The 57,671-nt window shown below is 43.1% G+C and carries 46 protein-coding genes (1 of these 46 running past the window's edge); 29 read left to right on the top strand and 17 right to left on the bottom strand.

Going from position 1 to position 57,671, the window contains the following annotated elements; all coding sequences use genetic code 11:
- From D0T87_RS17765 to D0T87_RS17745, 5 genes are all read left to right on the top strand, one after another.
- A protein-coding gene (locus D0T87_RS17765) for a VIT domain-containing protein (protein WP_163176511.1) crosses the window boundary here: on the top strand, positions 1-1,546 show its 3' portion. The gene continues 1,517 nt to the left of window position 1, outside the view; 1,546 of the gene's 3,063 nt are visible here — the last part of the coding sequence; the start codon falls outside the window, past its left edge; the stop codon is at positions 1,544-1,546.
- Between the two features lie 386 nt (positions 1,547-1,932).
- Positions 1,933-2,778: a transketolase gene (locus D0T87_RS17760; RefSeq protein ID WP_163176509.1), complete on the top strand. Its 846-nt coding sequence runs from the start codon at positions 1,933-1,935 to the stop codon at positions 2,776-2,778.
- A 64-nt stretch (positions 2,779-2,842) separates the two neighbouring features.
- Positions 2,843-3,787, top strand: coding sequence for a transketolase family protein (locus tag D0T87_RS17755; RefSeq protein WP_163176535.1), 945 nt, complete (start codon positions 2,843-2,845; stop codon positions 3,785-3,787).
- Between the two features lie 5 nt (positions 3,788-3,792).
- Positions 3,793-5,274, top strand: a complete 1,482-nt coding sequence (glpK, locus tag D0T87_RS17750; RefSeq protein WP_163176507.1) for a glycerol kinase GlpK — start codon at positions 3,793-3,795, stop codon at positions 5,272-5,274.
- Positions 5,275-5,292: 18 nt separating this feature from the next.
- Positions 5,293-6,714 carry an L-fucose/L-arabinose isomerase family protein gene (locus D0T87_RS17745; RefSeq protein WP_163176505.1) on the top strand — a complete coding sequence of 474 codons (1,422 nt, stop codon included), beginning with the start codon at positions 5,293-5,295 and terminating at the stop codon, positions 6,712-6,714.
- 147 nt (positions 6,715-6,861) lie between these two features.
- On the opposite strand, the gene D0T87_RS17740 is transcribed toward D0T87_RS17745, so the two are convergent.
- Positions 6,862-7,446, bottom strand: coding sequence for a DUF6621 family protein (locus D0T87_RS17740; RefSeq protein WP_163176503.1), 585 nt, complete (start codon positions 7,444-7,446; stop codon positions 6,862-6,864).
- A gap of 197 nt (positions 7,447-7,643) precedes the next feature.
- On the opposite strand from D0T87_RS17740, the gene clpB reads away from it, so the two are divergent.
- Entirely contained in the window at positions 7,644-10,244 is a 2,601-nt protein-coding gene (clpB, locus tag D0T87_RS17735; RefSeq protein ID WP_163176500.1) for an ATP-dependent chaperone ClpB, read from the top strand.
- 88 nt (positions 10,245-10,332) lie between these two features.
- Here clpB and D0T87_RS17730 read toward each other — a convergent pair whose 3' ends face one another.
- The 5 genes from D0T87_RS17730 to nusB all read right to left on the bottom strand — a co-directional run bounded on the left by D0T87_RS17730 (position 10,333) and on the right by nusB (position 13,893).
- Complete coding sequence (locus D0T87_RS17730) at positions 10,333-10,797, bottom strand: DUF5606 domain-containing protein (protein ID WP_163176498.1); 465 nt, start codon at positions 10,795-10,797, stop codon at positions 10,333-10,335.
- 139 nt (positions 10,798-10,936) lie between these two features.
- Complete coding sequence (gene coaE, locus D0T87_RS17725; RefSeq protein WP_163176496.1) at positions 10,937-11,539, bottom strand: dephospho-CoA kinase; 603 nt, start codon at positions 11,537-11,539, stop codon at positions 10,937-10,939.
- Complete coding sequence (locus tag D0T87_RS17720; protein WP_163176494.1) at positions 11,529-12,548, bottom strand: CdaR family protein; 1,020 nt, start codon at positions 12,546-12,548, stop codon at positions 11,529-11,531. Before D0T87_RS17720 ends, coaE begins: the two co-directional genes overlap by 11 nt.
- Positions 12,549-12,569: 21 nt before the next feature.
- Entirely contained in the window at positions 12,570-12,899 is a 330-nt protein-coding gene (yajC, locus tag D0T87_RS17715; RefSeq protein WP_163176492.1) for a preprotein translocase subunit YajC, read from the bottom strand.
- 67 nt (positions 12,900-12,966) lie between these two features.
- Positions 12,967-13,893, bottom strand: coding sequence for a transcription antitermination factor NusB (gene nusB / locus D0T87_RS17710; protein ID WP_163176489.1), 927 nt, complete (start codon positions 13,891-13,893; stop codon positions 12,967-12,969).
- Between the two features lie 169 nt (positions 13,894-14,062).
- On the opposite strand from nusB, the gene D0T87_RS17705 reads away from it, so the two are divergent.
- The 5 genes from D0T87_RS17705 (at position 14,063) to D0T87_RS17685 (ending at position 17,920) form a co-directional block, all read left to right on the top strand.
- Positions 14,063-14,473: a DUF3276 family protein gene (locus D0T87_RS17705; protein WP_163176487.1), complete on the top strand. Its 411-nt coding sequence runs from the start codon at positions 14,063-14,065 to the stop codon at positions 14,471-14,473.
- Between the two features lie 134 nt (positions 14,474-14,607).
- Positions 14,608-15,195: a 50S ribosomal protein L25/general stress protein Ctc gene (locus tag D0T87_RS17700; RefSeq protein ID WP_163176485.1), complete on the top strand. Its 588-nt coding sequence runs from the start codon at positions 14,608-14,610 to the stop codon at positions 15,193-15,195.
- Between the two features lie 36 nt (positions 15,196-15,231).
- A complete protein-coding gene (gene pth, locus D0T87_RS17695) occupies positions 15,232-15,795 on the top strand; it encodes an aminoacyl-tRNA hydrolase (RefSeq protein ID WP_163176483.1) in 564 nt (187 codons plus the stop codon).
- Positions 15,796-15,817: 22 nt separating this feature from the next.
- On the top strand, positions 15,818-16,276 hold the full coding sequence (locus tag D0T87_RS17690; RefSeq protein ID WP_163176481.1) for an RNA-binding S4 domain-containing protein: 459 nt from the start codon (positions 15,818-15,820) through the stop codon (positions 16,274-16,276).
- A gap of 63 nt (positions 16,277-16,339) precedes the next feature.
- Complete coding sequence (locus D0T87_RS17685; protein ID WP_163176479.1) at positions 16,340-17,920, top strand: M64 family metallopeptidase; 1,581 nt, start codon at positions 16,340-16,342, stop codon at positions 17,918-17,920.
- Here D0T87_RS17685 and D0T87_RS17680 read toward each other — a convergent pair whose 3' ends face one another.
- Together D0T87_RS17680 and D0T87_RS17675 are read right to left on the bottom strand one after the other, a co-directional pair.
- Positions 17,921-20,758 carry a hypothetical protein gene (locus D0T87_RS17680; RefSeq protein WP_163176477.1) on the bottom strand — a complete coding sequence of 946 codons (2,838 nt, stop codon included), beginning with the start codon at positions 20,756-20,758 and terminating at the stop codon, positions 17,921-17,923.
- A gap of 20 nt (positions 20,759-20,778) precedes the next feature.
- Positions 20,779-21,903: a hypothetical protein gene (locus tag D0T87_RS17675; RefSeq protein WP_163176474.1), complete on the bottom strand. Its 1,125-nt coding sequence runs from the start codon at positions 21,901-21,903 to the stop codon at positions 20,779-20,781.
- 245 nt (positions 21,904-22,148) lie between these two features.
- Between D0T87_RS17675 and D0T87_RS17670 the strand changes: the two genes are divergently transcribed.
- A complete protein-coding gene (locus D0T87_RS17670; RefSeq protein WP_163176472.1) occupies positions 22,149-23,117 on the top strand; it encodes a helix-turn-helix domain-containing protein in 969 nt (322 codons plus the stop codon).
- 130 nt (positions 23,118-23,247) lie between these two features.
- Here D0T87_RS17670 and D0T87_RS17665 read toward each other — a convergent pair whose 3' ends face one another.
- Positions 23,248-23,673 carry an HIT family protein gene (locus D0T87_RS17665; RefSeq protein ID WP_163176470.1) on the bottom strand — a complete coding sequence of 142 codons (426 nt, stop codon included), beginning with the start codon at positions 23,671-23,673 and terminating at the stop codon, positions 23,248-23,250.
- Positions 23,674-24,000: 327 nt separating this feature from the next.
- Here D0T87_RS17665 and dnaK point away from each other — a divergent pair, with 327 nt between their 5' ends.
- The 3 genes from dnaK (at position 24,001) to D0T87_RS17650 (ending at position 32,714) form a co-directional block, all read left to right on the top strand.
- Entirely contained in the window at positions 24,001-25,920 is a 1,920-nt protein-coding gene (gene dnaK, locus D0T87_RS17660) for a molecular chaperone DnaK (RefSeq protein WP_163176468.1), read from the top strand.
- A gap of 127 nt (positions 25,921-26,047) precedes the next feature.
- Positions 26,048-26,626: a hypothetical protein gene (locus D0T87_RS17655; protein WP_163176460.1), complete on the top strand. Its 579-nt coding sequence runs from the start codon at positions 26,048-26,050 to the stop codon at positions 26,624-26,626.
- A gap of 97 nt (positions 26,627-26,723) precedes the next feature.
- On the top strand, positions 26,724-32,714 hold the full coding sequence (locus tag D0T87_RS17650) for a carboxypeptidase-like regulatory domain-containing protein (RefSeq protein WP_163176457.1): 5,991 nt from the start codon (positions 26,724-26,726) through the stop codon (positions 32,712-32,714).
- A 22-nt stretch (positions 32,715-32,736) separates the two neighbouring features.
- On the opposite strand, the gene D0T87_RS17645 is transcribed toward D0T87_RS17650, so the two are convergent.
- On the bottom strand, positions 32,737-34,089 hold the full coding sequence (locus D0T87_RS17645) for a serine hydrolase (protein ID WP_163176455.1): 1,353 nt from the start codon (positions 34,087-34,089) through the stop codon (positions 32,737-32,739).
- A gap of 463 nt (positions 34,090-34,552) precedes the next feature.
- Here D0T87_RS17645 and D0T87_RS17640 point away from each other — a divergent pair, with 463 nt between their 5' ends.
- Both D0T87_RS17640 and D0T87_RS17635 read left to right on the top strand, forming a co-directional pair.
- Positions 34,553-35,047, top strand: coding sequence for an HU family DNA-binding protein (locus tag D0T87_RS17640; RefSeq protein ID WP_163176453.1), 495 nt, complete (start codon positions 34,553-34,555; stop codon positions 35,045-35,047).
- Between the two features lie 126 nt (positions 35,048-35,173).
- Positions 35,174-35,962: an aspartate dehydrogenase domain-containing protein gene (locus D0T87_RS17635; RefSeq protein WP_163176451.1), complete on the top strand. Its 789-nt coding sequence runs from the start codon at positions 35,174-35,176 to the stop codon at positions 35,960-35,962.
- Here D0T87_RS17635 and D0T87_RS17630 read toward each other — a convergent pair.
- Positions 35,945-36,829, bottom strand: a complete 885-nt coding sequence (locus D0T87_RS17630; RefSeq protein ID WP_163176449.1) for an NAD(P)-dependent oxidoreductase — start codon at positions 36,827-36,829, stop codon at positions 35,945-35,947. The two genes, D0T87_RS17635 and D0T87_RS17630, sit on opposite strands and share 18 nt — an antisense overlap.
- Positions 36,830-37,009: 180 nt before the next feature.
- Here D0T87_RS17630 and D0T87_RS17625 point away from each other — a divergent pair, with 180 nt between their 5' ends.
- Positions 37,010-38,365: a sodium:alanine symporter family protein gene (locus tag D0T87_RS17625; RefSeq protein WP_163176447.1), complete on the top strand. Its 1,356-nt coding sequence runs from the start codon at positions 37,010-37,012 to the stop codon at positions 38,363-38,365.
- 42 nt (positions 38,366-38,407) lie between these two features.
- Here D0T87_RS17625 and nfo read toward each other — a convergent pair whose 3' ends face one another.
- Complete coding sequence (gene nfo, locus D0T87_RS17620) at positions 38,408-39,241, bottom strand: deoxyribonuclease IV (protein WP_163176445.1); 834 nt, start codon at positions 39,239-39,241, stop codon at positions 38,408-38,410.
- A gap of 141 nt (positions 39,242-39,382) precedes the next feature.
- On the bottom strand, positions 39,383-40,750 hold the full coding sequence (locus tag D0T87_RS17615; RefSeq protein ID WP_163176443.1) for a TrpB-like pyridoxal phosphate-dependent enzyme: 1,368 nt from the start codon (positions 40,748-40,750) through the stop codon (positions 39,383-39,385).
- A gap of 206 nt (positions 40,751-40,956) precedes the next feature.
- On the opposite strand from D0T87_RS17615, the gene D0T87_RS17610 reads away from it, so the two are divergent.
- From D0T87_RS17610 to D0T87_RS17595, 4 genes are all read left to right on the top strand, one after another.
- Positions 40,957-42,768 carry a TrkH family potassium uptake protein gene (locus tag D0T87_RS17610; RefSeq protein ID WP_163176441.1) on the top strand — a complete coding sequence of 604 codons (1,812 nt, stop codon included), beginning with the start codon at positions 40,957-40,959 and terminating at the stop codon, positions 42,766-42,768.
- A 101-nt stretch (positions 42,769-42,869) separates the two neighbouring features.
- Positions 42,870-43,556, top strand: a complete 687-nt coding sequence (locus tag D0T87_RS17605; RefSeq protein WP_163176439.1) for a TrkA family potassium uptake protein — start codon at positions 42,870-42,872, stop codon at positions 43,554-43,556.
- Between the two features lie 68 nt (positions 43,557-43,624).
- On the top strand, positions 43,625-45,349 hold the full coding sequence (locus D0T87_RS17600) for a bifunctional UDP-sugar hydrolase/5'-nucleotidase (RefSeq protein WP_163176438.1): 1,725 nt from the start codon (positions 43,625-43,627) through the stop codon (positions 45,347-45,349).
- Between the two features lie 48 nt (positions 45,350-45,397).
- Positions 45,398-46,090, top strand: coding sequence for an AIM24 family protein (locus D0T87_RS17595; protein WP_163176437.1), 693 nt, complete (start codon positions 45,398-45,400; stop codon positions 46,088-46,090).
- Between the two features lie 58 nt (positions 46,091-46,148).
- Here the strand turns inward: D0T87_RS17595 and D0T87_RS17590 are convergent, their stop codons facing one another.
- The gene (locus D0T87_RS17590; protein ID WP_203558723.1) at positions 46,149-47,063 is read right to left on the bottom strand and encodes an AraC family transcriptional regulator; all 915 of its coding nucleotides are present in this window, start codon (positions 47,061-47,063) and stop codon (positions 46,149-46,151) included.
- Between the two features lie 123 nt (positions 47,064-47,186).
- On the opposite strand from D0T87_RS17590, the gene D0T87_RS17585 reads away from it, so the two are divergent.
- The 7 genes from D0T87_RS17585 (at position 47,187) to D0T87_RS17555 (ending at position 55,750) form a co-directional block, all read left to right on the top strand.
- Entirely contained in the window at positions 47,187-48,569 is a 1,383-nt protein-coding gene (locus tag D0T87_RS17585; RefSeq protein ID WP_163176436.1) for a sugar porter family MFS transporter, read from the top strand.
- 47 nt (positions 48,570-48,616) lie between these two features.
- Positions 48,617-51,958 carry a DUF5107 domain-containing protein gene (locus D0T87_RS17580; protein WP_163176435.1) on the top strand — a complete coding sequence of 1,114 codons (3,342 nt, stop codon included), beginning with the start codon at positions 48,617-48,619 and terminating at the stop codon, positions 51,956-51,958.
- Between the two features lie 405 nt (positions 51,959-52,363).
- A complete protein-coding gene (locus D0T87_RS17575; RefSeq protein ID WP_163176434.1) occupies positions 52,364-52,612 on the top strand; it encodes a type II toxin-antitoxin system ParD family antitoxin in 249 nt (82 codons plus the stop codon).
- A complete protein-coding gene (locus D0T87_RS17570) occupies positions 52,605-52,982 on the top strand; it encodes a type II toxin-antitoxin system RelE/ParE family toxin (RefSeq protein ID WP_163176433.1) in 378 nt (125 codons plus the stop codon). The genes D0T87_RS17575 and D0T87_RS17570 overlap by 8 nt, the downstream gene beginning before the upstream one ends.
- 218 nt (positions 52,983-53,200) lie before the next feature.
- Positions 53,201-54,772, top strand: coding sequence for an ATP-binding protein (locus D0T87_RS17565; protein WP_163176432.1), 1,572 nt, complete (start codon positions 53,201-53,203; stop codon positions 54,770-54,772).
- Between the two features lie 221 nt (positions 54,773-54,993).
- Positions 54,994-55,311 (top strand): helix-turn-helix domain-containing protein, encoded by a 318-nt coding sequence (locus tag D0T87_RS17560; protein WP_163176431.1) that lies wholly within the window; start codon positions 54,994-54,996, stop codon positions 55,309-55,311.
- Positions 55,304-55,750, top strand: a complete 447-nt coding sequence (locus D0T87_RS17555; protein ID WP_163176430.1) for a HipA N-terminal domain-containing protein — start codon at positions 55,304-55,306, stop codon at positions 55,748-55,750. Before D0T87_RS17560 ends, D0T87_RS17555 begins: the two co-directional genes overlap by 8 nt.
- A 93-nt stretch (positions 55,751-55,843) precedes the next feature.
- Here D0T87_RS17555 and D0T87_RS17550 read toward each other — a convergent pair whose 3' ends face one another.
- The 3 genes from D0T87_RS17550 to D0T87_RS17540 all read right to left on the bottom strand — a co-directional run bounded on the left by D0T87_RS17550 (position 55,844) and on the right by D0T87_RS17540 (position 57,405).
- The gene (locus D0T87_RS17550) at positions 55,844-56,581 is read right to left on the bottom strand and encodes a Lin1244/Lin1753 domain-containing protein (RefSeq protein ID WP_163176429.1); all 738 of its coding nucleotides are present in this window, start codon (positions 56,579-56,581) and stop codon (positions 55,844-55,846) included.
- An 87-nt stretch (positions 56,582-56,668) separates the two neighbouring features.
- A complete protein-coding gene (locus D0T87_RS17545) occupies positions 56,669-57,079 on the bottom strand; it encodes an N-acetylmuramoyl-L-alanine amidase (RefSeq protein ID WP_239063752.1) in 411 nt (136 codons plus the stop codon).
- Positions 57,061-57,405 (bottom strand): SH3 beta-barrel fold-containing protein, encoded by a 345-nt coding sequence (locus D0T87_RS17540; RefSeq protein WP_163176428.1) that lies wholly within the window; start codon positions 57,403-57,405, stop codon positions 57,061-57,063. The genes D0T87_RS17545 and D0T87_RS17540 overlap by 19 nt, the downstream gene beginning before the upstream one ends.
- Positions 57,406-57,671: the final 266 nt, after the last annotated feature.

The following is a 57,671-nucleotide window of genomic DNA, read 5'->3' as shown; positions in this document are numbered from 1 at the left end:
TTCGAAGACGATTGTTTTGAACAAATCTATGGCGCAGTATTATGATAATATTGTGGAACGCATGTGGGCGCAAAAACAAATAGCCGGACTTGATATACGTTACGAAAGAAATAAAGAGGCTATAGAAGAGATTGGTAAACAATTTAACATTGTCACCCGCAGCACTTCATTGATTGTACTGGACAATGTGGCCGATTATGTACGCTATGAAATAACTCCTCCTGCCGAATTGCTGGATGAATACAATCGTTTGTTGGCCGACAAAAAAGCAAGGGAAAAGAAGATGACTTCCGAGTCCGAATCTCTTAAAGTAAGGATAGAAAATGTGCTTCCTATGTTTAATGCCCGCAAAGAGTGGTGGAACAAGGACTTCCCGAAGAATTGCCGACCTGCACCAAAGAGGCAGAAAGAGGTGATGAATATTGTATCTGAAGAGGAAATGGTTATGGTAGATGATCTGGATGTGGTTGCAGATATGGTATATGCTCCTGTAGCTGCGCCTGAAATGATGATGGAAGAAGAAGCTCCCGTTGTTATGGAAAACTCCTCCCGTAGTACGGCGGATAGGAGGCAGGACAAGAAGGTGGCTGGAAAAAAACAGGAACAACAAAGCGAGCGTGTGAGGGCCAGGATACAACTCAAAGTATGGAGTCCGGATACTCCATATATGAATCAACTGAAGAAGCAATCTGATAAAGAGTTGTATTCAACTTATCTGTCTATTAAAGAGGAATATAAGGACGCACCTTCTTTCTATCTTGATGTAGCTTCTCTCTTTGAAGAAAAAGGATTGAAAAAAGAAGCCTTGATTGTTCTTTCCAATCTGGCGGAGATGGAGATTGAAGATTACCGTTTGCTGCGTGTGTTGGCAAATCGCCTCAGACAGCTTGGATACATGGACTATGCGATCAGTTATTTTGAACAGGTGCTCGGGTTGCGTCCTTACGAACCGCAATCTTATCGCGATTTAGGGTTGGCTTATGCAAGTAATAAGCAGTATCAGAAATCCGTTGATACGCTTTATGAGATTGTGAAGAAGTCATGGGATGGCCGTTTCCCGGAGATCGAAGTCATTGCCCTCGAAGAAATGAATCAGGTGATTGCCGAGGCTCGCAGGAAAGGTATCAGGTTGAATCTCTCTGCAATTGATAAACGACTGGTGTCCGAAATGCCGGTAGATATTCGCATTGTCCTGAACTGGGATACCGATAACAGCGATATGGACCTTTGGGTGACGGACCCATGCGGCGAGGTATGTATTTACAGTAATCCACGAACCTATATCGGCGGTCTTCTATCGCGTGATTTCACTGGTGGTTATGGTCCCGAGGAGTTTCTGATCAGAGAGGCTAAACCTGGCAAATACCGTATTCAGGCCAATTATTACGGTTCCCGCCAACAAACGCTTATCGGAGCAACAACGATCTATCTGGATATCTATACTTATTATTCTTCGGGTAAGGAGAAAAAGGAAACCATTACCCTACGCTTAACCGAAAATAAAGAAACGATAGATATCGGAGAAATTGTTTTTGAAAGAAGATAGCGAAAAGATTTCCTCTATTTAAGCCGCTTCTAGAAATGATTCGACGAAAAAATATTTTTGATGCATCAAAAAATAATTTTCGTCGAATCAAAAATATTTTTTTGATGCATCATTTCAGTTTGTACTTTTAAGTTGTAGTGATATTTGAATGCCATGACGGAAAATACCGCTCAATAGTATTAAATTAAGCTATTGTACGCTAAGCCCTTAACTGATGACTATTCTTATCCGGATTTAATGCGAATAGAATAACAATATCCAACCTTCAAAAGAAAAAATAATATTAAAACCTTCTTTTTACTTTGCTTTTAATCTTCGAATATTTACTTTTGTATTTGCGTTTTGTTTCGTTTTAACTGTGTAAGTCGTTAATAAAAGAAAGTAATATGACTCTAAAAGAAGAAATCGGCCGTTTAGAATACACTGCGGCTAAAACAAGAAAGAGACTGTTAGAGGTTGTTTATAATGCCAAGGCCGGTCATATCGGTGGTGGCTTATCTTCCTTGAACATGCTTACTGCCCTGTACTTTCATACATTGAAAGTCGATCCACAACATCCGAAGATGGAGAACCGCGATCGGTTCATTATGAGTAAAGGGCATTGCGTTGAGGCCCTTTATTGCATATTAGAAGAAAAAGGGTTTATCGCCACCGAACTTCTCAATACATATGGCGCTTATAAATCGCAACTGGCGGGACATCCTACCATAAAAGTCCCTGGAGTTGAGGTGAATACCGGCGCGTTGGGTCACGGACTTTCTGTCGGGGTCGGTTTAGCCATTGCTGCCAAGATGGATAAAAAAGACTATAAGACTTTCGTTTTAATGGGCGATGGCGAACAGGGCGAAGGCTCTATTTACGAAGCGGCTATGGCCGGTAGCCATTATAAACTTGATAATCTGGTCGCTATTATCGACCGGAACGGTCTACAGATCAGCGATACAACAGAAAACGTCATGTCGCTCGAACCCATGAAGGAACGTTGGACAGCCTTTGGCTGGGATGTTATCGAAGTGAATGGCGATGATATGACAAGTATCGTACAAACATTGGATGGTATTGATTTTCAGAACCATAAGCCGCATCTTATCATTTCGAGAACGACCAAAGGCAAAGGTATTTCCTGCATGGAAAATATCCTGAAATGGCACCATGGTGTACCCAGCGAGGAAGAGTACCGTAAAAGTGTAGAGGAACTCGAAACTGTAATAAACCATTGCAAAGTCCTCTAATCAAAAACTTTCGTATTGTAACTTCAATTGTAAATTGTAAATAGTCAAATTGTAAATGAGCAAGATGAATACCAAACAAACCATCCCATGCCGTCAGAGTTTCACTGATACACTGTTGGAACTAGGTAAAAAAGATAAAGACATTGTTGCCGTAACCTCCGATGCAAGAGGTTCGGTTACACTTGGCAATTTTGCCAAAGAACTTCCCGGACAATTCGTCGAAGTCGGAATTGCCGAACAAAACGCCGTAGGCGTAAGCGCCGGACTATCTATGGCCGGAAAGAAAGTATTTGTATGCGGACCCGCTTGCTTCTATGTGGCTCGTAGCCTGGAACAAGTAAAAGTAGATCTGGCTTACTCGCAGAACAATGTCAAGATACTTGGCGTGAGTGGGGGAGTGAGCTATGGCGCATTGGGCGCAACCCACCACAGTCTGCACGATATTGCCGTTCTCCGTACCTTCCCGGGTATGCACGTTGTTCTTCCATGCGATGTTCGCCAGACCCGGAAGCTGGTAGAGCAGTTGGTCGACTACAATCACCCCGTTTACGTCCGCGTAGGCCGTAACGCCGTTCCCGATGTATATCAGGACGATACGTTCGATTTTCAAATCGGCAAAGCCAATACCTTGATGGAAGGTAACGATCTTACCCTGATCGGTACCGGAGAAACTGTATACCACTGCTACGAAGCAGGTAAGAAACTCAAAGAACAAGGCATAAACGCCCGCGTTATTGATATGCACAGCCTGAAACCTGCTGATACAGAGGCAATCATCAAAGCAGCACGCGAAACCGGTAAGATCATTACGGTAGAGGAACACAGTATTTTTGGCGGACTGGGAGCTATTGTTGCCGAAACGGTAGTACAAAATCATCCGGTGCCCGTCAAAATATTAGGGATACCCGACGAGAATGCCATACATGGAAAACCTTTGGAAATCTTCCGCTATTACGGAATTGATGCTGAAGGCATATACCAGTCGGCTCTTGAATTCTATCGAAGCTAATGTACATGAAGAATTATATCATATCTGTTGACCAGAGCACATCGGCCACAAAAGCCGTGTTGTTCAACGATAAATGCGAGTTGGTTTATCGCTCTACCATTCCCCACGAACAGTATTATCCTGCTCCGGGATGGGTAGAACATGATCCGGAAGAAATCTATGCCAATACCCTCAGGGCAGTGAGGCAAGTAGTGGAAAGCGGAAATATCGAACCGGATGCCACATGCTCCATTGCGATTACCAACCAGCGTGAAACGGCAGTGGTCTGGAATCGGGAAACCGGAAAGCCGATTTATAATGCCGTTGTCTGGCAATGCCAACGCGGAGCGGATATCTGTGCAGATCTGGTTAGCCGTGGCTATTCCGAAACCATCAAGAGCAAAAGTGGCCTTGTTATCGACCCTTATTTCTCGGCAAGCGGCATGAAGTGGATACTCGACAATGTAGACGGTGCGCGCGAACTTGCCGGTCAGGACAAACTACTTGCAGGTACCATCGACTCCTGGCTACTCTGGAAATTCACAGAAGGAAAAGTGCACGCAACGGACTATACCAACGCTTCGCGCACACTTCTGTTCAATATCCACACCTTGGATTGGGACGACGAACTCCTGTCACTTTTCACCATTCCACGTTCCATGATGCCCGAGGCCAAACCTTGCGACTCCATCTTTGGCGAAAGCACTATACAAGATATCTTCCCCGCGCCCGTTGTCATTGCAGGTATGCTGGGCGACTCGCACGGTGCACTGGCCGGACAGATGTGTTTCGAACCCGGTATGGGTAAAAGCACCTACGGCACAGGTTCTTCTGTTATGGTTAACATTGGAGAAACTCCTGTTGAGGCTTCCGATGGCTTAGTTACTTCGGTTGGTTTTGCCGCCTGCGGAAACGTATATTACGCCTTTGAGGGTAATATCCATTGCACCGGCGCTACCATCAAATGGTTGGAAGAGCAATTGCAGCTTATTGGCAGTCCGCTCGAAGTAGAATCATTGGCAACAAGCATTCCCGATAATGGTGGCGTGTACTTCGTGCCCGCTTTTGCCGGATTAGGCGCTCCCTGGTGGGACCCACACGCCAAAGCTATGATTCATGGAATGACGTTGGGCACCGGAAAAGCTCATGTGGTAAGAGCAGCACTCGAAGCCATTGCTTATCAGGTAAAAGACCTGGTCGACCTGATGACTCGCCAGGCAGGAATCTCCTTGAAAGAATTACGTGTAGATGGTGGGCCAACACGGAATCACTTCCTCATGCAATTCCAGAGCGATATGCTGGAAGCTACCATCAATCGTTCGGGCATTGAAGAAGCATCCGCCCTCGGTGCTGTGGTAATGAATGGCTTGGCCAGAGGAATCTGGAAGTCTATGGAAGAAGTGGCTACCCTCCGGAATACCGAACAAATCATTTCCCCGCAGATGGATAGCGAAACCCGGGAAAGGCTTTATGGCGAATGGAATAATGCAATGCAGCGAGTATTATGAACTAATTAATATCAACCCATGAAGAATAAGAAAATAACTTTTGGAATTATTTTGGCTACGCGTAGTTACTTCAATTCCGCATTGGCTAAAGATGTGCGTGAGACGTTAACAAAAGTCCTCACCGAGAACAATTACGATTATGTGATTCTGAATGAAGAAGATACTCCAACCGGTTCGGGTAGTATGGAAACCCGTGAGGATGGAGTGAAATGTGCCGAACTCTTCAAGAAGAACCGCGAACGTATAGACGGTATTATCGTGACCCTGCCCAACTTTGGCTTTGAAATCGGTGTGATTAACGCCATTCAACTCGCCAACCTGAATGTGCCTATCCTTGTACAGGCATGCGATGATGATAATGATAAAGTCGATCTTGACAATCGTCGCGATGCTTTTTGCGGTAAGCTATCCGTATGCAACAATCTCTATCAATACGGCATTCCATTTACAGATACTACACTGCATACATATTCCATTAACAGTCCGCTGTTACTTGAAGATATCAACCGTTTTGCCGGAATCTGCCGAGTGGTAAATAACATCCGTGGTGCCCGCATTGGTGCTATCGGTGCCCGTCCGTCGGGATTCCAGACTGTACGTGCTTCGGAAAAGATTCTTCAACGCACAGGAATTACCGTTGTTCCGGTCGATCTGTCGGAAATTATCGGTGTAGCAGATGCGATTGGCGATGACGACAGCCAATTGCTCGACCGTATCAAAGAAATCCACGGCTACGCTATGGTGCCGGGCGGTTATGAGAAGAAACTGATGAAACAAGCTAAGTTCGGTTTAGCTGTCGAAAAATGGATTGCTGCCAATGATATTGATGCAGTAGCTATCCAATGCTGGGATTCACTGCAAACGAATTACGGTTGTGCCGCCTGTGTAACCATGAGTATGTTGGGCGATAAACTAATCCCAAGCGCTTGTGAGGTAGATATTGCCGGGGCCATCTCCATGTATGTCCTTACATTAGCATCGGGCAATGCTTCCGCCCTTGTTGACTGGAATAACAACTTTGCCGAAGAACGCAACAAATGTGTGTGTACGCACTGTGGTAACTTCCCCAAAAGCTTTGTCAACAACAAACTTGAACTGGGCAATCTAGGTGTATTGAGCCGTACGATGGGAACCGAGAATACTTTCGGTGCCGTAAAAGGTAAAGTAACTGCCGGTCCGTTCACCTATTTCCGTATCTCAACCGACGATCCGAAAGGTATCATCAAATCCTACCTGGGCGAAGGTAACCTGACCGACGACCCATACGCAATGGATGGCTGTATTGCCGTGACCGAGGTACCGAACCTTCAGAAACTAATGAAGTATATGTGTAAGAATGGTTTCGAACATCATGTGGCCATGTGCCGCGGTAATGTTCAGGACATTATTCTTGAAGCTGTCGAAACCTATCTGGGCTGGGATATTTATAATCACGAATAAATACTAACTAATGATTATTCTCTCTGTTTATCTGAAAGAACGGAGAGACGTTTTTTTGCCAGTAGCATTTGGAAGAAATGCTACTGGCATTCATTTCGGATGCTACTGGCATCCGGGTGAAATGCTACTAGCATCCGGCGCAAATGGTTACGGCATTTCATCGCCTCTTATGCCCAATGCCTGCATAACCGGATAAGCCAATAATTGCCAACTATAACTTATCACTCTTTCCGGCTTATTCATACCAAAAAGCGTAACCTCTTTTCCTTTGATTTCTTCTAACGCCGAGTGAATCGTTTCCTTGTTGTTTTGCTCAAACGGTACAACAATAACCCGTTTTACATCAACCGATTCGCCGACAATACGGAGCAAGTCGAAATACAAATCCTCCCGCGACACCATCTCTTCCAGCGACAGGCTGGCAAAGACAAACTCACCCAGACTATCCTGAAAAGCAACTCCATTCAGTTCCTTCTTCAAATCGGAGGGCATGCTGTCGCTTAGCTTCGGTGCCAATTCATCGTACACAAAAATAACCTGAATCTCCTTATTCCCCACAGGCATATTGGCATCCAGCGCCAGGTTGACAACGAACTGTGCCACATCCATCTTTTGCAGAGGGCGTTGCAGCATTTCTTCAAAATTCTTCTTAAAGTCCTTTACAATGGCATTCAACAATACAGCGTCTATCAATATAACTGTTTCCGGAAAGTTTATTTGGTTTTCTTTCATTCTCTTTCAGTGATTTTTATTCGTAATTGCAAAGATACAATAAACTCCTGTTTATCCATTCAAATTTGCCCTGTACTGACTTTTTGTCTCAAAAATGATGCACCTGTCTGCTAAATTGACATTATTTTATTTGTGGCAAATCTTTTGCGGCTTATTGGGTGTTATATACATAGAAAAGACGAAAGGAGATTACTTATATGAACTTTAATAATTTTACAATTAAATCGCAGGAGGCAGTACAAGAAGCACTGAACCATGCACAAAGCAAAGGTCAGCAGGCCATTGAGGCTGCACATTTGCTGTATGGCGTCATGAAAGTAGGAGAGAATGTGACCAACTTTATTTTTCAGAAACTGGGAATGAATGGTGGGCAAGTAGCCCTTGTGGTCGACCGACAGATCGAATCACTGCCCAAAGTTTCGGAAAATGGAAACCCCTATTTAAGCCGTGAGGCCAATGATGTACTCCAGAAAGCAACACACTACGCCAAAGAAATGGGCGACGAATACGTGTCGCTGGAACATATATTGTTAGGATTGTTGAATGTGAAGAGCACTGCATCCACCATCCTGAAAGATGCCGGTATGACCGATAAGGAACTGCGTGCCGCAATCAGTGAGCTGCGTAAGGGCGAGAAGGTGACATCACAATCCAGTGAAGACACTTATCAAAGCCTTGATAAATATGCTATTAACCTCAACGAGGCTGCACGGAACGGGAAACTCGATCCGGTTATCGGACGCGACGATGAAATCCGCCGCGTACTGCAAATCCTGAGTCGCCGTACCAAGAATAACCCTATACTGATCGGTGAACCGGGTACGGGTAAAACCGCTATTGTTGAAGGACTTGCACATCGTATCCTTCGCGGCGACGTACCCGAAAACCTGAAGGACAAGCAAATCTATTCACTTGATATGGGAGCGCTCGTTGCCGGAGCTAAATATAAAGGAGAGTTCGAGGAACGTCTGAAATCCGTTATATCCGAAGTCCAGAAGTCCGAAGGGCATATCATTCTCTTTATTGACGAGATTCATACTCTCGTAGGTGCCGGTAAGGGTGAGGGTGCAATGGACGCCGCCAACATTCTGAAACCCGCATTGGCACGTGGTGAATTGCGTTCCATCGGTGCAACTACCCTCGATGAATATCAAAAGTATTTTGAAAAAGATAAAGCACTCGAACGCCGCTTCCAAACCGTACAGGTAAACGAACCGGACACCATGAGCACCATCTCCATTCTGCGAGGATTGAAGGAACGTTATGAAACCCACCATAAAGTGCGGATCAAAGACGACGCCATCATTGCTGCCGTAGAGTTGAGCAACCGCTACATCACCGACCGTTTCCTTCCCGATAAGGCGATTGACTTGATGGACGAAGCCGCCGCCAAACTTCGTATGGAGGTAGATTCTGTTCCCGAAGGATTGGACGAAATATCACGTAGGATTACCCAGCTCGAAATTGAGCGTGAGGCAATTAAGCGCGAAAAAGATGAAGTCAAACTACAACAATTAAACAAAGATATTGCTGAACTGAAGGAACAGGAAAACTCGCTCAAAGCTAAATGGCAAAGCGAAAAGAACCTGATTAACAAGATTCAGCAAAACAAAGCCGAAATAGAAAACCTGAAGTTCGAAGCCGAAAAGGCCGAACGTGAAGGCGATTATGGTCGTGTAGCCGAAATTCGTTATGGTAAACTTCAAGCCTTGGAAAAAGAAATTGAAGATACACAACAAGAACTGTACACCATGCAGGGTGATGCCGCCATGATCAAGGAAGAAGTAGATGCCGAAGATATTGCCGATGTAGTATCTCGTTGGACAGGAATTCCTGTAAGCAAAATGCTTCAAAGTGAAAAGGATAAGCTGTTGCATCTGGAAGACGAATTGCACAAACGGGTGATCGGGCAAGATGAAGCCATCGAAGCCGTAGCCGATGCCGTGCGTCGTAGCCGTGCCGGTTTGCAAGACCCACGCCGACCCATTGGTTCGTTCATCTTCCTGGGAACTACCGGGGTAGGGAAGACCGAGTTGGCCAAAGCCCTTGCCGAATTCTTATTTGATGATGAAACCATGATGACCCGCATCGACATGAGCGAGTATCAGGAGAAACATTCTGTTTCCCGTCTGGTTGGTGCTCCTCCGGGATATGTGGGCTATGATGAAGGTGGTCAGCTGACGGAAGCCATTCGTCGCAAACCATACTCCGTTGTACTGTTCGACGAGATCGAAAAGGCCCACCCTGATGTATTCAACATCCTGTTGCAAGTGCTTGATGATGGCCGACTGACCGATAACAAAGGTCGTGTGGTGAACTTCAAAAACACCATCATTATTATGACTTCAAACATGGGAAGCTCCTATATTCAGAGTCAGATGGAGAAACTAAACGGCAAGAATAAGGATACGGTCATTGAGGAAACCAAGAACGAGGTGATGAATATGTTGAAGAAAACCATTCGTCCGGAATTCCTGAACCGTATTGACGAAACCATCATGTTCTTGCCATTGACCGAAGGAGAAATCAAGCAGGTTGTAAATCTCCAAATCAAGGGTGTACAAAAGATGCTTGCCGACAATGGGGTAGAATTGGAGTTGACCGATGCAGCATTAGACTTTCTGGCCGAAGCCGGGTACGATCCCGAATTTGGGGCCCGCCCGGTGAAGAGGGCCATCCAACGTTATTTGCTCAATGACTTGTCGAAGAAACTGTTGGCACAAGAGATCGATCGTAATAAACCGATCATTGTGGATGCTATAGAAGAGGATAAACTTTGGTTCCGGCAAACTCTATAAGAACTTAGGCAAAATTCTATAAGAATTGAGCGGAAAAACGAGGAACATAAATCCCGTGTTTTTCCGCTCATTCTATTTTTTAGTGTTTTTATTCGGCTACTGCTTCAGCATTGGAACCTGACTGCGCCGCCTCGCCGCCCTCGCCGTCTTCTTCATCTTTAGCCTGGAAATCAGTGATTCCGTTGGCAATAAGAATGTTATACCAGGAAATCAGTTTTTTGATATCATTAGCATATACTCTTTCGCGGTCGAAGTTAGGCAGAACCTCTCCCAGATAGTTACGAAGTTCATCTTGCGATGCCTTTTTTACATCCAGAGATGCGGCCGCACCGTTTTCTTTTTCTTTGATAGAAGTCAGAACATCCTTCAAAGGAACCTCTTCTTCGTCTGTATACATAGCGATATCTCCTAATGAGATAATCTTTTCATGACTATAAGCAGGAAAACGCTTCTTATCGGCTGATAGCGATTCAACAATTAACATGTTCTTTCCTTGAGATACAAGCTTATACAATCCCGGTTTTCCGGAGATGGACAAGATGGTCTTTAGCATAATATATTCAATTTTGTTTTAATGATTTCGTGCGCAAAAGTAACATTCGGCATTGACACCTGCAACGTAAATGGCGGAAAAATGCAGGTTTAAACAAAAATTAAATTTGTCCATAGAAACTTGTAGCGAAATCTGGAAATTAAGTCTGATTATTAAACCTGGCAGCAACAACTTGTAGTAAAGCTTCTATTTGCGGGATAATCGATTCTATATCATCATTGATAATTATATGGTGCGCTTGGGCCTTCTTTTTTTCATCACTCATCTGGCTCTCAATACGCTTAACTATGGCCTCTCTGGAACTGTTGTCACGTTTCATGGCGCGTTCTATTCTAAGTTCCCATGGCGCATACACCATGACAATATAATCCACATCATCGGCGAAACCGGCTTCAATTAATATGGCTGCTTCCATGGCAATGACCGGTGCTTGTTTATGCACATCTATCCATTGACGAAAATCTTCTTTTACCCGCGGATGAATGATTCCGTTTACTTTTTGTGCATGCTCCGGATCGCTGAATAAGTAGTTTGCCAGGAAAGGTTTGTTCAACTTTCCATTCCGGTATACTTCTTCACCTAATAAGTCTGTTAATTCACAGCGAATCTGTGGGTCTGTAGCGGTTAGTCTTTTGGATTCAGTATCTGCAATATAAACCGGTACACCCATAATTTCCAATAAATGGGAAACCACACTTTTGCCGCTTCCTATTCCTCCGGTGATTCCTAGTTTAATCGACATTAGTAGTGTTTACTTGTTCTATTAAAAAGTCAATCTCTTCCGGCGAAATGCGAACATGACTCACCCCATCAGGAATTGTTCTTAAAGTAAGTTTATACTTGTCAGAGGCGTTAAGGCGGAGCAATTCCTCATAAGGAATACGAATGATAAAATTCTCAGCTTCAATGTCTTTAAACTTACTTTTACCAACCTGAAAGGTTACTTTAACTTTGGAAGGGAATGTGCGTAGAATTTTGTCTCCCGGAAAATTGGCTCCTATTAAAGGTACTTCCACTGTCTTATCAATATATATATCCACAGGGAAAGTCACTCCGACAGTGTTCGGCACGAACTTCGCACCTTTTACAGCCCGGATATTTGCCTGATATTTCGTTGTATCGGAGATATCCTCTAAAGCAATTCTTTCTGTAAAAGCATATCTGATAGTGTCCAACAAAGCGGAAGGAGCATATACTAAAACAGAATCCGGATTATAGATTGTATCCGGAATGTAATATTGCCGGGCAGAAGATACTTTTCCTTGTAATTTAACCGGAACGTATTTGGATTTTCCGGTAGAATAGATATAATCCAGTGTGTCCGGGCGTACTGATAATAAGCGTGTTGAAGCATTTAACTGGCTGAGGATTTTCTTCTCAAACTCAGTGGCATAAATTTTAATATGGTTGTTTGTGCCCTTATAATCACTGAACTCCAGATTAACCGGATAGAAGTTCCTGGCTACCATATAGTTCAGTAATACTACTCCTTTATCTTTTACTCTTACTTTGAGTTCGGATGGAGGTTCGGATGTCATGACAACATTGTTCGGTACTCCCCTCAGGCGTACGGGCATAGTAAGATCTGCTTCATAATCATCGTTTAGCGTCTGGAGTAACCAGAATGCACCGGCGATGAAAAAGAAGAGTAAAAAAACAAAGAACTCTCTGCTTTGCTTACTGAGCAGAAAGTTCTTAATTCTTTTAGATAATCGCGAATAAAATATTTCTATTTTCCTACGATCAACCATAGATCTTTATTGCCTGAATTCTTACTTCTCAGTTTTAGTAGCAGCACCTTCGGCAGAAGCAAAAATAGAACTTTTATCTATTTTGATTTTCACATTATCTGCAATCTCAAGAACTACATGGTCATCTTTGATGTCTTTGATCTTTCCATGTATTCCACCGGCAGTAATTACTTTCTGGCCTACTTCAAGAGATTTGCGGAAATTAGCGATTTCTTTTTGTTTTTTGTTTTGCGGACGGATCATAAAGAAATACATGATAGCAAACATTGCGATCAACATGATCCACATCATATTGCCACCACCGCCAACCGGTGCTTCTGCTTGTAAGAAAGTGATTAGTAATAAGTTCATAATTAAAAAAATTAAATTTTGATTTTTAGTTTATAGTCTGCTTAAATCTGGCAGCGGCACCTTGCCGCTAGTTCTTTGTTAGCTTTCCATCTTTTTTCAGATGATTGACTATTCCATCCAGTGTACCATTGATGAAGCTACCGCTTTTAGGTGTACTGTATAATTTGGCTATTTCAACATATTCGTTGAGCGATACGCTAACCGGAATGTTAGGAAAACTCAGAACCTCGGCCAGTGCACATTGCATGATGATTACATCCATAAATGCTACACGGTCTATGTTCCAGTTCTTAACGTTCTCGCTGATGAGGTGACGATAATATTCTTCATTAAGAATAGTACGACGGAATAACCGGCGGGCAAACTCTTTGTCCTCTTCATCTTTAAATTCAGGCAAAAGGTCCTGATTTGCTCCCTGGCTCTCATCAAAACGCTTGATGGTTTTCAGTACGAATGTATCAACGATTTCTTTGTCATCATTCCAGTATAGACTTTGTTCTTCAAGTAATTGATCCAGCGAATCATTGTTGAAGATAAATGTCTTATAAAGTTTTCTCCACAACTCTCTGTCCGTATCATAAGAAGTTTCACTAGAAGTCATATACTCCTTATATATATCGGAAGTGATGATTTTATCGTATAATTCTTTGATGAAGTCTTGATTGTTATCCCACGTTTTTTTCTGGTTGGTTATAAACTCGTTCAACTGTATATTGATAGATAGTTGTGCGGCGAATTTGTTCTCCACGAACTTCATGTTAGGATACAAATCTTCTGTGGAAGGAGATAGTTTAGCTTTGGCCGCATCAATACGCTTTTGTGCATAGTTCGTCAACGCAATTATCAACATCAGGAGGTAGTTGTATAAATCGTAAGCTTTTGAAAGACTGAAGAATAATTCTTTCTCCGCTGAGTCTAAATTTTTACTTCCATTCTGATAGTAAGCATATACAATCTGTATAATCTTGAGACGAATAAGAACTCTGTTAATCATAATTCTGAATAAAAACTGTTATGTCAATTTGCAAAAGTAGATATTTTAATTGACTATTTGCAAATAAATCACATTTTTTAATGTACTAAATTCATTCTCTTCTCTTTTTCTTTTGACAGTTTAAAAAAAATAAGCAATTTTGAGGCCATTACAAAACAGACCGAACAATATGGAAGATTTCAAGAAGAAGAACGGTATGGATGCAAATGATAAAGAAATTGTATTTTCGAAGTCCGTTAAAGCCGGAAAACGCATTTACTATCTGGATGTAAAGAAGAATCGAAAAGACGAGCTTTTTCTAGCCATAACGGAAAGCAAGAAGGTGGTTTCAGGTGAAGGAGATACAACTCAGATTAATTTTGAGAAGCATAAAATCTTTTTATATAAGGAGGACTTTGAAAAGTTCGTTGGCGGACTATTGGAGACCATTGCTTTTATTAATGAGAACCAGAAAGAACCCATGGGATTGGGGTATTTTGAAAGAGGAAACAGGTCCGATATCTCCGAAATAGCACTTGCCGAAGATATGAAAGCCGAAGTTATGAATGGAGAGATCAAGATTGATATTGATTTTGAATAAGCTGTTTTTTTTGATAATTCAAAAAGAAAGTGTACTTTTGCACCGCTTTTTGCAGCATCGTGTGGGAGAAGACCGCATCGTGTGATGGTGAATTAAGCAAAATTAAACTTAATTTAGAGTAACACAATTAAAAAATGAAATCAATTGAAATTAAAGGAACTGCAAGAGAAATTGCAGCCCGTTCTTCGGAACAAGCCAAAGCATTGAAAGAAATTCGTAAAAACAATGGTGTGCCATGTGTACTTTACGGAGGTGGTGAAAATCTTCACTTCACTGTAACAAATGATATGTTACGTAATCTGGTATATACTCCAAGTATCTATTTGGTAAATCTGGATGTTGATGGAAAGAAAGTAAAAGCTATTTTGAAAGATATCCAATTCCATCCGGTTAAAGATACCATTCTTCACGTAGATTTCCTTGAAGTTATTGACAGTAAACCTATCGTAATGGAAGTGCCTGTACAACTGGAAGGACTTGCAGAAGGGGTTAAAGCAGGGGGTAAGATGACATTGCAGATGCGTAAGTTGAAAGTGAAAGCCCTTTATGATAAAGTTCCTGAAAAATTGGTAGTGAATGTTTCGCATCTGGGACTTGGTAAAACCATTCAGGTAGGCGAACTTTCTTATGACAACCTTGAGTTATTGAATTCAAAAGATAACGTAGTATGTGCTGTTAAGTTGACACGTGCTGCAAGAGGTCTCGCTGCAAAAGGAAAATAAATTAGTAGCTAGAAGTTAGTAACTAACTACTGAAATATGAAATACTTGATTGTAGGACTGGGCAATATTGGTGATGAATACCATAATACCCGTCACAATATAGGATTTATGGTATTGGACGCCCTTGCAAAGGCGTCCAATATTGTTTTTAGCGATAAGCGATACGGTGCTATCACCAGGCTTCCGTTAAAAGGACGGCAATTATTCTTGCTGAAACCCTCTACGTTTATGAATCTGAGTGGATTTGCTGTTCGCTATTATATGCAACAGGAGAAGATTCCTTTGGAAAACGTATTAGTGATAGTCGATGACCTGGCTCTTCCTTTCGGAACTCTTCGCTTGAAGGGTAAAGGTAGTGATGCCGGGCATAACGGTTTAAGACATATCGCTTTAACACTGGGGACGGAGAATTATGCCCGTCTGAAATTTGGTATCGGCAACAACTTCCCACGTGGTGGGCAGGTTGATTATGTCCTTAGTCCTTTTGATGAAAAGGATTGGGAAACCATAGATGAACGCCTGAAAACCGCAGGAGAAATTATAAAAAGTTTCTGTCTGGCGGGGATTGATATTACAATGAATCAATTTAATAAAAAGTAGCTAGTAGTTAGTAGTAAGGTTTATGGGAGAGACAAAAGGAGACTTGGGAGCAGCCCCTGGCTGCCGCTGTGCTCGCTGCGATAAGTGGTTGTGGGCTGCACGTATTTTTAAAACGCGTACAATCGCTGCCGAGGCATGTAAGAAAGGGCGTGTAATGATTAACGGATCTCAGGTAAAAGCTTCACGTATGATAAAAGTTGGAGAGGTGATTCAAGTGAAGAAACCACCTATTACTTATTCGTTTAAGGTGTTGCAAGCGATAGAGAAAAGGGTGGGGGCTAAGTTGGTGTCGGAAGTCATGGAAAACGTGACTACTCCCGATCAATACGAACTGCTGGAACTGAATAAAATTAGTGGTTTTGTTGATCGTGCCCGTGGTATGGGACGTCCTACAAAGAAAGATCGCCGGGATCTGGATGATTTTGTAGGTCCTGAGTTTATGGATGATTTTGACTTTGATTTTGATTTCGACGCAGAATAGATTGCGTTTTGTTTTCAATTTAATTAGCATGTTCTTATCTTTATCCTCTCTAAATACCTTATTATGAAATCTAAGATTGTTCTGATTCTCGTTTTAGGATTTGTTCTTTTCTCTTGCGAAAAAGAATATAGCTTATCACTATCTGTAGAAAGCGTTGAGTTTCCATTGGGCGGAGGTGAAGCCGAGTTCACGATCTCTTCCGATTTAAACTGGGTGCTGGAAGTTGATGATCCATGGGTGAGTATAAGCCAGACCTATGGTAAAGGGGATGCTGTTATAACCATTAAAGCTGGTGGAAATGACACGGGTGAAGATCGGACTACCGAATTGCATCTTTCTTCCGGAACAGAGATGATAAGAACAATGACCATTACGCAAAAACCCATCGGCCTTTCTTTAAGTGTTGGTGAAATGGTGTTTGATGTTAAAGGTACTCCTCAACAATTGACGGTTACCGCAAATGGCCAATGGGAGATAACTATTCCCGAAGGAGCGGAATGGTGTGTGCCGGATAAGACTACCGGAGTAGATAATGGGGTGGTTACCTTTACTCCCGCTCCCTACACGGAAGACGTATTAAGAAGCAAGAAAGCCATCGTATTTAATATCTCTAACCTGAAAACCGAACTGGTAGTCAGCCAGCAAAGTGATAAGGTATATCTTGACGGAGAAGTTATGGAATATCAGAGATTCTCTGCAACAGATGTGACAGTTCCTGTGAATCTGGTTATTCTGGGTGATGGCTTTATTGACGAAGATTATATGCCCGGCGGAGCCTTCGACAAGGAAGTGGATAAAGCCGTTGATGCTTTTTTTAGTGTAGAGCCTTATCCGACCTATAAAGATTATTTTAGTATATATAAGGTTGTTGCTTATTCTGAAGAAAGAGGAGCTACTGTGGAAAAGAACTTTGTCAATGAATCTGTCAGAAGGCAAGTTAAAAATACAGTCTTTAACTCTATTTTAGAAGGAGGGGAGAGCACGGGTATTAATTGTGATTATGAAACAGTATTTGATTATACCAGGAAGATTCCCGGCATTACGGAAAAAGACCTGCCCAATACAACTATTATTGTGATTATCAACCTGGATGTTCGTGCCGGAACTGCTTATATGTGGAATACAGGTGAATCCATTGCCATGTGTCCTGTTGGAGACTCTTTTTCCGGCATTGTTTTCCATGAAGCCGGCGGGCATGCTTTTGGTAAACTATATGACGAATATACCTACTACGCTGCTAGTTATCCTAGTCCCCAAGCTGCTAAGCTAGAAGAATATAGACAGGGAGATCCCTGGGCGTTTGGAGCTAACTTGTCATTAACCGATGATAGAAACGCGGTTCATTGGAAGCACTATTTTACCCAAAACGGTTATGAGAAGGTAGGGCTATACGAAGGTGCAGATAGTTATGCACGAGGTATATGGCGGCCAGAAGAAAAGAGTGGTATGGATAAAGAAACTCTACTGTATTTCAATGCGCCTTCGCGCGAAGCTATTGTCAGACGCATCATGACGATTAACGGCAAAGGGTTTAATCGTGACGAGTTTTACGCAAAAGATAAAACAGACTACCCTGCCACGCTCAGTAGGAGTGTAGCTGACAGGGCACCTCTTGCGCCTCCGGTTTTGATGAGGAAGCATTAATCATTTTTTCTGTACGCAACGTATTGGGAAGCCGATGGCACGCCCACGGTTTAGCCCGGTATCCGAACCTGAACTGCTGAAGGACATGGCATTAGCTACGGTAAGACCGGTGGATGCATTGATCCAGTAGTATCCGTGCGTGTCTTTCTCGGAAACTCCTTCGGAAAGGCGTTTCCCAGCTGCGGGATAGAACATCGTTCCGTTTTGGTTCAATCTACCCATTACACTGGTGCCTTGTATTTGACGTGTCACCCAACCGCTGGTATTCGTGTTCAACGGATCAAACCATGGCACAGCTGTTGGCATCATCCATCCACCCTTAACTCCGTTTTTCGATGCAAGCGTACAAGGATCGCCGAACCCGGTAGACGGAATGGTTGGCGGAAGTTGGGTGGTGGTAGCGTATTGGACTTTGTTCCAATCGTCGCCAATCGCACTGATGTTGTACTCGGCAGGAGCCCAAGCTATATGCGATGAGTTGAATGGTTCCGGACTTCCCTGAATACCAACGAGCGAACCCCATTTGAAATAAACAATGTATCCATCGCCATCGAGATTGAGCTCTCCTTCGGCGTTGACAACGAGAATGTTCTCAGGACCCTTAACGCCGGTTACCGGTGGTGTTCCGCTTATTGATTTCTGGGTAATGATGATAGCGGGGGTGGTTTCAACCTCAGCTTCAACACCCTTGAACTGAATGGAATAGACTTTACTATTCGTCTCCGATTGCAGCATTCCGGGAGCTGTGAATACTACGTATTGGCTCTGGAATCCATTTACTATACTGAAGTAATTGGACAGATCGCCCTCGTAAAGCATGCCGTCGATGGTAAGTTCCGGACGCCATGCTACCAAGTTGGAGTAAACAAAGAGGAGCACCGAGCCGCCTTGCTTAGATATGTTTCCACTGTATCCGCCATCTTCGAGTGCAGCCATGATGAGAGGTGAGGTTTGTAGTATTCGGTACATGCGGACTGCGGATGTACTTTCGGTTGATACGTGCCGGATGAGGAAGTCGCCCAGGCGGGTTTGGAATTCAAGATAAGCGCCTACTTCTATATAAATTTCGGTGACGCTTGCGGGGATGTTGGTGCAGTCGGCGACAGGCCTTGTTCCAGCGGCATCTTCGTACACATTCAGAAACATTGGGGCGTTCATAAAGTCGACCATATACGGTTGTGTGCTCGCTACCTCAATTTTTACGAGTTGGCGTGTGCCGTCTATTGATATCGGGAGGGTTGGATTGGGAAATGTCTGCAACTGGTATTTGGAATATTTATCCTGAGAGATAGTCATCTCTACCTCAAGCATATAACCTTTGACGGTAAAGGTGCTTTGGCGGGCGGGATCGTCGGTTATGACTGGAGCTGCGGTGATGGTGAGTATATAATCGGAGTACTTGTCTACCGTAGCAACCTTTTCTGCTTTCAGGCTGAAATGACGGTTCGACCAATGATTCTCTGCCAGCGTTTGCCAGATGCCATCACCCTGACCCGGTGCAAAGTCTGTGAAATTCTCGAATGTAAGTGTAGGTACGTTGGTTCTTATCTTGATTTCGTGCTGGCTGGGGGTGCCGAACTGTGTGAAATGTGCTTTTATACCCGAAAAACGGATCTCGTGTGTGCCATTCCATACTCCTTCCAGATATCCACCTTCGTTCCATTCAATCACCTCGGCTTCCAGGTTGGTAGGCCCTGTCTGGTAGGCATCTTTTACTGACGAAGAACCTTTACCGCTGATTTTACGGATGAGGAGTTTATATCTGTGGTTGCGCAACAGATCGAGGGGTTCTCTGTTTGTGTCGAGGAAATCTGCCCGGTAATAAGTGATTTCGCTGCTTGCATTATATTTTCCTCCGATGATGATGCATGGACGGTTGTTGCTATCTGTGCCGCTACTGGCTTCGACGGTGTAGATTACGCCATTAAGTGCTGTGCTGGGAATGGTAAAATCATCTGCACTGCTCCATTCGAGGCGTTCGTTGGGTTGCCAGCCATAAACTCCGTTAGGATTTGCGGGAAGGCTAGCCCGAAATGCGGCCCCACCGTTGGCGTCTGCCCAGTTACCATCAGTAGCGGTAACACCCGGTATCAGCCGGCCCGTCCTGTTGTAATTGTGCAGGCTGACGTAGGTAAGTTCAAATTCCTCCATCGGAATGCCTGGATAGATGGTTGGGTGTTCGGGGTCTTCGGTGCGTTGTACTTCAACGTCGATCTTGGCCAGCATCCGGTATAGGTTTACGGTTTTAACGATACTGGTCGATGATGTTTCTATTCGAGCGGCATTTAACATGCCCCACATCGGTATACGATATGCCGAGTTTGCATCATTGGGATTAACATTCCACTTGCCGCTTGAAATGTGGATTAGTGCAGTTTGCAAAGCTGATTTGTTGAAGCCAAGATCCAGGAAGCCTTTAGAGTAAATGTCCATGCCAAGAGCGTCTTCCATTGTATGAATGATGTCTTCGGAGTTGGCCAATACCCATAGGTCCCATTCTCCTGAATGCAGTTCGACGGTAAACTGCTTGGTGGTACCCGTTCCCTGAGGGGGTGCAACTGATTTGCCTACGTGTCTGAGGTGGGTATTCCATTGATTGTCAGATCCTTTATCGAATGCAAACACAACGATTCCTGATACTTCGTTTTCATGCTGAGCGTGCAAGGCGCGTGATGCTGGAACGGTGTTTCCGGAAATCCGTACATCCAGTCTGACAAGCGCATTACCGTTGGCCGGTTCGCCACCGGCTTCCGATAAAACCTCGTTTGTGCATGACCATAGCCCTATGACTACTGTAAGTAGAAACAGGGTTTTGGGTATAATGAATCTGACAATCATTCTATATTATATCGTAAATATTACCACTCCGGATAAAGGGTATTTGCTTTCCAGTCGATGATCTTGATTTCGACGTATCCCATAACCGTACTGCCCGATTCGGGAAGATCGGTAACCTGCTTTTCGTAATCTGAGATGTCGATGTTTAGGGTATATACATTTCCAGACTTGGCAGTACTGAACTGGTTGCCCGCGCCACCAGACGATGAGGTACTGTATTGGGCCACAGTAGCATACTTATCTGTAGGCGATTCCTGCCCACCGACTTCCAGGCTAGTGAAATGTAATACGATATGCGGCATTGAGGTGGGTAGGAAGTTGTAAGCCCAATAGTTATCGGTTGTTGCGGGAGTGGCCGCCCCGGCTTTGAGGTCTACAGGGGTAAGGATGTCGCTCATGGTGGGGTAGTCTGTATACCCACCGGCCGGATATTTAGACTTGTTAATACCCTTATCGACCAAATCGCCGGGAGTTAATGTAAAACCTGCATCCATACTGTGATAGAAACTGTTGATGTAGATACCGGCTAATGTGAGTTTGCTGACGCGACTGTCCGAACAACTGATTTCACCAATCTGCAAACGGCATCCGATAGGGGCTACGTCAAATTTAGATTCGAGCCTATCGGGGTTGGATACACCGGGAACTACGTCACCTTTTCCGTAAACGGGAACTTTAGCCACATCGTTGGCGGCGTTCTGAATGTCGCTCAAGGTCCATGTAAGTGCTTCTATACTGGCCAGGCTACCGCCTTTTCGCGCTACGGAAGCGATACCCGAAATAGAGGAGCCAAGGTTTCCGTAAAGATATACATTTTTTGTACTGGCCGGGATGCCTTCGATTATGGCTCCGGTTTTCAGGTCGGATACCGTAACCTCACCGTCTCCGGCTGTGGTGCTTACAATTTTAATTACCTGGCCGATCTCGTCGCCCGAAGTAAAGATGAGATAACCGTCCGAAAAAGTGACGGTCTTGTCGGACATATCAGCGCCTTCGGCACGGCTCGTCACATTGTGCTTCCCGATCTGAATGAAGAATGATTTGCTTTCATTCGTGTTATGAACAGGCGCATAATCATGTTTACTGCATGACACAAACATTAATATAGCTACAAGTGCTGTAGCAAGGATAGGGTAAACTTTCATTGATTCTCCTTTTTAAATTAAGTATAGTTTTGAACTTGCAAAGTTATTGAATCGACCGTGGTGAGTCAAGCCATAGAGTGACAAACGGATTGCATGTTATTGGCAATAATTGATTATGCGTTTCTGGCGTTTTACGATTTAGTCAGAAAATGACTATAAGCCTGTCGTAAATTGATCAGATTATGCCACAAGACATTTTTTTATTAACTTTGTAGTGTATTTAAGCAACCTAACCTGGTGAAATTATGAAGAATAAATGTTTGAGTTCCGAGTTCTTGTTTCAGTTGGAGAAAATGCGCACAACACGACCTGCTCTTGTTCATGAAATCTCTGATATACTTAATATGGATGAAAATTCAGTCTACCGGAGACTCCGGGGGGCTGTGAAATTCAGCGTGGATGAGATCGGGAAACTGGCCCGGCACTATCATCTTTCATTAGACGAACTGTTGTCGGCATACCCGGAGGGTGGCTACGAGGCGTGGAAGATGGATTTGCTGTTGATTGCCGATAAGGATGGTTTGGACCCGGATGCAATAGAGCGGAATATTCCTCTGATTAATGAGTTCCCGAACTCGCAATGTACCGAACTTGGGGGATCTTTAGGGTCACTGACCAGGCATTTTTATATGCATCACAAACACCTGTGGAGGTTTATGCATTTTAAGTGGGGGCGTTATTACAGCAATGTCAATACATATAGCTCCTTCGATGCAGTGCAGATATCGCCCAAACTGGCCGATTTGTTTGAAGTGCACCTGTCGAGATGGAAAAACATTAAATACGCTTTCTTTATATGGGATAGCCTGATTTTTCAGAAGCTGGTAAATGATATCCGGTATTATAAGAGTATGGATTTGCTGACGGAAGAGAATGTGTTGTTGATCAAACAAGATATAATCGAACTGTTGGATGTGTGTGAGAAAGCGGCTATTGAAGGACGATGTCGGGACATTGTCGAAAGATTCGAGATCTACATCTCTCCCATAAATATAGATACCTCGCAAGTGTATTTGCGCTATGGAGAACATTGGAATTACTCCATTGAGGTCCATGGCATAAGGCCGATAATTACCTCAAAACCAAACGTTTGCAAAGAATTCTCGCAAAGCATAAACCGGCTTAAAAATGCTTCGGTATTAATCTCCAAAAGTGCCGAAAGGGAACGTAGAAGGTTTTTCAATCAGCAATACGAGTTGCTGAATTCTCTTTAGTGGTAATGAGATACTTTCTCGTCGGGTTTCTGCTATATAGCACAGCAACCATGAGAAACTTTCTCACGCCGAATGAGAAAGTTTCTCAAAGCGAGCGAGAAACTTTCTCATTTATAAACTGCAATGGCTGTTATAATGCCTCTTTGATTTTTCTGATCATTTCCTGATATTCGGCATCCGTCAGGTATACTTTTCCCGGATTCATCTGAAAGGTTGCTCCATAGTCGGGACCATCCACGTATTTGGGTGCCAGATGGAAGTGTAAGTGAGATAATTTATCGGAATAAGCACCGTAATTGATTTTCTCGGGATGGAATACTTTGTCCATTGCGCGGGTGACACGGGTTACATCGGCCATAAACGCGTTGCGCTCTTCGTCGCTCAATTCAAACATGTCGTTTACATGTCCGTTGTATGCAACCAGGCATCTGCCGTGGTAAGTCTGTTCTTTAAAAAGGAATACGCGCGAAACGCTGAGTGGCGCTATCTCAATCATTAAACTATGTAGCGTCTCGTTGTTTTGGCAATACAAACATTCTTTAGGATCACTTTTCATGATATTATCGTTTTAATTAGTTGATAGCCCAAATGTAGCGGTTTTATCGGTTATTTGATGTTGATTTTTTGTTCTTTTTCATTTGCTAAATGCTATTTTTCTGCCGTTATGTCATTCTTTTCAGAAAGTTCTGTCAGATACCCGCTAAAAAAATCTGCCACTATTAACTTAATATTTTATCATACCTATTTGGCATGCCATTTGTGATAGATTTGTCGTCCGGATGTTGTGAACTATTCTCGCACTGAGATGTTATTCCAACAACACGGGGCAACATCAAGAAAAATATAACATAGAAATATAAACAAATAAAAATATAAATTAGTTATGGGAAAAATAATTGGTATTGACTTAGGAACTACAAACTCATGCGTTTCGGTGTTCGAAGGTAACGAGCCGGTAGTAATTTCAAATAGTGAAGGAAAACGCACCACTCCTTCTATTGTAGCATTTGTTGATGGTGGCGAACGTAAAGTAGGCGATCCTGCAAAACGTCAGGCTATCACTAACCCTAAAAGAACCGTGTATTCTATCAAACGTTTCATGGGCGAAAACTGGGATCAGGTGCAAAAAGAAGTGAACCGCGTTCCTTATAAAGTAGTAAACGAAAACAATATGCCTCGTGTAGATATTGACGGACGTCTGTATACTCCACAGGAAATCTCGGCCATGATCCTTCAGAAGATGAAGAAAACCGCTGAAGATTATCTGGGTCAGGAAGTAACAGAAGCCGTTATCACCGTTCCTGCATATTTCTCCGACTCTCAACGTCAGGCCACGAAAGAAGCCGGACAAATTGCCGGTCTGGAAGTAAAACGTATCGTAAACGAACCTACTGCCGCTGCTTTGGCATACGGTATTGACAAAGCACACAAAGACATGAAGATCGCTGTATTCGACCTCGGTGGTGGTACATTCGATATCTCTATCCTTGAGTTTGGTGGCGGTGTATTCGAAGTTCTTTCAACGAACGGTGATACTCACCTGGGTGGTGACGACTTTGACCAGGTAATCATCAACTGGCTGGCCGAAGAATTTAAAAATGACGAAGGTGCCGACCTTACTAAAGATCCGATGGCGCTGCAACGTCTGAAAGAAGCTGCCGAAAAAGCAAAGATTGAACTCTCTTCTACCACAAGTACAGAAATCAATCTGCCATATATCATGCCGGTAGACGGTGTGCCTAAGCACTTAGTTAAAACACTGACCCGTGCTAAATTCGAATCATTGGCTCACGGCCTGATCCAGGCTTGTTTGGAACCATGTAAGAAAGCAATGAGCGATGCAGGTCTTGGCAACTCGGATATCGACGAAGTCATCCTTGTAGGTGGCTCTTCACGTATCCCTGCCGTACAGAAACTGGTAGAAGATTTCTTCGGTAAAGCTCCTTCAAAAGGCGTAAACCCCGACGAAGTAGTAGCCGTAGGTGCTGCCGTACAAGGTGCTGTATTAACAGACGAAATCAAAGGCGTAGTATTGCTTGACGTTACTCCATTGTCAATGGGTATCGAAACCTTAGGCGGTGTAATGACCAAGATGATCGATGCCAACACAACCATTCCGGCCCGTAAAACAGAAACATTCTCGACTGCTGCCGACAATCAAACCGAAGTAACCATCCATGTACTTCAGGGAGAACGTCCGATGGCCTCACAGAACAAATCAATCGGTCAGTTCAACCTGACAGGTATTGCTCCTGCACGTCGTGGCGTTCCTCAAATTGAAGTTGCTTTCGATATTGACGCTAATGGTATCCTGAAAGTATCTGCCAAAGATAAAGCCACCGGTAAAGAGCAAGTGATCCGCATCGAAGCATCCAGTGGACTGAGCAAGGAAGAAATCGAAAAGATGAAAGCCGAAGCAGATGCTAACGCCGAAGCAGATAAGAAAGAACGTGAAAAGATTGACAAGCTTAACCAAGCTGACAGCATGATCTTCCAAACCGAAAAACAATTGGAAGAACTAGGTGATAAACTCCCTGCTGACAAGAAAGCTCCGATTGAAGCTGCTTTAACCAAGCTGAAAGATGCTCATAAAGCACAAGATCTGCCAACTATCGATTCTGCAATGGCCGAACTGAATACTGCATTCCAGTCTGCAAGTGCTGATATGTATGCGCAAGCCGGAGCACAGCCGGGAGCAGGGGGACCAAGTACTGATCCAAATGCTGGACAAGCCGGAGGAGGTTCATCGTCATCTAATGATGGAGATAATATTCAGGATGCAGATTTTGAAGAAGTGAAGTAAAAGTATCCGAAACGATAAATAAAAATAAAGAAGCCGCAGTAAATTGATTGATTTACTGCGGCTTTTGTGTTATCTTTGAGATATTATAATTCTGTTTTGCGCCAAATAACAAGCAAATTATTAAATAATGACCAAAGAAGTTACCAGACTACCCAAATTTGATATCTTATCAGAAGATGGAGATTCCATAGAATACAATTATGGTCATATATACCAGATTGAAGAAACAACTCAATCGGATAGACTTGTTGTTGGGGTAGATGAAAATCAGACAGATTTACTTCTAGAGTTTGCTAAAACCCTTCATCCACCATATTACGTTTTATATGTACTCATTGTTTCCCATTTGGATAACGAATGTGCAAGGTATGAGTCTCCACTTTTCGATACACTAGAATCCCTTAGTTGCTTCTTAAATAAATATTCCGAATTCTTTGAGACCGATGGTAGACATCATATTTGGGTCGGCACAATAGATGATTCGGGACTTCTGGTTTACGACCATCATAATGTTATCTATGCTTATGGAAACCAGGAAAACTACACTCGCATATTAACAGCGAAAGGATTCAGGGAAGAAGATTTTTATTTCCCGGATAGACATTGCCACTACTTTCACTCCGAAAACGATAAGTTTGAAGAGGCTATATTTAATGAGTTCGACTGGCAGATCTTCCCACTTGGAGAGAATGATGAATATTTGTGAGATTATATTCCTACATTTTTCTTCTTATCTTTAGGGGTATAAGAATTTGGAATTGTCTAACTTTTAAAGAACAATTTCATAATTAAATCTCAGCCATATGAAAAGGTTATTAGTATCCATGTCCATTATCCTGTTTTTCCTTTCGGGATGGTCACAGGCTCAGAATCGTTTATCGGAAAGTAAGCAAGAATCGTCCAAGTCTTATGTTTATACCATAAGTAGAGATAATCTCAGAGAGATTCATCTGAAAGATAAACCGATGAACGAAGACATGTTAGGCCAATGTCTGGCAGAATTCATGCCGGGAAAAGAGAAAATACCAGAATTGCCAACCGGGAACTATGTCATAGTAAAAGCTATCGGTAACCAACTCGATTTTATAGATTATACAATAGACGACTTATATTTTAAAGTTGTTCCTTCCGAAGAAATGATGTTGTGTTTGTATGACTCATTAGGTCGGTTTGTTGAGGATGCCATTGTGAAATCGGGCTCTAAAACACTGAAGTATAATAAGGTAACCCAAACCTATAATATCAAGTCCATCAAAGATGAGGCTGTTCTGGAGGTTAATAACCGCGGAGTATATCACTATATCGAAATAAATAAGCAAGATTATAACTATTATACCTCAAAAAAGAATATGTTCCCCGCTACATGGGGAAAGATAAAAAGATGGTGGTATTCTATGAAAGAAGGGACAAGGAATCTCTTTAACAAAGAGTATCATCCTATAAAATATAAATATACAGGATTTGTTGTTTTTAGTAAGCCCAAATACAAACCCGGGGAGACTGTTAAGCTAAAGGCCTATGTTTCTGAAGCGGATGGTAAACCATATAACAAACCAGTAGATATAAAGCTATCAGGAGGTCATTATTCATTTGGCATAGATACCGTGTTGGCAAACCTGAAGCCCTATCGCCCCGGAATGTATGAATATCAGTTTAAACTAACAGACAGTCTTGAACTCAAACTAGACACCCACTATAATGTTGAACTGAAAACTCCGAATAAGTATTATAACTCCATAAGAGGGCAGTTTAGATATGAAGATTATGAATTGAAAAGTATTCATTTCTCCATGAAAACCGATAAGGATGAATATCTGAATAAAGATTCCGTAAAAATAAAGTTTAAAGTTACGGATGAAAATGATATGGCTGTGTACGGTGGCAAGATTAATGTGAAAGTCTTATCGCAATCCCTGCAAATGGAACAGATGAAGAACCTGTCCACCGTTTTTGTACCCGATACCCTATGGACACACACCGTTGATATGGGCGAAAAGGCTCAACAAGAATTGATATTACCCGATTCTGTTTTTCCACCAGATGTATCCCTTCATTACTTGGTTATTTCCGAATACCTTAGTGTGGATAATGAAAAGAGAACAGAACAGAAACGACTATACAGAAAAGCAGAAGATTACGCCATTGATTTCTCCCTGAACAAAGGAATATTAACGATAAAGGAGCTATATAAAGGTAAACCCCAATCGGCAAGCGCTTACCTCGAACTATGTGGAGAGAATGGAGAAGTATTATCTACCGATTCCATTATACTGCCTCACACACTCCCTGTGCCGTGGATGGTAGCAGACGTAACCGTAAAAACGAAACACACCACCGATTTTTATTTCCTGGAAGAAAGAGGTGAACAACTTGGATATAGCTTTTACCGGGCAAATGATTCTATTCATCTTATAGTAGATAATCCTGCCAATATCCCATTCTGGTACACCATTCGTAAAAACAAGAAAGAAGTAGCTCGGGGATATACAACGAACCTGAATTTCTCCATGAAAGATAAAGAAGGCGCCGGATATGCCATGCAGCTATCTTATCTGTTTGGTGAAGAAATTAAACGCTTACATGAGCAGTTGCCCTTTGTACAAAAAAACATCTCTATGGAAGTTTCCACACCATCAGTCGTATATCCCGGACAAAAAACGGATGTGGTTGTTTCTGTAACGGACAGAAAGGGAAAGCCTGTGGATAATGTTGACATAACAGCCTACTCCTTTACCTCTAAATTTAAGGATTACCGTATGCCCGACATTGCCGTTAAGGGTAAAGCTAATTATGCCCGTCCGTTTAATATAACACCTTATGAACCAGATGAAAACGGAATCAACCAAAAAGAAAAGATGACATGGGACAGGTGGAAACAAACAATGTCTCTCGATACCATAGAATATTACAAATTCCTGTATCCTGAAAGCTATTATATGCACACGGAGCCATCAGATGGGCTTCACACTTTTATCTCTCCCTATATTGTGATTGATGGGGCATTACAAGGAGTAAATATGCTTTGGATCGACGGAAGATTATATTATTCTGATCTGGCAGAACAATTCAACAATTATATATTCCCGGTTGAACCTGGCCGGCATACACTGCGTTTCCGTACATACGATCGCGACATAACAGTACATAACCTAACGTTGAAAGCCGGAACTAAGAATATACTTTCATTCAATGCCGCTAAACCTTACGCCTCCATCACTGAGGATGACAATTATATTAACCTGTTGGCCATTTCATCTAAAAAGTTAGATAAAAAAGAGATCGGGAAATTGACTGAAGAAGAAATACGTACGCTTACCGATCAATTAATAACAATTGACAATAACTTTGGATGGATACGGCTTCCCAACCTGAATAACCCTATGGATGTGCCCGCTTATATAAGTTCGGGACACATGCTCTATTATCTTAATCCGGAGCCAAGAAGAAGATATGATTACAGAATAAAAGGACCTGTGAATTATGCTGTATTAACCGGACCTTTCCCATCACGTAATTATATGCATGGCATATCAGATATGGCATCTGTGTATGCCAATGGAAAACTGGTAACCCATATAGGAGTGGAAGGAGGAAACAGATACACCGTGTATCCCGGATATCAGAAAATAAAAAGCTGGAAAGAATGGAATATCCATACTATAAATCAGTATACACCCGATGTTAATTTCCGCCAGCAACCACTAACGCCAGATTTCATTCGCAGACATTTCAATCAGCAGTTGTTGAAAGTGCTGTCAACTTCAACAGGTATTGCCGAGGCGAAGCGTTTACCCGATAGTTATTGGAAACAAACCTGCCGCCTTAATATACACGTTGGAAAACATGAAAGCAGCGAAAGCATAACCCCTGCATTGATTTTTATCACGCCCGAGAATGGAGAAGAGATAGCTAAGTATCAGCTTCATTACGGTGGAACGCGGCATTTTACACAACTTCCGGCTGGTAACATGCGGATATCATTGATCATAAATGACTCCATATCGTGTAGTAAAACAATCAGCTTGCAGCCTAACGGACAAAATTACCTGAGATTTGACTCAGTTTCCTATGACAACGGTAGTGAGATAGCTCAAGCCGCATTCCGGATTTTTAAGCGAAATGTAAGAAGAGAACAATCGCATAATCCTTACCAGAGTACACCTGTAAAAGATAGCATAGTGAATACCGTTCTCAGGCGGGAAGAAGTGATCGACGGCTTTCCCGGCAACATTGTGAGGGGCACAGTACGCGATAGCGAAGGCTTTCCTGTTATTGGCGCAACCGTCATGATTGAAGGCACTACCAACGGAACAATTACGGATCTGGATGGTAATTTTGAATTATCTTCCGCTTCCGGTTGCAGTAACCTGACCATCTCTTATATTGGCTATCAACCCAGCACACTGAGATACAGGCCGGGACATAAGTATAATATAACATTGAATGAAGACTCTCAGATGTTGCAAGAAGTAGTTACTATAGGCTATGGAGTCCAAAAAAGAACACACCTCACAGGAAGCGTTTCTGCTATTAATGTGGAGTCTTCCTTAGCCGGAAAGGTTCCGGGAATTATGATTCGCGGCTATGCTTCCGGCAATGATACTCCTCCGCTTATTTTAGTCAATGGTCTGCCTTATGATGGAAACATAAATAGTATTGACCCTAGTCAGATTGTATCCATGAATATATTGAAAGATGCTTCTGCTACAGCTATATATGGCTCGCGTGCAGCCAATGGGGTTGTTATGATTGAAACGAGTGCTTTGCATGCATCTAAAAATGAAGAAAAAGGAGAGGAAATTCCCTTGATGGAGTCGTCTAATTACATGCGCCGTAACTTCCATGACGATGCATTCTGGCAACCGCAGCTCCGTACAAATGAAAATGGAGAAGCCAGATTCCAGGTAACCTATCCTGACGATATTACGAGCTGGAACGCTCATTTTATTGCTGTTGGAAATAAAAAGCAAACAGATAAAAAGCAGATGACAATTCGTTCTTTCAAAGCACTTACAGTCCGGCTCTCCACTCCACAGTTTGCCATTTGGGGAGATAGTCTTAATGCGGTAGGGCGGATTGCCAATCATTATGGCGATAGCATCTCTGTTACCCGCACAATAGAGGCAGATAAACAACAGGATGATAAACTGCGGATTCTTACATCGCATGTTGATAATATACCGGTGCAGGCAAATGAAGGTGACAGCTTGACTATAGCCTATTCTTTGCGGATGGAGAATGGTTATTTTGATGGTGAGCAACGGTCGTTACCTATTTTAGAACAGGGTATGCTCCAAACCTATGGCGAGTTTAAAGTGATAAATGATTCTGCCACGCATTTATTCCCTGTAAATCCGGAGTTGGGACCTGTTACTGTCCATATAGAAGCCTCCAGCCTTGATTTGTTCCTTCGCGAAATAGAAAAGGTGGACCTCTATCCTTATATGTGCAATGAACAGATGGCATCGAAGATAAAAGTTTTACTTTCTAAGAAACGTATTGCCACGCTGTTTAACCGGGAGTTTAAAGAAGATGATAAAATAAAAAGTTTGATAAACCAACTAACTAAAAATAGGAATACAGATGGTTTCTGGGGATGGTGGAATGTAGGTAGGACTGAGCACTGGATTTCCCGTCATGTAGTTAGCGCCTTACTCGATGCCGAAGAAGCCGGATACAAAACAAACTTGAATATCTCAACTTTATCCTATTCGTTAGAACAAGAGTTGGAGAGCGCAATCCACAATTTGAAACTCGCAGTGCCGGGCCGTATTCCTTATGCTAAAAAAGAGTTGCTGGAACGTCTGATCAACCTGAAACGTCTAAATGCTCCGATGGATTATGAAGCATGCTTCCGGTCAATAGATGCTCAACTGAAGAATCATACACTTACCGATAAATTCAAAACCATGCATGCCCTGGCGGTGATTGGTCTTAAAAATGAAGTAAATGTTGATTCTTTGATGCATTATGCAAGTAAAACGATGCTAGGGTCTATTTATTGGGGCGAAAAAGAAACCGGTTCTCCGCTCTACAGGCACTTTATGCTGCCTTATGGAAATAATATAGATAACACACTTATGGCTTACCATATATTAAAAGAAATAGGTGGGTATGAAGATGAACTGACAAAGATAAGAAACTACTTCTTTGAGTGTAGGAAGGGTGGATCATGGCAAAATACGTATGAATCATCCCGTATTATTGAGACGATCATGCCGGATATGTTGGGCAAAGATGAGGCCTTCATTGAAGCAAGTGCCAGTCTGAATGGCAGTAGAGTCACTCAGTTTCCTTATACTACCCAAATGGAACCACAGGCTCCTGTACAGATCAGGAAACTCGGAACAGCCCCTTTATTTACCACTGTTTATCAACAGGGTTGGAATAACAGCCCGGTACGGGAGTCGGGGAGGGGTTTTACCGTAAAAACGGAATTTACAGTAAATAAGGATACGGTATCTTATTTAACTGCCGGTGAGGTGGCGCGGTTAAGCGTTTCTGTTACCGTAGAGGCCGATGCAGAATATGTGCAGATTGAGGTTCCTATTCCTGCAGGCTGTTCGTACGATTCTAAAAACCGTGGTAACTACTGGAAAGAGATTCATCGGGAGCATTTTAAAGAAAAGGTCGTAATCTTTAGTCATAAGTTGACGAAAGGCGAGCATCTTTTCACCATTGATCTCATTCCCCGGTACACCGGACAATATTCCTTGAATCCGGCCAAAGCGGAATTGATGTATTTCCCGACTTTCTATGGGAATGAGGATTTAAAAACGATAAGAATTGAATAATCTAACGCATTTGGTCGATATCTTAATCCATGTCAATCGCTTCCAGGATTCCTTTCAGGAATAAATTAGGATCGAACACTCCCTTCTGTGAGAATCCGGTGCGTACAACAACCAGGTCTTTTGAAGGTATAATAAAGATATATTGTCCGTCATGTCCCCGACAGCTAAATAAGTCTTCGGGGACATCCGCGTAATTCTTATCCTTGTTTAACCAGAAGAAAGCGCCATAGCGTCCATTTGAACCAGCTGAAGTAGTTGTAGTAAAGTCTATCCAGCTTTCCGGTAGGATTTGTTCGCCCTGCCAGTTCCCCTTGTTTAAATAGAGAAGGCCGTAACGCACATAATCGCGCATGGAGGCATACAGATAGGAAGAACCGATAAATGTACCCGATGCATCGACTTCAAAGACAGCACTCCGCATGCCAATCCGGTTAAATAATGCTTCCCGTGGAAAGGCGTAGTAATTTGCGTCGTTGTTTATCACATCCCGAATTAACCGGCAAACAATATTTGTAGAACCCGAAGAATAATACCAGATAGAATCGGGCACAGTTTCTACCTGTTTATCCATAGCAAACGATGCCATATCGCCGTTTTTAAAAAGCATCTGATTAACATCGGAATGGCTTCCATAATTTTCATTCCATTTCAGGCCGCTATTCATCTGTAAGAGATTAGCCCAGGTGATATGTGAACGTTCGCCAGATTTCCAGCAGTCTACCGGAGCTGGTGCATGAACGTCCACTTTACCTTGTGCAACGAGCATTCCCACCAACGTATTGGTTATACTTTTGGCCATAGACCAGCTCAGGAATAGGTTTTCCGAAGATAAGTCTGCCCTGTATCGCTCTGCCACTAATTGGTTTTTATGGGCAATGGCAACGGCAAAGGTGCCTTTCATTGGCAGTGTATCAGCGAATACCTTATCCAGAAATGCATTCAGTTTTTGGATATCCAGGGTTTGAGGAATGGTATCTACGAGTTGGTCGCCCATCGGCCAGGAGATGGTATCCGGGTTTACCTGTGGTAAAGGAACCTGTGTATAGGGTCTTGAGCGGATATCCTCTTCTGAATAATCCCGTACGAGTACACAACCAAATCCTTCAATATAACTGGCTTTCGACTCCCAAAACAGAAAGCTGCTGGTTACTTCCCGCTTTTCCCAATCCACTTTGTTGGAGTTCAGGTTGATAGGAAAAAAGCTCAGGTCGTCCTTTTCCAGACTTTCCTGTGTTCGTTGGGCAACAAAAACACCGGAGGCCAGATTCTTGGCAGCATATCCTGTAATGATTGGCGACAATACGGAAAGTACGACGAATCCGGCGATAAGAATAAGACAAACCGGAATAAGTATATAAAGTATGCGTTTCTTCATGGTTCTATTGAAAACTGTATGATGGTCAAAAATAGTAAATTTACTGCTATTTTATTACTTGATTCGCATGTTATTATACACCAATAAAGCTTAAATACATTATTATTTATGCACTTCAAAGAAATTTGATCAGAACTTCCTGCCCATTGCATCAGAACTTCCCGCCGGCTTCATCAGGAGTTATCAGTTTATCTTCTGATGAAGCTGCCGGTATCATCTGATGAAGCAGGCACTATCTTTAGATGAGGCCGGTAGGAAGTTCCGGTTAAACGATTGATATCCTCTGAGGCATCCGGTCATAAACGACCATACCCCCCCCCTAAAGTCCTCTAAAGTCCCCTAAAGTCCTTTAAAAGCACCCGCCCAATTTTCGCCTTCGTACCTTTGTAGAAGCAAGTTGAAACCGGAGATTCATCCTTGCTATAGATGTTTTTTTATTTAATCACTTAATACGTTTTTTATTATGGCAATAGTTTACAAAAAAGCCTTGAGGGAAAACCCTCGCAATCCACAGCAACCGAAAAAATACTATCCACAGTTGCTTACTATGGGAAAAAGTGTCGATGAGGAGCTCATCGCCTATCAAGTGAAAGAATTGAGTGCCCTTTCAAAAGGTGACATTCAGAGTGTAATAACCAATTTTCTGGACGTGGTGCGGACAAATCTCTATGCCGGTCATTCGGTCAATATCCGAAACTTTGGCATTTTCAGCATGTCGGCCAAAACCGAGGGGGCAGATACCAAAGCAGAGTGTACGGCGAAGAAAATTAAATCCATACGGATTAACTTCCGTGCCGCCAAAAGTATCCGCCCGGACGTAAACGCCACGCGTGCCGAAGATAAAATTAGTTTTATCGACTTCGATACGTATGTGAAAAACATGTTCGGCAACACCTCCCTTCCGGACGATTCGGGCAATGACGATGATGATGATGTGGTTATTGATCCTGGCTTTTAAATAGGTTCAGAATCGATGTTTAAATTTGATAAGCCCCCTTTTTCCTCCGGAAAAGGGGGCTTAATTATAACGAACATCCTGGTGCCGGGTTTGGAATTAGCCTATTTAAAGGCTACCTTTGCGCACATGAAAAAGTTAGTAATTGTGGGATGCGGACGACTTGCCGATATAGTGGCAGACGCACTTATTAAGGGAATATTATCTGAGTATGAACTCGTTGGAGTTTATTCGCGCACAGCTTCAAAAGCCGAACGTATTGTAACTAAGATGCAGCAGCATGGACTATCATGTGTGGCGTGTATTACACTGGATGAATTGCTGGTGTTGAAACCGGATTATCTGGTAGAGTCGGCATCGCCTGCCGCTATGAGAGAGCTGGCCGTGCCTGCATTGAAAAATGGAACTTCGATAGTAACCTTATCTATCGGGGCTTTGGCCGATGCAGCTTTTTATCAGCAGGTGATAGAGACTGCTAAAGCAAATGGGACACGTGTGTATCCTGTATCCGGTGCCACCGGTGGTTTTGATGTTTTGCGAACTGCCTATTTAATGGGAAATGCTTCGGCCAGATTCTTCAATGAAAAAGGCCCGAATGCTTTAAGGGGAACAGCCGTTTATGATGATGCTTTGCAGACCGAACAACGTGTTGTGTTTTCGGGAAATGCAACAGAAGCTATTCAGTTGTTTCCAACCCGGGTCAATGTGGCGGTTGCCGCTTCGTTAGCTTCTGTTGGACCGGATAATATGCAGTTTTCTATGCAATCTACTCCCGGATTCACTGGAGATACTCAAAGAGTTGAGATCAAAAACGATCAGGTACATGCTGTGATAGATGTATATAGCGCTACGTCGGATATAGCAGGGTGGTCGGCAGTGAACACCCTGGTCAATATCACCTCACCCATTGTATTCTGATAAATTGGCCAGTACTTTCTCGCTCAGGCGGTCAAACGCCTGACGGGTGCGGCCGGTCGATACCTGCATGCAGCGTACATGTGGATTTGCCAGTAATTCTGCATTACCCAACGCTCCTGATGTGTCACAAAAACAAAGGTTATCACCTTTCAACCATTCAATAAATGGCACTTCGTCCCAGGCTGGTGACAAACCGGTATTGAACAATATTTTTTTATTGCCCAGCTGCTTAAACTCCGCCTCATGCAATAGGACAGTGTTTTTATTAAGACAGCAGCACACCACATCACTTTGAGCAAGAAGTTCACCTAATGGAAGAAAACGATATCCTTTAGCTTTGGCTTCTTCCTTCTCACTGCGGGAGTAATACGTGATTTCGGCGCCAAAGAACTTCATTGCGTCGGCTATCATTCCACCGGATTTTCCAAGTCCTATAATGCCCACTTTCAAACCGGTTATCTCGCGCGCCATGCCATCCCATGGCTCCTGGTCGAATCCATGTAAGCAGCGTACCAGTTCGCTGACTACATATTCTACTACGCCCTCATCACCATAATCGCGGATGCCGGTTACGGTAATTCCCCGGCTGTTGGCGTAAAGTATATCTACGTTAGCACTTTCGGGAGAGTAGAGCGAGCAACACATACCGATGTACTTCACATTCGGACATTTTTCTAATGCTGTCCGGGTGATGCGTGATGTATAACTCAGGAGAACGGCATCGGCATCTCCGATGCGGACGGCTACTTCGTCGTCATCCGCAGGGATATCGGGATACATAATAACTTCATCTGCGAAAGTACGTAACGCTTTCTCTGCCGATGGAATTAGGCTTACGGGCTCTATGGCTACAAGTTTCTTAAACATGATAATCAGATTTTAAGTAGCAAAGTTAGCAAAAATACCGGAAATGGGATTGATTTATTCATTGTACAGCGAATTGTTGTGTAACCTTGACAGTTTGCTGTACAAATTAGAGTTTTTGTATTAAACGGGTGGTAGTTTCGTTTTATTCTTTTATTTTTGTTCAATTGAAATAATGGAAATATGGAATTTGTAAACAACCTTTTTGAACAACTTGGTTCTTTTCTTTGGGGATGGCCCATGATTATTTTACTTTTAGGTACCCACTTGTTTCTAACTATTATCTTAAAAGTTCCTCAGCGGAAGATTTTTACGGCAATCAAGCTCTCGGTGACCCGGGATAAACATGCCGAGGGAGATGTAAGTCAGTTTGGTGCATTGGTAACCTCATTGGCTGCAACGATTGGTACCGGAAACATTATCGGGGTGGCGACTGCCGTAAGTTTAGGTGGACCGGGTGCTGTGTTTTGGTGTTGGATAACGGGTGTATTTGGTATTGCTACTAAATATGGCGAGGGATTGCTTGCCGTGAAATACAGAGTAAAAGGAGAGAACGGAGAAATGATCGGTGGTCCGATGTATGCGTTGGCTACCGGTTTAAAGATGAAATGGTTGGCTATTTTGTTTTGTATATTTACAGCACTTGCCGCATTTGGTATTGGGAATAGTGTGCAGGCCAACTCCATATCTATGTTGTTGAATGAAACCTGGGAGGTGCCTCTTTATGTAACAGGGCTTATATTAAGTCTTGGTGTTACACTGGTTATTATATTTGGTGTAAAAGGCATTGCCAAAGTTTGTACGGCGTTTGTTCCTTTCATGGCGGTGTTCTATGTGGCTGGTTGTATCTTAATTCTCTGCATGAACGCTGCGTATCTGGGAGAAACTATCTCATTGATTATGAAGTCGGCCTTTACTCCGCATGCTGCCGGAGGTGGTTTTGTTGGTGCATCGGTTTTAATGGCTGCACGTTATGGTATTGCCCGTGGATTGTTTTCCAATGAATCGGGTATGGGGTCGGCACCGATTGTAGCTGCTGCGGCACAAACGCGCAATCCCGTTCGTCAGGCTTTGGTTTCCGCCAGTGGTACGTTTTGGGATACAGTGGTTATTTGTGCTTTAACCGGATTAGTTCTTGTAAGCAGTATTATTGCTCATCCGGATATTGATCATACACAAGGTGCGGCACTGACAAAGGCGGCTTTCGATAAGATACCGGTTGTGGGGCCAATTATACTTACTGTCGGAATCGTTACTTTTGCTTTTTCTACCATTTTGGGTTGGTCGTATTATGGTGAGAAAGCGGTAGAATATCTGGGCGGAAGAAGGTGGATCAAGTTTTACCGGTTACTGTGGGTTATTGCTATTTTTGTCGGCTCGGTAACTAACCTGGCTCTGGTATGGAACTTCTCCGATTGTATGAATGCGCTGATGGCTATTCCGAACCTTGTTTCGTTGTTGCTTCTTTCGGGAGTGCTGGTGAAGGAAACGAATAAATACCTGTGGGCGGGGAAGTTGGATGAGCATGACAATAGTTAAAAGAATTAGCTGTAGGGGCAGACACAAGGCCTGCCCCTACAGCTAACTAAAACTCCTCAACAGCGCAATCTCATCCTTCCACAACGTCTCGTCGGGTGTTTCCAGAATGATGGGCATATGGTCGAAACGTGGGTCTTTCATCATCTTTTTGAATGGTTCCAGTCCCAGGAAACCTTGTCCGAGAGGGGCGTGGCGGTCTACATGGCTACCGGCTTCTTTCTTGCTATCATTCAGATGGATGCCACGGAGATAATTGAAACCGACTTGCTCGTCAAATTCCTTAAAAACTTTATCATAATCGGTCAGCAGATTATATCCGGCAGTGAAAGTGTGGCAAGTGTCCAGACAGACTCCTACACGGCTTTTATCTTCTACTTTGCTGATGATATATTCGAGATGCCAGAATTCATTTCCCACGTTACTGCCTTGTCCGGCTGTATTTTCGATAACCGCGGTTACCCCTTTCGTCTTGTCTAAAGCGATGTTTATGCTTTCGGCTACACGGTCAAGGCATTGTTCAACGCTGATCTTATTGAGGTGACTGCCCGGGTGGAAGTTCAATAGCTTTAAACCGAGTTGCTCACAACGTTGCATTTCGTCCAGGAATGCAGCACGGCTTTTGGTTAATCCTTCTTCTTCGGGGTGTCCAAGGTTAATCAGGTAGCTATCGTGTGGGAGAATATATTCCGGCTGGAAATTATATTTTTCGCAGTTTTCTTTGAAAAGGGCGATACTCTCATCAGTCAAAGGTTTGGCCACCCATTGCCGCTGGTTCTTGGTAAATAGAGCGAAAGCATTGGCTCCGATCTCGTGTGCGTTGATGGGGGAGTGTTCTACTCCTCCCGAAGCACTTACATGTGCACCTATGTATTTCATGTGGTTTTGATATTAATGATTCAATGATGTAAACTTACGGATAATATCTCATTGATACAAAAAAGAAATCCCGGAGATTGTTCATTTAACCTCCGGGATTTTTTATATGTTGGATAGAAAACTGGTTGCGGCACCTTCCCGCTAATCCAATTTACCAATCTCGTCCAGATTCTTTTGAATATCTTCATCCGTCAAAGAATAGTTAACCAAATCCCCCGACAGATATTTATCATACGAAGTCATATCCAGCAATCCGTGACCCGATAAGTTGAAGAGGATCACCTTCTCTTCGCCGGTTTCAATGCATTTCTTTGCTTCATCGATAGCGGCAGAGATGGCATGACACGACTCCGGAGCAGGAATAATACCTTCAGACTGTGCAAAGATCATACCCGCATCAAATGAGTCCAGTTGTTTGATATCCACCGCTTCCATATATCCATCTTTCAGTAATTGCGATACAATTACACCTGCACCGTGGTAACGAAGACCTCCGGCATGAATATTAGCCGGTGCAAAGTTATGCCCCAACGTGTACATGGGCAATAGCGGAGTATATCCGGCTTCATCACCAAAGTCATATTGGAATTTACCACGGGTCAGTTTAGGACAAGATGCCGGTTCGGCAGCAACAAAGCGTGTCTTCTTTCCCTCCTTAATAGTATGACGCATAAATGGGAATGCGATGCCGGCAAAGTTAGAACCTCCGCCGAAACAACCGATAACGATATCGGGGTATTCGCCTGCCATTTCCATTTGCTTTTCGGCTTCCAGACCGATAATGGTTTGGTGCAACGCTACATGGCTCAACACAGACCCTAAGGTATATTTACAGTTAGGTGTAGTCTGTGCCAGTTCAATAGCCTCCGAAATAGCTGTACCCAACGAACCTTGATAATTAGGATGTGCAGTCAGGATGTCTTTTCCGGCACGGGTCGACATAGATGGCGACGGAGTTACCTGCGCACCAAAAGTTTGCATAATGCTACGGCGGTAAGGCTTCTGCTCATAGCTGATCTTTACCTGATATACCGCTGCTTCAATTCCGAATACCTTAGCAGCATAAGACAGCGCCGCTCCCCATTGTCCCGCACCGGTTTCGGTGGTGATATTGGTAATTCCTTCCTGTTTACAGTAGTATGCCTGCGCCAATGCAGAGTTCAGCTTATGCGAACCGATCGGGCTAACGCTCTCGTTTTTGAAATAAATGTGCGCCGGAGTGCCGATGGCTTTTTCCAAACCGTAAGCACGTACCAACGGTGTACTGCGATAGTTCTTATACATCTCGCGTACTTCTTCAGGAATTTCAATCCATGTATTTTCCTGATCCAATTCCTGGCGGCTCAACTCCTCGGCAAAGATAGGGAAGAGGTCTTCCGCTTTCAGAGGTTGTTTCGTTCCCGGATGCAATGGAGGCATCGGTTTATTCTTCATTTCCGCCTGTATGTTGTACCAATAACGTGGTATTTCGTCCTCGGGCAATATAAATTTCTTTGTTCTACTACTCATAAGATTCTATCTTTATAATGATTGAATTGCAAATTTAGCTATATTTTTTCACGCGGCAAGGTGCCGTCGCCAGTTTTATTTTGAATAAAATAAGAGGCTATTTTATGAATTATGTTTGTAATAGGCGGTTTTTAGTAACTTTTTAATAGGTAGCGGCAAGATGGTGAACAGTTCTAACTCTACGTTGTTTTATAAAAAATAGTCTTATGCGTGGTATAGAAAACTGGCCGCGGCATCTTGCCGCTCGCATTCTGATGGGGGTGATGACGGTGATAACCGATCTGGCCGCCCTGATTTTTCTGACGACGATCGTCTATGAGTTTGGCTTTGGAGTCTCTACCGTAGAAAGAGATCAGCTGATCAATGTCTATATATGGGTATGGATTATTTTTTTGTTGGATATCACACTACACCTTATTTTCAGGAGCGGACTGAAACAAGATCGCTATAAACGATTGGCCAGGATGTTCAGTATCCTTTTCTACCTGACACTGATCCCTATTGTTTTTCCGGCACTGACCGAAGTCGAGTTCCTCAGTTGGCTGTGGAATTTCCTCGATAGCAGATACTACAGGCTCACCTTGTTGTTTGTTTTTTCATTCTTCTACCTGTCCAATAGCGTTGTCCGTTTACTGGGGCGGCGTACCAATCCTTCCCTTATTCTGGGTGCCAGTTTCTTATTTTTCATACTCATCGGAACCGGACTGCTCATGTTGCCCCGTTCCACGTTTCATGGCATCTCCTGGGTCGATTCACTCTTTGTCGCCACAAGCTCTGTCTGTGTCACCGGGTTATCGCCGTTTGATATGACAGCTACGTTTACCCCTTTCGGCTTTACCATTATTATTATCCTGATTCAGATAGGAGCCCTGGGCGTAATGACATTTACCAGTTTCTTTGCCTTGTTTTTTATGGGAAACACCTCGCTGTATAATCAGTTGATTGTGCGCGATATGGTAAGTTCAAAATCATTGAATTCCCTTTTCTCCACCTTAATGTATACACTTGCTTTCACACTTATCATTGAAGGGATAGGAACCCTTCTTATCTGGTGGAATATTCATGGAACATTAAATATGAACTTAAAAGACGAACTGCTTTTTTCACTATTCCATTCCATCTCTGCTTTTTGTAACGCAGGTGTCTCTACATTGTCCGGCAATGTAGGAAACCCCTTATTGATGAATGGTCACAACCCCTTCTTCCTAAGCATCTCCATACTCATTATCTTAGGCGGGATCGGCTATCCCATATTGGTCAATCTGAAAGACATTATAATAAGCTACCTGAAACGTCTATGGATTTACTTACATACACGCGAGCCTATACACCGGAAGATATACCACCAGTTTAGCCTGAACACACGCATTGTTTTTATAACCACTTTCTTCCTGTTGATACTGGGTACACTGGCCATTGTTTATTTCGAGTGGGATCATGCGTTGGCCGGTATGTCCGTGGCCGATAAATGGACGCAGGCTTTCTTCAACAGCGTAGCTTCCAGAACCGCCGGATTCAACAGTATTCACCTGACAACGCTAACCACACAATCTCTTTTATTCTATATGTTGTTCATGTGGATTGGTGGTGGGGCGCAGTCCACAGCCGGGGGAATTAAAGTGAATGCCTTTGCCGTTATTGTACTCAATATGTTTGCTATTCTTCGGGGAGCAGATAGGGTAGAGGTCTTTGGACGTGAACTGTCTCCCGATTCAATCCGTCGTGCCAATGCGGCGATGATTATCTCCTTAGGCGCTATTTTTACGTTTGTGTTCTTGTTAACCATCCTCGAACCCGAGATCCCATTGGTAACACTCGTATTCGAATGTATCGCTGCCTTTAGTACCGCCGGAACCAGCCTGGGAGCAACCCCGTTATTAAATAATGAAAGTAAAATCCTGATCGCAGTGTTGATGTTTATCGGCCGTGTGGGGCTTGTAACACTGATACTGGGGATGGTAAAGCAGAAGAAACATACAAAATACAGGTACCCGAGTGATGATATAATTATTAACTAGTAGTTAGTAGTAAGTAGTCAGGTTGATGAACGATGCCACATGGAAAGGACAAAACCTGGCTACTAGCTTCTAGCTTCTAACTACTTTTAAACTCAAAAATCATGAAATGTATAATCATAGGATTAGGAAACTACGGCATGGTGGCGGCAACAGAACTCACCGCCCTTGGGCATGAAGTAATCGGAGTAGATATATCCGAAGACCGTGTAGATGAAATAAAAGACAAAGTCGCTACCGCCTTTGTGATAGACGCAACCGATGATACCTCACTTGCTGTACTTCCCCTGAATAGCGTAGATGTAGTCATTGTTGCCATTGGCGAGAACTTCGGCGCTTCCATCCGTGTGACGGCTTTACTTAAACGTCACAAAGTACAACACATCTATGCTCGTGCCATGGACGATATACATAAAGCCGTCCTACAGGCATTTGATCTGGACCGGATACTCACTCCCGAGGAAGACGCAGCCTACACCCTCGTGGCGCAACTTAACTTTGGTACAAAGATCGACGCCTTTCGTGTAGATAAGGAATATTGGATCGTAAAGTTTACCGTGCCCGACAATTTTGTAGGACGTTCCATCAGTGAACTGAATCTTGAAGAAGAATTTCACCTGAAACTCATAACGCTGACTCGTTCCGGGCAAGTAACCAATCTCTTAGGGCTTACTGTAAAAGAACAAACAGCCCTGAGCGAACCTCCTGCCGAAAGCAAACTCCTGGCAGGCGATGAATTCGTTTGTTACGGAAAGAAAGACGATTACCAGAAGCTATGGAAGCGGATGTGATTAAAAAAACGTTATACCTTTGTGTTTTCAGCGATTTGTATGTAGATTTGTAATCTTATCAAATAGTCATGAGAAAATATATTGTTCTTTTCTTTATCCTTCTTTTAGGGGTTAATACTGCCTCTTCCCAGGATAAAAGTGTGACCATAAAGCTATATCACACCACTGATGTTCATGGAAATTTCTTTCCTTTCGACTTTATAAATAATCGGCCCAGCAAAGGAAGCTTTGCCCGCGTAAGTACATTTATGAACGAGCAGCGCCTCGAATTTGGCGATCGTGTGCTCCTGTTAGATGGTGGCGACCTATTGCAAGGGCAGCCCTGCGTGTATTACTCTAACTTTGTAGATACCAAATCCACCCACCTGTGTGCCGAAGTGATGGGCTATATCGGTTACGATGCCGCTGCTATGGGAAATCATGACATTGAAACCGGCCATGCCGTTTATGATCGCTGGATTAAAGATTGTTCCTTTCCGGTTCTTGGAGCTAATATATTGACCAAAGACAGCAAACCCTATATCCCCCCTTATCATATCTTCGTGAAAGATGGAGTCAAAATAGCTGTTGTCGGCATGCTGACCCAGGCCATTCCGGCATGGCTGCCCGAGAATCTTTGGGAAGGATTGCGCTTTGCCGATATTGAAGATACGGCACGCCAACTTTTACCTATTATTCAGGCAAAAGAAAAGCCGGATTTAATCGTAGGTCTTTTCCATACCGGAGTACAGTCTGGTGAGGTTGCCGGCTTTAAAGAAAGTGTAGGACTTGAAGTAGCTCGCCAGGTCCCTGGATTCGATATCGTTTTCTGCGGACACGATCATACGCCTTTCAATGAAAAGATTCTAAATATAGCAGGAGATTCCGTACTGGTAATCAATCCCGCTAACGCAGCCAATCGGATAAGCGATGTGGCTGTACAAGCCATACTCAAAGAGGGCAAGCTCGTAAGTAAGACCATCACCGGCAAATTAGTTGATATCTCAGAAATAGAACCCGATGAGGCATATATGCGCTACTTTGCCAAAGCCTACCAGCAAACGGCCGATTATGTAAACGAAGAAATCGGTGAGTTTACCGAAACCGTATCCGTGCAGGATGCTTTCTTTGGCCCATCCGCATTTATTGATCTGTTGCACGATTTGCAGTTGAAGTTAACTAAGGCAGAGATATCCCTTGTAGCCCCTTTGTCGATGAACTCAGAAATCAAAGCAGGCAAGGTGTACATGCGCGATATGTTTAACCTGTACAAATATGAAAATCTGCTTTATACCATGATGCTTACGGGCAAGGAAGTACGCGAGGCTTTGGAATATTCAGCCGGTCTTTGGTGTAACCAGATGAAGTCTGAGGATGACCACCTGTTGCGTATCGAACAGAACTCATATAATGACCGGTATCGTTTTGTAAAACCTTTCTTCTCTTTTGATTCTGCTGCGGGAATACGCTATACCATAGATGTAACGAAACCGGTAGGGGAGCGTGTGCAGATTATCTCTATGGCCGATGGTGATCCGTTTAATGAAATGAATACCTATCGTGTGGCTATAAACTCCTATCAAGGTAGCGGAGGCGGTGGTATCCTGACCGAAGGATCGGGCATTCCGCGTGAGAAACTGACTGAACGTATTGTGTTCTCTACGGATAAGGATTTGCGTTTTTATCTGGCCGAGGAAATTAAAAAGGCCGGCATTGTTACCCCCAAATCATTCAATCAATGGAAATTTATTCCTGAGGCTTGGGTAGAAAAGGTTGCCAAGCGCGACTATAAACTGCTATTTGGAGAAAATTAATTAATCAGATATATTTTAAGTTTTAATCTATTTATTACAATTAATCTTATGAACAAGTATTCTATTCAGTCATTCATTCAGGAGACTGCACAAAAAGATGAAAGAAACGATTTATTCGAATTGGAAAAAGAGTATTTACTTGAGCTGAATATCAAGAATCAAACAGTAATGATTAAAAAAGGCGCTATGGTTGCCTATGACGGAGATGTAAAGTTTGAACGCGAAGGTATGTTGAGTAAAGGTGTGGGCAATCTATTAAAGAAAGCGATAAGCGGTGAAGGTACTTCAATGATGAAAGCTACCGGAACCGGAAGAGTATACGTGGCCGACTATGCAAAGAAGATCCGTGTACTTTATCTGGAAAACGAAACGATCAATGTAAACGGAAACGATGTGTTGGCTCATGAAGAAAGCCTTAAATCTGATGTGAAACTGATGAAAAGTATGGCCGGAGTTGTGGGCGGTGGTTTATTTCAGGTGCATTTAAGTGGTACCGGTCATGCAGCTATCTGTACACATGGCGATCCTTTGACATTGCTCGTTAAACCGGGTAAACCTGTATATACAGACCCTAATGCTACTGTAGCATGGTCAGGCAATCTTACTCCAAAGATCAAAACAGACATTTCATTCAAAACATTAATTGGTCGCGGTTCAGGCGAAAGCTTCCAGTTACAGTTCGAAGGTGATGGTTGGGTGATTGTACAACCTTATGAAGAAACTTACGGCACTGCCGAGTAATGAACAAAATACATGTATGACATGACTATAGGGGCAGACACAAGGCCTGCCCCTACAACTATGACATTATGAAGGCACCACCTCGCCGGTCCTGATACCTCTTCCTATACTCTTTAGGTGTTATTTCCATTTCCTTATGAAAGGCCTTAGAGAAATGGAATGGATCATAATAATTAAGCCGGAAAGCAATCTCCTTTATTTTTAGTTCGGTGAATTGCAGGTAGCTGCATGCCCGTTGTATCTTCAACTGGTTATAATATTCTATGGGCGAGAACGATGTTCGTTGCGAGAATAACGTATTTAATCGTGACCCCGAATAACCTACCGCCTGTGCAATATCTTCCAGAATAATTTTATTCTCCAGATTCTCCTTCATATATATAATAGTTTTCTGTACCACATCATCTTCCCTTACCTGTTTAATCTCCCGATATTGAGATACGTACTTCAATGAAGCCATAAAATGCATCAGACAGAAAGTGATATATTCCAGATTCTCAGGGCTGTACCCCATATTAAGATTCTGATATAACTCGTTGAATAGCTGTATACGATCTTGATATCTGCTCTTATCCGATTCTTCCAGATAACAAGTCCTACCTATAATGGAACGAAACATATCTATATTATCTCCCTGAAAGTGAAGCCAATATATACTCCAGGGGTCGCGAGCATCCGCTCCATACGCATGCTTTTCGTTAGCGGGAATGATAAAGAAACTATTTTCTTTGAGACGATGCCTGCCGTCGGCATAATCTATCCATCCCTGCCCCTTCTCGCAATAGATAAAAACATACTCGTTTGTTCCATCCTTGCGCTCCCGGTAATGGTATTTCGCATTTGGATAATAGCCAATATGAGTTACATACATCTGCCGGGTGATTTTATTTTCAGCCAGATATGTCCTTATATTATATGGAGTGACGATTGCCCGTTCACCTTTAAAACCATCTGCAAGCATGTTTTCGATCATAATTTCCCTCCGAATTTATTATTTTGCTAAGATAGTCGTTTTTTACATGTTTTGCAATCCTTCTTACATTTTTTACTTCTCCGTTTACCTGTACTTTTGTCCTGTCATTAAATCAATTACCACATGCGAAACGGAAATACACACAGTAAAGGCTATTTATTGCTCATTACATTAGTGTCTGCTATGGGCGGACTTCTCTTCGGCTACGATTGGGTTGTTATCGGTGGAGCCAAAATATTTTATGAACCTTTCTTTGGGCTTGAAGGCTCGGCTGCGATGCGCGGATGGGCCATGAGTAGTGCATTAATAGGATGTTTGGTCGGTGCTCTACTGGCTGGTGCCTGGAGTGACCGCTACGGACGGAAAAAAATGTTGATCATTGCTTCGGCGCTGTTTACCATCTCGGCTTATGGAACAGGAGTGGTGGACAATTTCTCTTGGTTTATTATTTACCGCATAATTGGTGGGTTTGGTATTGGTATCGCTTCCAATATTTCACCGATTTATATTGCAGAAGTATCACCTGCATCGGTCAGGGGACGGTTTGTTTCCTTAAATCAACTAACAATTGTAATTGGCATCCTGGCGGCGCAGCTTGCCAACTGGCAGATTGGCGACTACTTTATGCCGGATAAAGATGTACTTTCTCCACATAGTATAGACTGGGCATGGCGTTGGATGTTCTGGGCAGAACTAATCCCGGCGGGATTGTTTTTCATCCTTTCCTTTGTGATTCCCGAAAGTCCCCGCTGGTTGGCTATAAACAGCAAACAGGATGCAGCGCGTAAGATTTTCGCCCGCATTGGTGGACAGACTTATGCAGATGCCGAGTTGAAAGAAATTGCTCTTTCTCCCCAGACGCAAGAGAAGAACAACTGGAAAGCACTCTTGCAACCCAATGTACGTAAAGTGCTGATTATCGGTATTGTACTTTCTGTATTCCAACAATGGTGTGGTATCAATGTTATCTTTAATTATGCACACGAAATATTCTCCGCGGCAGGTTACGCTGTTTCCGACGTTCTGATGAATATCGTGGTGACCGGTGTAACGAATCTGATCTTTACGTTTGTAGCCATTTATACCGTCGACCGTTGGGGACGCCGTGCATTGATGTATGTCGGTTCCATTGGATTGGCTGGCATCTACGCTATATTGGGCGCCTGTTACTTTTTCGAGGTGAGCGGTTGGCCGATGCTTCTATTGGTTGTGATGGCTATTGCTTGTTATGCCATGTCTCTTGCTCCGGTGGTGTGGGTAGTGCTTTCCGAGATATTCCCCACTCGCATTCGTGGTGCCGCTGTGGCTGTGTCAACCTTCTTTCTGTGGCTGGCATCCTTCGTCCTTACCTATACATTCCCGTTGTTGAATGAATATCTGAATGCTTCGGGCACATTCTGGGTATATGGTGCAATTTGTTTCGCCGGATTCCTGTTTATACGTTCACAGCTTCCCGAAACGAAAGGGAAATCATTGGAAGAGATTGAGAAAGAATTAATTAAGTAGCTAGAAGTTAGTAGTTCTTGACTTCTGACTCCTAAAATAAATAATTTATGGAAAAGATTACCGATTACCTGATCCAACCCCAAGTAACAGAAAAGGGCGTGGTCAGGGCATGGGAAGAGACTGTTATGCTTCCCACCTACGAGATTGGCGAAGAAGAAAAGAACCCTATATTCCTTGAGAAACGTGTATATCAGGGAAGTTCAGGGGTAGTGTATCCGTATCCTGTTGTTGAAAAGGTATCGGACGATAAAGTAGATAAACCATACAAGGTACTCTTTATCGAGAATGAGTATATCAAGGTGATGATATTGCCCGAGCTGGGTGGACGTATCCACATGGCATACGACAAGGTAAAGCAACGTCATTTTGTTTATTACAACCAAGTCGTTAAGCCGGCGCTTGTTGGCTTAACAGGTCCTTGGATCTCCGGGGGGATTGAGTTTAACTGGCCACAACATCACCGCCCAAGTACGTTTTTGCCTACGGATTATTATATCGAAGAGAATGCCGATGGTAGTGTAACCGTATGGTGTAGCGAAGTAGAGCGTATGTTCCGTACCAAGGGAATGCAGGGGTTTACCCTTCATCCGGGCAAGTCGTATATTGAGATCAAGGTGAAGGTGTATAACCGTACATCCTTTCCGCAAACCTTCCTATGGTGGGCAAACCCTGCCGTAGTGGTGAACGACGGATATCACTCGGTGTTCCCACCCGATGTACATGCTGTGTTCGATCATGGCAAGCGCGATGTATCCAATTTCCCTATCGCCACTGGAGTGTACTATAAGCAAGATTACTCTGCCGGAGTGGATATCTCGAAGTATAAAAACATACCTGTGCCCACTTCTTACATGGCTGTTCAGTCCAGGTTTAACTTCGTAGGCGGATATGAGGCCGATGTCAATGCCGGTCTTCTGCATGTGGCCGATCATCACGTATCCCCCGGTAAAAAACAATGGACCTGGGGTAACGGTGATTTCGGACAGGCGTGGGACAGAAACCTGACCGACGAAGACGGTCCGTACATTGAGCTGATGACCGGTGTCTATACCGACAATCAGCCCGACTTTACCTGGTTGCAACCAGGCGAAGAAAAGTCGTGGGTACAGTACTTTATGCCTTACTCCGAAGTCGGTTATGTGAAGAACGCTACTAAAGATGCTGTTGTCAATGTAGAAATTCAGGACGGCAAAGCGCATATCATTCTTTATACCACAGGCGAGTATAAGAATCTGCGTATTGTATTAAAAGATATAGACGGACAGGTCTTTGTAGATGATTACGCCCATACATCTCCTGCCGAGAGCTATTCCAGAACCATTCAGGTGGGTAATAAGCTACCGGAAGAACTTATCTTTACGCTTTATGATGCTACCGGCAGAGAAATGTTGTCCTACCAGGCCGATAAACCGGAGATTAAACCAACGCCCGATCCGGCACGTGCAGCCAAAGATCCGAAAGATATTGCTTCAATGGAGCAGCTGTATCTCACTGGCTTACATCTGGAACAGTATCGCCATGCCACCTATAACCCTGCCGATTATTATCAGGAAGCTTTACGCCGTGAACCAGGCGATAGCCGCTGCAATAATGCTATGGGATTACTTCTTATGCGTAAGGGGCAGTTTGCAAAAGCAGAACCTTACTTCCATAAAGCAATCGAAACCCTGACCGAACGTAGCCCTAACCCGTATGATGGTGAGGCCTATTATAATCTGGGTTGGAGCTTGAAGATGCAGGGGCAACTTGATAAAGCATACGATGCCTTCTATAAATCGACCTGGAATGCTGCCTGGCAAGACCCTGCATATTTGGCACTTGCCCAAATAGATGTAGCGCGCGGGCAGTGGGAAGATGCTCTTGATAGAATAGACCGTAGCCTGATTCGCAACTGGCATAACCATAAAGCACGTCAGTTGAAGGCTTCTATCCTGAGACACCTGGGGATGAAGGCTTCTGCCTTGTCTCTGATTGAAGAATCGTTGAAGATTGATAAATTCAATATGGGATGCCGTTTCGAGAAATATCTGCTTACAGACAATGCAAAAGATCTCAATACCTTCTTATCCATGATGCGTGGCGCCGTGCATACTTATATTGAATATGCGCTGGACTATGCTGCTGCGGGACTGTATGATGAGGCTACACAACTCCTGTCGTATGCCATCGCTGATCCGGAGAAGGTGTATCCTATGGTTTATTATGCATTGGGCTATTTCGCTTCCTGTTCCGGCGACGAGGCAAAAGCATTGGAGTATTACCGCAAGGCTTCCGGAATGTCTCCTGAAAAGTGTTTCCCCAACCGTATTGAAGAGGTGAATATTCTGCAAGACGCTATTCGTCTGCAACCTACCGATGCTTATGCACCTTATTATCTGGGTAACTTCTGGTATGCTGCCCGTCAGTACGATGAGGCTACTGCCTGTTGGGAAGCGTCTTATCAGTTAAACGATACATTCCCCACTGTATTGCGAAACCTGTCATTGGCTTATTACAATAAATACAATAGGAAAGCCGAAGCCCGTGAATTGCTGGAAAAGGCTTTTGCTTTGGACGAAACAGATTCCCGTATCCTCATGGAGCTTGATCAGCTTTACAAGAAAATGGGATTATCATCTGCCGATCGCCTTGCCTTCCTTGAAAAGTATCCGGTTTTGGTAGAACAACGTGACGACCTATGCATTGAAAGGATTTCACTGTACAACCAGCTTGGCAAATATAAAGAGGCTATGCAACTGATCGACTCCCGTACATACCATCCGTGGGAGGGGGGAGAAGGTAAGATCACCAAACAATACGTGGTGTGTCGTATAGAATTGGCTAAACAAGCCATGCAAGCTCAGGATTATGCCACTGCTGTCCGTCTGCTGAATGAAACCGATGCCTATCCGCACCATCTGGGCGAAGGAAAACTGGCGAATGCCGAAGAAAATGATATCGATTACCTGAAAGGCGTGGCGTACCGTGCTCTCGGTGCCGAAGAGAAAGCCGTATATTACTTCCATAAAGCGACTATCGGCTCTTCCGAACCGCAACAGGCATTCTATTATAATGACCAGCAACCCGATAAGATATTCTATCAGGGACTTGCATGGGCAGCTTTGGGAGAAACCGATAAAGCCAAGAGCCGTTATAATGCGCTGATTGATCATGGTAAGAAGCATCTTTTCGATCAATGCCGGATAGATTACTTTGCTGTTTCCTTGCCCGACCTGGCTATATGGGAAGACGATCTGAACATCCGCAACCAAATTCATTGCCACTATGTAATCGGTCTTGGAGAACTTGGACTTGGTCATACCGAAGAAGCCAAAACCTATTTGAGTAAGGTACTTGACCTGGATTCCAATCACATGGATGCCCGGTTGGTATTCGAAAGCATTAGATAAGGTATGTTACTTTTTTGAACTACACACTGTAGGGAGGGTGTGTCATAAGCATATTTCGTTACGTCATTGCGAGTCGCCACTATATTAAAATATAGAACTATTTGATAATGACAATATCCACCCCCTGCCCCCGCCAGCGGGGGATACGATGCCGCAGGTATCCCCCGCTGGCGGGGGCAGGGGGTGGATATTGTAATTGGTAGGGTTTACCCGAAGCAATCCAGCTCACAAAGCGTATAACCTGGATTGCTTCACTACGTTCGCAATGACGAAGTGTATTCAACCCACTTATGACACACCGCCTTAACGGCGCTAGGTGTATTACCCAATGAGGAGTGTTAAATAAATGATTCGCCTTTGCTTCTTTACCAAATATTGGTAACTTTGGTGAAAAATGAAATAGTCATGAGAAGAAATACATCTGTAGCACTTGGAAGTTATTTTGAGAGTTTTGTAGAAAACAAAATCTCTCAGGGGCGCTACAAAAATGCCAGTGAAGTTATTCGGGCTGGTTTGCGTCTTCTGGAAGAAGAAGAAAATCGTTTGTCGGCTCTTCGCAGTGCTATACAAGAAGGTATGGATAGTGGCGTAGCTACGGACTTCGATCCCAGAAAGCACCTTGAATCTTTAAAGGTACAAAGAGTGAATGGCTAAATATCGTTTAACCCACAAAGCTGTGGAAGATTTATCGAACATCTGGAACTATACACTAGATACCTGGTCCGAAAGACAAGCCGATTTATATTATGAAATGCTCATTACTTTCTGCGAAGAAATAGCCGAAACCCCTACATTAGGAAAAAAATACAACGATGTTGCGGAAGGTATATATGGCTTAAAAGCTAATAAGCACATCATATTCTACCATATTTTGTCTGATGATGAAGTTGAAATCATAAGAATACTGCATGGTAGTATGGATATCAAAAACAGAATGATATTTGAAGATCAGACAAAAGATCTGTGTGAGGGCGAGGAAGGTATTTCACATGGGATGTTACACGAAGATTTTATCGGATGGTAATCCGAAATGTTTGGAAACGATATCTTAAATCAGGAAATAAGCAACTGTTCCCTTTCCTTTTTCTTCTCCCTGAGTTGGCTATTCAAATCTACCCTGTTTACATGGTGGGAAATTTATAGAGTGAAAGTCCTTTAATCTTCTGTATGAAGAATTGTGTGTAACATTCTGTTGTTATAAATCGGATTGATTATCTTTGTCTTTACTTAATACAGAGCATTATGAACAGATTGTTGCGTAAGCTTCCTATAGGGATACAGACTTTTGAGAAAATACGGATAGGCGATTATCTATATGTGGATAAAACAGCAATGGTATGGGAGTTGGCTCAGACCGATAGTCCTTATTTCCTTAGTCGTCCCCGGCGATTTGGCAAAAGTCTTCTAATCAGCACTTTCGAATCATATTTCCAAGGACGTAAAGACCTATTCGAAGGACTGGCTATTGAAAAGCTGGAAACTGATTGGATAGAATATCCTATACTTCATCTGGATCTGAATGCTGAGAAATATGACGCACCTGAACGACTAGGTATTATATTGGAGCGCCATATTGTACAATGGGAAAAATTATATGGTACAGAGAGTGGGGAGGAGTCTTATTCTGCCCGCTTCTATGGCATCATTCGCAGAGCATACGAGCAGACTGGAAAAGGTGTAGTAGTGCTCATTGATGAATATGATAAACCCCTCTTGCAGGCTATATTGAATGAGGAACTGGCTAACGCATACAAACAAACGCTCAAAGCCTTTTATGGGGTACTTAAAAGTGCCGATCGGTATTTACGATTCGTATTCCTAACAGGAGTAACTAAGTTTGCGCAAGTCAGTGTGTTTAGTGATCTGAATCAACTACAGGATATAAGTATGAGATTGCATTATGCAGAGGTTTGTGGTATTACAGAAAAAGAGCTTGTCGAAGTATTCACTCCAGAGTTGGAGAAAATAGCACAAAATAATGATATGTCATTGGCTGAAACTGTAACTACCATGACAGCTATGTACGATGGTTATCACTTTCACCAGCAAGGTGCAGGCATGTTCAACCCATTCAGTGTGCTAAATGCATTGGAGGCGTGTGAGTTTAATAATTTCTGGTTTCAGACCGGAACTCCAACATATTTAGTTGAATTACTAAAAGATAGTGATTACGATTTGCGTCTACTGATAAATGGTGTAGATGTAGATCTTGATGGCTTTTCGGAATATCGTGCAGATGCCAACAATCCACTTCCAATGATTTACCAAAGCGGTTATCTAACTATAAAGGCTTATGATAAGACGTTTAGGTTATATACATTAGCGTTTCCCAACGATGAAGTTCGTTATGGTTTTATGAAGTTTTTGGTGCCTTATTATACTGCTGTGACAGAGAATGAAACAGGTTTTCATATCAGCCATTTTGTTAAAGAGCTATATGCTGGTGATATACCCTCATTCATGGAACGTCTCAGAGCTTTTTTTGCCGGCATTCCATACGAACTCAACGATGAAACCGAGCGGCATTATCAGGTTATTTTTTATTTGGTGTTTCGCCTCATGGGCCAATTTGTCGACACAGAAGTACGTAGTGCCAAAGGACGTGCCGATGCTATAGTAAAAACCAAAGATCGCATTTATATTTTTGAATTTAAGCTAAATGGTAGTGCCGAAGAAGCTCTTCAACAAATAAACGAGAAAGGATATTTTGAACCCTATACTATAGATCCTCGTGCAAAAATAAAAGTCGGAATAGATTTCAGTAAAGAGAAACGAAATATTAACAATTTTATCATTGAGGAAGAAAGAGGCTAGAATTTGCTTTATAAGATCATATTGCCATAGTCAGCGTGCTGGCGGTAGTGGCAAGTGGCCAGTGGCCAGGCTGTAGTTATCCAACCCCAGGTCTTTTCCGGTAGACATTTTGAATAAGCCTGCAAGGAATATTGTCATTTAAACTGTTGTTGTTTTATAATTATTCATATCTTTGTAATTGTGTGAAATCGCACAATAAGCTTATGTTTTGATTATTAATTATGGATATTAGCACAATTATAGATACGTCTCCCAACGCAATACTCAAAGGTATTGCCGAAAGAGTTAAAGAAAGAAGGTTGGAAAGGAACCTTACTCAGAGAGCTTTTGCTAAGCGTGCCGGAGTGGGGTATGATGCTTATCGTAAATTTGAGAGTACAGGAGAAATCACACTCCATAATCTGGTTCTATGTGCTATTTTATTAGATGATGTAGAGGGTTTCTTTGAATTATTTACAAAGAAATCATACCAAAGTATAAATGACTTATTAAAAACGAAAGAAGTAAAGAAAAGAAAGAGAGGGGTGCGTAATGAATGAGATAAAAGTTGTTGATATTTTTATGAATGAAGTAAAAGTCGGACGAATGGCTTTGACTCCCGATTCTCTTTGCGCTTTTGAATACGATTCAGCTTATCTTATACATGGAGAATCTATATCTCCCTTTCATCTTCCACTTAAATCGGAAGTATTCATAGCAAAACGTAATCCGTTTAATGGTAACTTTGGTGTATTTGATGATAGTTTACCTGATGGTTGGGGAAACCTTATATTGGATAGGTATATTAAGAGTAGAGGTTTTGATCCGGTAAAGTTAACTATTCTTCAACGACTGGCATTGGTGGGTAGTACAGGAAGAGGGGCATTAGAATATCGGCCCGATTATAGTGAGTCGGTTATGGATGACATGGTTAATTTCGATAACCTTGCTGCCGACGCCGAAAAGATATTGACCTCTGATTATGCCGGCGATTTGTAAATGATATGATGGCCGTAGCTGATAGGGTAGGTTTAAATAAGCTACGGTCAAAACAAATTATTGAGCAAGTAAACACATTGACTAAAGAGAACATCAAGTAACCTCTTTCCTCAGCCCCGCTATCAAAAACCGTCCCGGTGCTTTTATACTGTTCCATTCCGTGTGGTACAGCATACTCCATACCTTCGTACCCATTCGTCCGTAGTCTGATAGTTGCAGAATAGCATTCACCTCTTGCGGATTATTCACTTTCAGCTGTTGCAGCCGCTCCATTAGTCCCTTTAAATTATGCGTCTGTTTATTCAACGCATACTCCGGCGGAGCCTTAACAGAAGAATTTCCTCCTCCTTCCTCCTTCTCGCCCTCTCTCGGCAAAGTGCCGGGAGAGGGTTTGGGTGAGGTTGTATTCTCTTCTTTCCTCTGCTCTTCTTTTCTCTCCTCTCCTTGCAATGCATCCGCATCGGTGCTTTTGCTGGTTTTCAGCCACTTAGTCCCTGCTGCTCGGCGGCACTGTTCGCTCTTTGCTGCGCGTTTGCTATCAAGGGGCTGCATCCGGTCGACTAGTCCTGGCGAGTAGAACAGTTCTCCCTCGATGGCAAATAGAGCATAATCCATGATGATCCGCCTCACTACGGCTCGAGTGGTCTTCACCCTCCGGGCCAACATGTCCAGCATACTCAATTTACCTTTATAATCTGTTTGCTGACGTAGAAACTCCAGCAGAAACCAATACACACCATATCCGCGGGCACCTTCGGTCTCGATTAAAATCATTAGTTTAATGTTGTTTCCCGCCGTAGCATCATGCGGAAAATACTGATCATTCTTCATATTTACAATTAGACAATTTACGATTAGACGATTTAAGTTACTCTTGAATCAACGGTCTACGGCATCGTGACTTTCAACTTTCAACTTTCAATTTTCAACTGATACATCATAACACGGGCACGCTTTTGCCGATACCTCGTTATGTCCCAACACTCGTTTAATTGCGAACAAGCTTTTTAATCCCTCTATCAATCTCACTATCGCCTCCTTTTGCGCTTCCGTGCGTGTATCTTTCGGATTTCCTTGTTTGTCCGTTCCGCCAATATACGCCACCCCAATGGCCGTATAGTTCCACCCTTTGCAGTGGGCGCCGGCTTGCGATAATGCCCGTCCTTCCTCTACGCGTCCATCCTGGTGAATAATAAAATGATACCCTATCTCGCGGAATCCCCTTTCCCGGTGGTAGCGATCAATATCCTCGCGTGTCAAGACCCTTTCTGCCGGTGTTGCTGTGCAATGTAGCATAATATACTTCCACATCATACAATAGGCCTCCATTCCAAGAAGTTTTCTACTTGTAAGGAACGCCAGCCTTGGGCATCTACGTCCCAGTACACAATGGCTCCCTTAATGTTTTCTATGCTCATGGTTTTGCCGAATGTCCGTTCATAGTAGATCAACGTTCCCATAGCCAGCCGGAATTCCCCGTTTTGCTTCTTGTAAGCAATGGCTGCATGTCCGTGTAGCATATGTTCAATGAGTTGTTCCAGTCGTTCTACCATCCATTGTGCACATATTTCCGTATAGCCTTTTTCAAGCATAATGCGAAACTTCAGCCGTTCTTTCATAAGGGGCTTGCCCGATAATTTTTTTCTTTTCTTCATTGTTCTTTCTGGATTAAAACACTGTTCAAATTTGGTCCGGACCATTGATGTAAATGGCCGGATGATAAATAGTAAATGGTCGGATGATTTATAGTCGATCATCCGACCCTTTTCTGCAAGCAAAGTAAAGTAGTCTTTACTATAATGCATTTGCACAATTTTACATGCCTGTATGTTCTTGCTTATATTACTTTCGCATTGATAATTATAAATAACAATTATGAAAAAAGATCAAAAACAAAAAGGAAGTAAAAACGTCACAGTGA

Origin of the sequence: Bacteroides sp. 51 (assembly GCF_010500965.1) — a bacterium.
In the GTDB taxonomy this organism is placed as follows: domain Bacteria; phylum Bacteroidota; class Bacteroidia; order Bacteroidales; family Bacteroidaceae; genus Bacteroides.
This window is presented reverse-complemented; position numbering and strand designations above follow the sequence as displayed.

What these genes read in the sequence shown, in the direction of transcription:
- D0T87_RS17585 (WP_163176436.1), top strand. Translation starts at nt 47,187, where the DNA reads ATGCGAAACGGAAATACACACAGTAAAGGCTATTTATTGCTCATTACA.
- D0T87_RS17540 (WP_163176428.1), bottom strand. Translation starts at nt 57,405, where the DNA reads ATGAAGAAAAGAAAAAAATTATCGGGCAAGCCCCTTATGAAAGAACGG.
- D0T87_RS17700 (WP_163176485.1), top strand. Translation starts at nt 14,608, where the DNA reads ATGAAATCAATTGAAATTAAAGGAACTGCAAGAGAAATTGCAGCCCGT.
- D0T87_RS17645 (WP_163176455.1), bottom strand. Translation starts at nt 34,089, where the DNA reads ATGAAGAAACGCATACTTTATATACTTATTCCGGTTTGTCTTATTCTT.
- D0T87_RS17665 (WP_163176470.1), bottom strand. Translation starts at nt 23,673, where the DNA reads ATGAAAAGTGATCCTAAAGAATGTTTGTATTGCCAAAACAACGAGACG.
- glpK (WP_163176507.1), top strand. Translation starts at nt 3,793, where the DNA reads ATGAAGAATTATATCATATCTGTTGACCAGAGCACATCGGCCACAAAA.
- D0T87_RS17560 (WP_163176431.1), top strand. Translation starts at nt 54,994, where the DNA reads ATGGATATTAGCACAATTATAGATACGTCTCCCAACGCAATACTCAAA.
- D0T87_RS17685 (WP_163176479.1), top strand. Translation starts at nt 16,340, where the DNA reads ATGAAATCTAAGATTGTTCTGATTCTCGTTTTAGGATTTGTTCTTTTC.
- D0T87_RS17630 (WP_163176449.1), bottom strand. Translation starts at nt 36,829, where the DNA reads ATGTTTAAGAAACTTGTAGCCATAGAGCCCGTAAGCCTAATTCCATCG.
- D0T87_RS17760 (WP_163176509.1), top strand. Translation starts at nt 1,933, where the DNA reads ATGACTCTAAAAGAAGAAATCGGCCGTTTAGAATACACTGCGGCTAAA.
- D0T87_RS17690 (WP_163176481.1), top strand. Translation starts at nt 15,818, where the DNA reads ATGGGAGAGACAAAAGGAGACTTGGGAGCAGCCCCTGGCTGCCGCTGT.
- pth (WP_163176483.1), top strand. Translation starts at nt 15,232, where the DNA reads ATGAAATACTTGATTGTAGGACTGGGCAATATTGGTGATGAATACCAT.
- D0T87_RS17635 (WP_163176451.1), top strand. Translation starts at nt 35,174, where the DNA reads ATGAAAAAGTTAGTAATTGTGGGATGCGGACGACTTGCCGATATAGTG.
- D0T87_RS17705 (WP_163176487.1), top strand. Translation starts at nt 14,063, where the DNA reads ATGGAAGATTTCAAGAAGAAGAACGGTATGGATGCAAATGATAAAGAA.
- D0T87_RS17720 (WP_163176494.1), bottom strand. Translation starts at nt 12,548, where the DNA reads ATGGTTGATCGTAGGAAAATAGAAATATTTTATTCGCGATTATCTAAA.
- D0T87_RS17675 (WP_163176474.1), bottom strand. Translation starts at nt 21,903, where the DNA reads ATGAAAGTTTACCCTATCCTTGCTACAGCACTTGTAGCTATATTAATG.
- D0T87_RS17755 (WP_163176535.1), top strand. Translation starts at nt 2,843, where the DNA reads ATGAATACCAAACAAACCATCCCATGCCGTCAGAGTTTCACTGATACA.
- D0T87_RS17730 (WP_163176498.1), bottom strand. Translation starts at nt 10,797, where the DNA reads ATGCTAAAGACCATCTTGTCCATCTCCGGAAAACCGGGATTGTATAAG.
- D0T87_RS17550 (WP_163176429.1), bottom strand. Translation starts at nt 56,581, where the DNA reads ATGAAGAATGATCAGTATTTTCCGCATGATGCTACGGCGGGAAACAAC.
- D0T87_RS17615 (WP_163176443.1), bottom strand. Translation starts at nt 40,750, where the DNA reads ATGAGTAGTAGAACAAAGAAATTTATATTGCCCGAGGACGAAATACCA.
- coaE (WP_163176496.1), bottom strand. Translation starts at nt 11,539, where the DNA reads ATGTCGATTAAACTAGGAATCACCGGAGGAATAGGAAGCGGCAAAAGT.
- D0T87_RS17605 (WP_163176439.1), top strand. Translation starts at nt 42,870, where the DNA reads ATGAAATGTATAATCATAGGATTAGGAAACTACGGCATGGTGGCGGCA.
- D0T87_RS17570 (WP_163176433.1), top strand. Translation starts at nt 52,605, where the DNA reads ATGGCTAAATATCGTTTAACCCACAAAGCTGTGGAAGATTTATCGAAC.
- D0T87_RS17555 (WP_163176430.1), top strand. Translation starts at nt 55,304, where the DNA reads ATGAATGAGATAAAAGTTGTTGATATTTTTATGAATGAAGTAAAAGTC.
- nfo (WP_163176445.1), bottom strand. Translation starts at nt 39,241, where the DNA reads ATGAAATACATAGGTGCACATGTAAGTGCTTCGGGAGGAGTAGAACAC.
- D0T87_RS17745 (WP_163176505.1), top strand. Translation starts at nt 5,293, where the DNA reads ATGAAGAATAAGAAAATAACTTTTGGAATTATTTTGGCTACGCGTAGT.
- D0T87_RS17740 (WP_163176503.1), bottom strand. Translation starts at nt 7,446, where the DNA reads ATGAAAGAAAACCAAATAAACTTTCCGGAAACAGTTATATTGATAGAC.
- D0T87_RS17625 (WP_163176447.1), top strand. Translation starts at nt 37,010, where the DNA reads ATGGAATTTGTAAACAACCTTTTTGAACAACTTGGTTCTTTTCTTTGG.
- D0T87_RS17600 (WP_163176438.1), top strand. Translation starts at nt 43,625, where the DNA reads ATGAGAAAATATATTGTTCTTTTCTTTATCCTTCTTTTAGGGGTTAAT.
- D0T87_RS17580 (WP_163176435.1), top strand. Translation starts at nt 48,617, where the DNA reads ATGGAAAAGATTACCGATTACCTGATCCAACCCCAAGTAACAGAAAAG.
- D0T87_RS17545 (WP_239063752.1), bottom strand. Translation starts at nt 57,079, where the DNA reads ATGGAGGCCTATTGTATGATGTGGAAGTATATTATGCTACATTGCACA.
- D0T87_RS17575 (WP_163176434.1), top strand. Translation starts at nt 52,364, where the DNA reads ATGAGAAGAAATACATCTGTAGCACTTGGAAGTTATTTTGAGAGTTTT.
- yajC (WP_163176492.1), bottom strand. Translation starts at nt 12,899, where the DNA reads ATGAACTTATTACTAATCACTTTCTTACAAGCAGAAGCACCGGTTGGC.
- D0T87_RS17670 (WP_163176472.1), top strand. Translation starts at nt 22,149, where the DNA reads ATGAAGAATAAATGTTTGAGTTCCGAGTTCTTGTTTCAGTTGGAGAAA.
- dnaK (WP_163176468.1), top strand. Translation starts at nt 24,001, where the DNA reads ATGGGAAAAATAATTGGTATTGACTTAGGAACTACAAACTCATGCGTT.
- nusB (WP_163176489.1), bottom strand. Translation starts at nt 13,893, where the DNA reads ATGATTAACAGAGTTCTTATTCGTCTCAAGATTATACAGATTGTATAT.
- D0T87_RS17655 (WP_163176460.1), top strand. Translation starts at nt 26,048, where the DNA reads ATGACCAAAGAAGTTACCAGACTACCCAAATTTGATATCTTATCAGAA.
- D0T87_RS17650 (WP_163176457.1), top strand. Translation starts at nt 26,724, where the DNA reads ATGAAAAGGTTATTAGTATCCATGTCCATTATCCTGTTTTTCCTTTCG.
- D0T87_RS17595 (WP_163176437.1), top strand. Translation starts at nt 45,398, where the DNA reads ATGAACAAGTATTCTATTCAGTCATTCATTCAGGAGACTGCACAAAAA.
- D0T87_RS17565 (WP_163176432.1), top strand. Translation starts at nt 53,201, where the DNA reads ATGAACAGATTGTTGCGTAAGCTTCCTATAGGGATACAGACTTTTGAG.
- clpB (WP_163176500.1), top strand. Translation starts at nt 7,644, where the DNA reads ATGAACTTTAATAATTTTACAATTAAATCGCAGGAGGCAGTACAAGAA.
- D0T87_RS17680 (WP_163176477.1), bottom strand. Translation starts at nt 20,758, where the DNA reads ATGATTGTCAGATTCATTATACCCAAAACCCTGTTTCTACTTACAGTA.
- D0T87_RS17590 (WP_203558723.1), bottom strand. Translation starts at nt 47,063, where the DNA reads ATGATCGAAAACATGCTTGCAGATGGTTTTAAAGGTGAACGGGCAATC.
- D0T87_RS17610 (WP_163176441.1), top strand. Translation starts at nt 40,957, where the DNA reads ATGCGTGGTATAGAAAACTGGCCGCGGCATCTTGCCGCTCGCATTCTG.
- D0T87_RS17640 (WP_163176453.1), top strand. Translation starts at nt 34,553, where the DNA reads ATGGCAATAGTTTACAAAAAAGCCTTGAGGGAAAACCCTCGCAATCCA.